Origin of the sequence: Kosakonia sp. (genome assembly GCF_032052965.1) — a bacterium.
Lineage (GTDB): Bacteria > Pseudomonadota > Gammaproteobacteria > Enterobacterales > Enterobacteriaceae > Kosakonia.
This window is the reverse complement of the sequence record NZ_DAMBVN010000026.1, coordinates 1-57487: the sequence shown is the minus strand read 5'-3', so window position 1 is coordinate 57487 and position 57487 is coordinate 1. Positions and strand designations below refer to the sequence as shown.

Below are 57487 nucleotides of genomic sequence, written 5' to 3'. Positions count from 1 at the left end.
CGGCGCCAGAACCTAAATCTGGTGCGTCTACCAATTTCGCCACTCCCGCAAAAAAGATGGTGGCTACGACGGGAATCGAACCTGTGACCCCAGCATTATGAGTGCTGTGCTCTAACCAGCTGAGCTACGTAGCCATCTTTTTTCGCGTTACCTTATCGGCGTTGCGGGGCGCATTATGCGTATTGGGCCTTACAGCGTCAATACCTTTTTCATCGAAAATTGCCGGAATGTGACTGTTTGGTTAGGTTGCGAACAGCATGACGCTTTATTCAGCAAAAAACGATTTTATGCATTAAATCAGAGACACAAAAAAATACAGGCCCCGCAGGACCTGTACGCATAACCACTGTTTATCAGTAAGCCGACTGGTGAATACCCACTGCGCGGCCTGACGGATCGTTCATGGTTTTGAAGGCTTCATCCCATTCGAACGCTTTGGCCGACGAACAAGCGACAGATGGGCCGCCAGGCACGCATTCTGCAGCGCTTGGCACCGGGAACAGCTCCTCAAACACTTCACGGTACAGATACGCCTCTTTGGAAGCTGGCGTGTTGTACGGGAAGCGGTAGCTGGCGGTAGCCAGTTGCTGGTCAGTAACCTGCTGTGCCGCTACTTCTTTCAGCGTGTCGATCCAGCTGTAACCCACCCCGTCGGAGAACTGCTCTTTCTGGCGCCACGCTACGCTTGCCGGTAAATAGGATTCGAAGCATTCACGCAAAATGTGTTTTTCCATCTTACCGTTGCTGCCACACATTTTATCCTGCGGGTTGATGCGCATAGCCACATCGAGGAATTTCTTATCCAGGAACGGGACACGCGCTTCCACACCCCAGGCCGACATCGCTTTGTTGGCGCGGGCGCAGTCAAACATGTGCAGAGCCTGCAATTTACGCACGGTTTCTTCATGCAGTTCTTTAGCATCCGGCGCTTTATGGAAATAGAGATAGCCGCCAAATACTTCATCAGACCCTTCGCCCGAGAGCACCATTTTGATGCCCATCGCTTTGATCTTACGGGACATCAGATACATCGGCGTTGAGGCGCGAATGGTAGTCACATCATAGGTTTCGATGTGATAAATCACATCGCGGATCGCGTCCAGGCCTTCCTGCACGGTGAAATGAATTTCATGGTGCACAGTACCAAGGTGGTTTGCCACTTCCTGGGCGGCTTTCAGATCCGGCGCGCCTTTCAGGCCAACGGCAAAGGAGTGTAACTGCGGCCACCAGGCTTCCGAACGTTCCTGATCTTCAACGCGACGCGCAGCGAATTTTTTGGTAATCGCGGAGATAACCGATGAATCCAGACCGCCAGAAAGCAGCACACCGTAAGGCACGTCCGACATCAGATGGCTTTTAACGGCGTCTTCCAGCGCCTGGCGCAGTTCTGCTTTATCGGTGACATTGTCTTTCACCGCATCGTAGTCAAACCAGTCACGCTGGTAATAAGAACGGATTTCCCCGTCTTTGCTCCACAGGTAGCTGCCGGCCGGGAACTCTTTAATGGTACGGCAAACCGGAACCAGCGCTTTCATTTCAGACGCGACATAGAAGTTGCCGTGCTCATCATGCCCCATATAGAGCGGGATAATGCCGATATGATCGCGGCCAATCAGGTAAGCGTCTTGTTCGCTGTCATACAGGGCGAAGGCGAACATACCTTGCAGATCGTCCAGGAAAGCCGGGCCTTTTTCCTGATACAGCGCGAGGATCACTTCGCAGTCGGAGCCAGTCTGGAAGGCATAACGGTCGCCATACTCAGCGCGCAGAGCCTGATGGTTGTAGATCTCCCCGTTGACTGCCAGCGCATGTGTTTTTTTCTCGTTGTAGAGCGGCTGAGCACCGGCGTTAACATCAACAATGGAGAGACGTTCATGGGCCAGGATTGCTTTGTCGCTTGCATAAACGCCGGACCAGTCCGGGCCGCGGTGGCGCATCAGGCGGGATAATTCCAGCGCTTTTTTACGTAACTCTACCGCGTCGGTTTTAATATCCAGTACGCCAAAAATTGAACACATAGACTTCTCCGTTAACCTTTCAGGGCATGCAGTGTTGTGGGGTTGCAGACGTTGCGTCATCGCTTTGTCTTATCGCGTGCCTTCAAAAATGCCGTAAAGGGCGGGGGGGTGCAAGCGTTTTACCGTCGGGAAATCAAAAAGCGCAATCGCGATTGTGGAATGCTGAAAAAAGAGCACCTGTTGCGCAGCATTATTGATGAATTATCAAAAAATCTCGCTTTTTATTGAATGCTCTATTTTTTATCAGGGGTAAAAAGAGAAACCACGCCAAAAGGCGTGGTCGGGATTAAATAACGTCGATTTCAGCGACAGAGGGGTAAATCCATGAGGGACGAAACGGCATGCTGTCGACATCGTCGAGTCGCGATACACCCGATAGCACAAGGATTGTCTCCAGACCGGCCTGAAAGCCAGCCAGAATATCGGTGCGCAGGTTATCGCCAACTATGACCGTCTGCTCTGAATGCGCCTGCATGGTATTGAGCGCCGCGCGGATAATCCACGGGCTGGGTTTACCAACGTAAAACGGCTGACGCCCGGAGATCTTCTCAATGCCCGCACAGAGCGCCCCGCACGCCGGATAGTAGCCGCGCCCGTGTGTGTCCGGGTTGGTGGCGATAAAACGTGCACCGTTTGCCACAAAGAAGGCGGCCTTATGCATCATTTCCCAGTTATAGGAGCGCGTTTCACCCACGATCACGAAATCGGGGTTGATATCGGTAATGGTAAAGCCGGCTTTATACAGCTCGTGAATCAGTGCGCCTTCACCCACCACGTAGGCTTTTTTCCCTTCCTGACGTTTCAAAAAGTCTGCCGTTGCCATCGCCGATGTATAAAACGCGCTGGCGGGCACATCGATCCCGGCAGAGGCGAAACGGTTCGCCAAATCCTGGCCGGTTTGCGACGGATAATTGGTTAACAGCACAAGCGGCATCCCTTTCTCGAGGATACGGGTCACAAATTCTGCTGCGCCGGGAACGGCAACATTGTCGTGCATCAGCACGCCATCAATATCACAGATTACATTCTGAATGGTCATGGACTGTCCGGATAAAAAATAAGTGTTAACTATAAACGCTGTTAGCTTTCCAGCAAACGTTGCAGCAGCAGACCGTTCAGCATAGCGCGCTTTACCAGCGCAAATGCGCCGATGGCAGAGCGATGATCCAGCGTTGAGCGCACCACCGGCAGGTTTTTGCGAAACGCTTTCAGAACCTGCGTATTAATGCAGCCTTCAATAGCTGGCAGTAGTACTTTCTCTGCTTCGATAATTTCCCCGGCAATCACCACTTTTTGCGGATTAAACAAGTTGATAGCGATGGCAATGGTTTTGCCCAAATGGCGACCGACGTGTTCAATGACTTCGCACGCCAGCGCATCGCCTTTATTGGCTGCTTTACAAATAGCTTTGATGGAGCAGTCGTCAAGCGTGAGGCGACTCTGGTAGCCCTGTTCAAGCAGATGGCGCACCCGCTGCTCAATCGCCGCGTTGGCGGCAATGGTTTCAAGGCAACCGAAGTTACCGCAGTGGCAGCGTTCACCCAGCGGCTCCACCTGAATATGACCGATCTCGCCTACGTTACCGTTGCGGCCAATAAAAATGCGGCCATTAGAGATAATCCCGGCACCGGTACCACGGTGGACGCGCACCAGAATGGAGTCTTCGCAATCCTGACTTGCCCCAAAGTAGTGCTCTGCCAGCGCAAGACTGCGAATGTCATGACCGACAAAACAGGTGAGTTTGAACTGTTTTTCCAGCGCATCCACCAGCCCCCAGTTTTCGACCTGGATATGCGGCATGTAACGGATGACGCCACTTTCAGGATCCACCAGCCCCGGCAGGATCACGGAAATGGCTATCAGTTCACGGATTTTACGCTGGCAGGACTCAATAAACAGGCTGATGGTGTTAAGCAGCGCATGTTCCAGTGTTTCCTGCGTGCGTTCCGGCAGCGGATAATGCTCCTCCGCCAGCACCTTTGCGCTCAAATCGTACAGCGTCAGGGTTGTGTCGTAGCGGCCAAGCCGTACGCCAATCGCCTGGAAGTTGCGGGTTTCGGTGACAATGGAGATGGCGCGGCGGCCTCCGGTGGAGGCCTGCTGATCGACTTCTTTGATCAGTCCGCGTTCAATCAGTTGACGCGTGATTTTTGTCACGCTGGCGGGAGCAAGCTGGCTTTGTTCGGCAATCTGAATGCGCGAAATAGGCCCATGCTGGTCGATCAGGCGGTAAACCGCCGCGCTGTTAAGCTGTTTAACGAGGTCAACGTTACCGATTTGAGCTTGTCCGCCTGATGTCATACCGTTTATTTACTCAGTGACGACCTCGTTACCATTAACGATGGTCTTGATGATTTTATACTCGTGTGTGAATGCGGTCAGATTCGCGACTTTACCGGCAGCAAGGCTGCCAAGCGAACTGGCAACGCCAATTGCGCGAGCGGGGTAGAGGGTTGCCATGCGCAGCGCTTCGTCCAGCGCAATGCCAACATGTTCCACCAGGTTACGCACCCCTTCAATCATCGTCAGGGAGGAACCGCTCAGCGTTCCGTTTTCATCCACACACAGTCCATTACGGTAGTATATTGTTTTACCAGCAAAAATGAACTGGTCAATATCTGCACCCGCAGGCGCTGTCGCATCTGTCACCAGGCAAAGTTTGTCGCCTTTCAGACGCTTAGCGTTACGAATATTAACGTAATCGACATGCAGACCATCTGCAATAATGCCGCAATAAACATCCGCATCATCGAGCACGGCGCCGGCAAGTCCCGGCTCACGACCCGTAATGTATGGCATGGCGTTATAAAGGTGGGTGGCAAAAGTAATCCCGGCGCGGAAACCGGCTTTGGCCTCTTTCAGCGTGGCATTGGAATGCCCGGCGGACACCACAATGCCCGCAGTTGCCAGTTGGCGAATCACTGCTTCGCCTGCCATTTCCGGTGCCAGCGTCACTTTGGTGATCACATCGGCGTTTTGACACAGGAAGTCGACCAGCGCCGGATCCGGTTTACGCACGAATTCCGGATTGTGGGTGCCTTTTTTCACAATGTTCAGCCACGGCCCTTCCAGGTGAAGGCCCAGTGCCTGGTTCGGGTATTTGGCCAGGTAGTCGCGCATGACCTGCACGCCCTGTTTCATCAACACATCGCTGGTGGTGATCAGCGTTGGCAGATAGCTGGTACAGCCCGATTTCTCATTGGCTTTCTGCATGATTTCCAGCGTCTTCACGGTCACGGCTTCAGCCGTATCGTTGAATTGCACGCCGCCGCAGCCGTTTAGCTGAACATCAATAAAACCGGGGGCAAGAATGGCGCCATTAAGCGAGCGTTGTTCAATACCGGCAGGCAGCTCGGCCAGCGGGCAGAGGCGATCAATCAGGCCATCGGCGATCACTAACGCGTGATCATCCAGGATTTCATGGCCGGTATAGATCCGGCAATGGGTTAAAGCATACATAAGACCCCCGGTAACAAATGAGGCCGCTTCACGATTTTCCCCTCGTGAAGCGGTAACTGAATTACAAACCTTTAATGTTTTCTGCTTCTAACTCGTTAAAGTATTTGAGCGTTTTTACTTTCAGTTCCATGGTGGACGGTTCATCACAGACAATCACCGCTTTCGGGTGCAACTGCAGACAACTGATAGTCCACATATGATTTACATTGCCTTCGACGGCCGCTTGCAGCGCTTGCGCTTTAACGCCGCCCAGCACCAGGATCATGACTTCTTCGGCATCCAGCAGAGTACCAACGCCCACGGTCAGGGCATATTTTGGTACCTGGTTGACATCGCCATCAAAGAAACGTGAGTTCGCCACGCGGGTGTCATGGGTCAGCGTTTTAATACGCGTGCGAGACGCCAGGGAAGAGGCCGGTTCGTTAAATGCGATATGACCATCGTTGCCCACGCCGCCCATAAACAGATGAATTTTACCGTAAGCGCGGATTTTTTCTTCGTAACGGCGGCACTCTGCGTCAATATCCGGCGCGTTACCATCCAACAGGTTAATATTTTCAGCCGGAATATCAACGTGATCGAAGAAATTGCGATGCATAAAGCTGTAGTAGCTTTCCGGATGCGTTTTCGGCAGGCCGACATATTCGTCCATGTTAAACGTGACGACATGCTGGAAGCTAACCTGGCCCGCTTTGTGCATTTCAACTAACGCTTTGTATGCAGTAAGAGGCGTACCGCCAGTCGGCAGGCCAAGTACAAACGGGCGATCCGCGGTCGGTTTGAACGCGTTGATGCGGTTAACGATATGGCGGGCTGCCCATTTGCCGACTTGTTCTGCTGTCGCCAGTGGAATCAGTCTCATTATTCACCTCTGAAAGTTAAATGAAAAACAGTGACGGAATGCATGCGAGCTCAGCGTTAAGCCTAACCTGGTTTCGTGACAGAGAAGGAAGCAATCCATCTTGATATTTTGAATCTTAAAATAAGTTTTGCTCGTTTGCCAGTGTAAAGGAGGGTTATTGACGATACTTAGTGATTTTTATCACAAAAAGTACGTATTTAATTTGCGAGGCGAATTAATTTTTCACACACTCTGCAGTGTAGTGCGAAAATAGCCGTGATTTCAGGTTAGTTACACAATAAAAAACGACTGTTTCAGTGAGCTCTCGTCGGGTTCATAGGGGGAATAAAAGTGAGTATTTTAGGTTATCTGCAAAAGATTGGCCGCGCACTGATGGTGCCCGTGGCCACGCTGCCTGCAGCAGCAATTTTGATGGGGGTCGGGTACTGGATCGACCCGGTTGGCTGGGGTGGCGAAAATGCACTGGCGGCGTTCTTTATCCAGTCCGGCTCTGCCATTATCGACAATATGGGCGTGCTGTTTGCGGTGGGTGTCGCTTACGGTATGTCAAAAGATAAAGACGGTGCTGCGGCGCTGGCGGGTTTTGTGGGTTTCCTGGTACTGACCACGCTCTGTTCGCCTGCTGCGGTTGCCATGATCCAAAAAATTCCTGCTGATCAGGTTCCGGCGGCGTTTGGCAAAATCAAAAACCAGTTTGTTGGTATTCTGGTGGGGATTATTGCGGCGGAACTTTATAACCGCTTTAGCAGCGTTGAGCTGCCGAAAGCGCTCTCCTTCTTCAGCGGTCGCCGCCTGGTGCCGATCCTCACCTCGTTTGTGATGATCGTAGTGGCGTTCATCATGATGTTCATCTGGCCGGTAGTCTTTAGCGGACTGGTGGGCTTTGGTGAACATATTCAGAAACTGGGTTCAATTGGCGCTGGCGTTTACGCCTTCTTCAACCGTCTGCTGATCCCGGTCGGTCTGCACCATGCGCTGAACTCCGTATTCTGGTTTGACGTGGCGGGTATCAACGATATTCCTAATTTCCTTGGCGGCGCGCAGTCTATCGAAGCCGGGAAAGCGGTTGTGGGGATCACGGGGCGTTATCAGGCGGGCTTCTTCCCAATCATGATGTTCGGTCTGCCTGGCGCTGCGCTGGCGATTTACCACTGCGCACGTCCGGAAAATAAAGCCAAAGTGCTGGGTATCATGATGGCCGGGGCGTTCGCCGCTTTCTTCACCGGTATTACCGAGCCGCTGGAATTCTCCTTTATGTTCGTCGCACCGGTGCTGTATGTGATCCATGCGGTACTGACCGGTATCTCCGTCTTTATCGCCGCGAGCATGCAGTGGATTGCTGGTTTTGGTTTCAGCGCCGGTCTGGTGGATATGGTGCTGTCCTCGCGTAACCCGTTGGCGACGCACTGGTGGATGCTGATCCCGCAGGGCCTGGTGTTCTTCGTTATTTACTATGTGATCTTCCGTTTCACCATTACCAAATTCAACCTGCTGACGCCCGGGCGTGAACTGGCGGTGGCGGGTGATGAGGCCGATGGTCAGGACGTGAATGTCAGCGTGAACAGCGAGCAGGATATGAAAGGCCTGGCGCGTCAGTACATTGCTGCCATTGGCGGCTCCGATAACCTGACCGGTATTGATGCCTGTATTACCCGCCTGCGTTTAACAGTAAAAGACTCCTCGCTGGTAAATGAATCCATGGCGAAACGTCTTGGCGCTTCCGGCGTGATCCGTCTTAACAAAACCGGCGTACAGATTATTGTGGGCTTCGTGGCGGAAAAAATCGCCGATGCGATGAAAACCGCAGGTGATGTGCCTGCAGCAGACAAGGCAGGTGCACCTGCAGCGCCGGTGGCGTCGGTAAAGCCTCAGGCGGTACCGAACGCGACCACCATCGCTGAATTGGTATCGCCGGTAACGGGTGAACTGGTGGCACTGGATCAGGTTCCGGATGAAGCCTTTGCCAGCAAAGCAGTGGGTGATGGCGTGGCGGTAAAACCAACGGAAAATGTCGTGGTTTCTCCAGCTGCGGGCACCATTGTAAAAATCTTCAACACAAATCATGCATTTTGCCTGGAAACAGAGAAGGGCGCAGAGATTGTGGTCCACATGGGTATCGACACTGTCGCACTGGGTGGTCAGGGCTTCTCTCGCCTGGTTGAAGAAGGGGCCGAAGTGGCTGCGGGTCAACCGATCCTCGAGATGGATCTGGTGTACCTTAACGCCAACGCACGTTCAATGATTAGCCCGGTCGTGGTCAGCAATATTGACGACTTCTCCGGCCTGGTGATGAAAGCGCAGGGTCACGTTGTGGCCGGTCAGACATCTCTGTATGAAATTAAAGGCAAGTAGTTGCTCCTGAGTCAGCATTAATGCCTTAAGCGGCGGGGAAAACCTCGCCGCTTTTTTTTACCCCAATCTCAATCAGTGCCATACTCGTGCCTCTCTTATGGAGGTTGATGATGAAACGGATCTTTTTTTCTCTGTGCGCCATTTTAATACTGAGTGGTTGTATTCCGCGCTATGCCACCATTCGCCCTGGCTACGATGTCGATGTGCGCAATCGAGAGGGGGAGCCGATCCCCAATGCCACCCTGTGGGTGCGTACTGGACGTTCTCCGCCGGGGTATTTCCCCCCGCCGGAACAATTCCAGTCGGATGCGCAAGGGCATATCCACGTCGAAAAAAAATCCCGGTGGGAGAAGATCATTTTCTTTATCCACGGCACCAACTTTTATCGCTGGAGCTGGTGCATTGAAGCGCCGGGCTATACCCCCCGTAGCGGCGTTGGTGAGGCGATCCGCAGTCCGTTGATCCTTGCATCTACCGGGCAAACGGAGCGCTGTCCTGATGCTAAAGCAGACGCTGATGACCTTTCCAGCAGGGATCGCTGATTTGTATAAGTAAAGGTTGTTTCCTGCGCCCGCTTATTAGATCATGCACCGTTATATGTTGTTTACGCTTTGAGGAACCCGTGATGAGTGAGGCTGAAGCCCGCCCGACTAACTTTATTCGCCAGATCATTGATGAAGATCTGGCCAGTGGTAAGCACACCACCGTCCATACCCGTTTTCCGCCTGAGCCGAATGGTTATCTGCACATTGGTCATGCGAAATCCATCTGCCTGAACTTCGGGATTGCCCAGGATTACCAGGGGCAGTGCAACCTGCGTTTCGATGACACAAACCCGGTAAAAGAAGACATCGAATACGTTGAGTCAATCAAAAATGACGTGCAATGGTTGGGCTTCAACTGGTCTGGTGACATCTGTTACTCCTCTGATTACTTCGATCAACTGCATCAGTATGCGATCGAGTTGATCAACAAAGGTCTGGCCTATGTCGATGAGCTTTCTGCCGATGAGATCCGTGAATACCGCGGTACGCTGACGCAGCCGGGTAAAAACAGCCCGTTCCGCGATCGCAGCGTTGAAGAAAACCTGGCGCTGTTCGAAAAAATGCGTGCCGGTGGCTTCGAAGAAGGGAAAGCCTGTCTGCGTGCAAAAATTGATATGGCATCACCGTTTATCGTCATGCGTGACCCGGTGTTGTACCGTATTAAATTTGCTGAACACCACCAGACCGGTACCAAGTGGTGCATCTACCCGATGTATGACTTTACCCACTGCATCAGCGATGCGCTGGAAGGCATTACTCATTCTCTGTGTACGCTGGAGTTCCAGGATAACCGTCGTCTCTACGACTGGGTGCTGGACAATATCACCATTCCGGTTCATCCGCGTCAGTACGAGTTTTCTCGTCTGAATCTGGAATACACCGTAATGTCGAAGCGTAAGCTGAATCTGTTGGTGACCGACAAGCACGTTGAAGGCTGGGATGATCCGCGTATGCCGACCATTTCTGGCTTACGTCGTCGCGGTTACACTGCTGCATCCATTCGTGAGTTCTGTAAGCGCATTGGCGTGACAAAACAGGACAACACCATTGAGATGGCGTCGCTGGAATCGTGCATTCGTGAAGATTTGAACGAAAACGCTCCGCGTGCGATGGCGGTTATCGACCCGGTTAAACTGGTTATCGAGAATTATCCGCAGGGTGGCAGCGAAATCGTCTCCATGCCTAACCATCCGAATAAACCGGAAATGGGCGTGCGTGATGTGCCATTTAGCGGCGAAATCTGGATCGATCGTGCCGATTTCCGCGAAGAAGCGAATAAGCAGTACAAACGCCTGGTGCTGGGTAAAGAAGTGCGCTTGCGCAATGCCTATGTGATTAAAGCTGAACGTGTCGAAAAAGATGACGCAGGGAATATCACCATCATTTTCTGTTCATACGATGCAGAAACCCTGAGCAAAGATCCGGCAGACGGTCGCAAAGTAAAAGGCGTGATCCACTGGGTAAGCGCACAACATGCTATGCCGGTTGAAATCCGTCTTTACGATCGCCTGTTCAGTATTCCGAACCCGGGTGGCGCAGAGGATTTCCTGGCCACTATCAATCCGGAATCGCTGGTGATCAAACAGGGTTACGCAGAGCCGTCGCTGAAAGCCGCAGAAGCGGGTAAAGCGTACCAGTTTGAGCGTGAGGGCTATTTCTGCCTCGACAGCCGCCACGCAACCGCGTCCAAACCCGTGTTTAACCGCACCGTTGGCCTGCGTGATACCTGGGCTAAAATCGGCGACTGATCTGGTCAATCACGAACAATCCTGCTTAAACGCCGCCTCCTGCGGCGTTTTTTTTTGCTTAGCGATTAGCATGTTACTCTCCATTAACATTCGCGTCGCGAATTAATGTATCTCGAGATTGACCATTTATTCCCTCATATGCAGGGATGATAACGCCTTTTTTCGTAATTTTATAATATGTAATCGCTACCATTTATCCTTAAAGTATTAATAAATAAATAAAAAATATCAAATGTTATTGATGCTGTCACATATTACAAAATGCGTCTATTTATGTGCTCTTCGTCATAATCTTGCATTTCTGCCATTAAAAGGCATTGATAATTCGCGTCGCGAAAAATAGTCTAAAGACGGTAGTTAATTCGGGGGTATTTGCTAACTACCTACACTCATTGGTGTTTTTTTCTTCGCCATATTCGGCGATGTTTTATATCCGTCAAGAAGGAATACTCATGCGTACTTTTAGTGGCAAACGTAGTGCGCTGGCGCTGGCTATCGCCGGTGTCACAGCAATGTCGGGCTGGACACTCTCTTCGGAAGTGCATGCCGCAGGCTTTATCGATGATTCCACGCTCACCGGGGGAATTTATTACTGGCAGCGTGAGCGTGACCGTAAAGATGTACTGACCGATAAATATAAAACCAACCTTTCGCATTCCACCTGGAATGGCAGTCTGGATTTTCAGTCTGGTTACGCGGCAGATATGTTCGGCCTGGATATCGCCGCTTTTACCGCCATTGAAATGGCAGAAAATGGCGACAGTGCGCATCCGAACGAAATCGCATTCTCTTCCAGCAATAAAGCCTACAAAGAAGACTGGTCGGGTGATAAAAGCGGTATCAGCCTGTACAAAGCCGCCGCCAAATTCAAAACCGGCCCGGTATGGGCGCGCGCCGGCTACATTCAGCCAACCGGGCAAACTTTGCTCGCACCGCACTGGAGTTTTATGCCGGGCACCTATCAGGGGGCCGAAGCAGGGGCGAATCTCGACTACGGCGATGCGGGTGCGCTGAGCTTCTCATACATGTGGACCAATGAGTACAAAGCGCCGTGGCATATCGAAATGGATAAGTTTTATCAGAACGATAAAAAAACCAAAGTCGACTATCTGCACTCCATTGGCGCGAAATATGACTTCAAAAATAACTTTATGCTTGAGGCCGCATTTGGCCAGGCACAAGGGTATGTCGATCAGTACTTCGCAAAAGCCAGCTACAGATTTGATCTGGCAGGCAACCCATTCTCTACCAGTTATCAGTTTTATGGCACCCGCGATAAAGTCAGCGATGGCGGGGTAAATGATATCTATGACGGCACCGCATGGTTGCAGGCGCTGACCTTTGGTTACAAGGTTGGGCAGGTTGATCTCCGTCTGGAAGGGACCTGGGTTAAAGCCGATGGTCAGCAGGGCTACTTTCTGCAACGTATGACACCGACTTACGCCTCCTCTAACGGTCGCCTGGATGTCTGGTGGGATAACCGCTCTGACTTTAACGCCAACGGTGAAAAAGCGCTGTTCATCGGTGCAATGTATGATTTGCAAAACTGGAATCTGCCTGGTTTCACGGTGGGGGCTTCTTACGCCTATGCCTGGGATGCAAAACCCGCCAGGATGGCCTCACCGGATGCCTGGTACGATCCGAACTACCGTCTGAAAGAGTCGGCCTACAGCCTGGACGCTATCTACACCCTGCAGGATGGCCGCGCTAAAGGTACGATGTTCAAACTCCACTTCACACAGTATGACAACCACTCCGATATCCCCAGTTACTCCGGCGGTTACGGCAACATCTTCCAGGATGAGCGTGACGTGAAATTTATGGTTATCGCGCCGTTTACTCTTTTTTGATGCGTTATTTGCCGGGGCACACCCGGCAAAATACAAGGAATAAGTCATGAATACTGTACGTTTAAGTCTGCTGGCCAGCACAGTGCTGGGCATTTTGAGCAGCCCAATGGCGCTGGCTGGTCAAAGCACTGTCGATGCAATCAGCCAGTTTCATCTCAATTATGCGATCAAAGATAACCATGCCGGGCAGAAGGGTGTCGATTGCGCCAGGCTTGGCGCTGACTGGGCGTCGTGCAACAAAGCCGTTATCACACTGACCAATAATGGCGATGCGGTAACAGATAAAGCGTGGGCAATTTATTTCCACAGCATCCGCCCGATCCTTGAGGTGGCGAACGACCAGTTTAAAGTCACTCATATTATGGGCGATCTGCATAAACTGGAGCCGACCGACAAATTCAGTGGTTTTCCGGCGAAACAGTCTGTTGAGATCCCCATCATCAATGAATACTGGCAGCTGTTTATAACCGATGTACTGCCGCGTTGGTATGTCACTTCCGAAGGGGCGACGGCGAAAGTGATCGCCAATACCGACACCGAAGATTTGACGCAGTTCGTCACCCTGCCTGGCGAGCAGTGGAAGCGCACGGCGGATGACAAAAACATCCTGATGACGGCTGAAGCGCGTTTTGCAAAAAACAGTGATGTGAAAACGCTCAATTTGCACACCCTGCGTGGCCAGATTATTCCTACGCCGCAGGCGGTAAACATTCACGGACAGGATGTCGACCTGAGCAATGGCGTGAAGCTGGATCTTTCTGCGTTAAGCAGCGATGCGCAGGACGCGGTGAAAAGTCGTTTTGCGTTGCTGGGCGTGCAAGCGGGAAGTTATCCGGTGCGCAGCGAAATAGCTACGCGTGATTTCCAGGGCGATGAGGCGGTTTCCGGTGCGTATAAACTGCATATTGGTGCAAAAGAGACGGTGATCACCGGTTACGATCAGGCCGGGGTTTTTTATGGGCTGCAATCGTTGTTGTCGCTTATCCCGGCTGACGGGGCACTGAAAGTGGCCACGCTGGATGCGAAGGATGCGCCTCGCTTCGACTACCGCGGCATTCACCTTGATGTCGGGCGTAACTTCCACAGTAAAGACGCCGTGCTGCGTCTGCTGGATCAAATGTCGGCCTACAAACTGAACAAATTCCATTTCCATCTCAGCGATGACGAAGGCTGGCGTATCGAAATTCCAGGCCTGCCGGAATTAACGGACATTGGCAGTAAGCGTTGCCATGACCTGAGTGAGAAATCCTGCTTGTTGCCGCAGCTTGGATCCGGGCCCGACAGCAATAACACCGGCAGCGGTTTCTTTACCCGTGCGGATTACATCGACATTCTGAAGTATGCCAAAGCGCGGCAGATTGAGGTCATTCCGGAAATCGACATGCCAGCGCATGCACGTGCTGCAGTGATTGCCATGGAAGCGAGATACGATCGGTTGATGAAAGAGGGCAATGAGCAAGCCGCGAATCAGTTCCGCCTGCTGGATCCTACAGACACCTCCAACACCACGGGGGTGCAGTTCTACAACCGTACTGGCTATCTGAACCCTTGCCTCGACTCATCGCGTAACTTTGTGGATAAAGTTCTGGGTGAAATTCAGCAGATGCATAAAGAAGCCGGGCTGCCGCTGCAAACCTGGCACTTTGGGGGTGACGAAGCGAAAAATATTTACCTTGGCACCGGTTATACCGACAAGAAAGCTCCCGAAGCAGGCAAAGGCATCATCGACCAAAGCAACCAGGATAAGCCGTGGGCAAAATCGCAGGCATGCCAGGTAATGATCAAAGACGGCAAAGTGGCTGACGTGGAGCATCTCTCCAGCTACTTCGGGGTTGAAGTGAGCAAGCTGGTAAAAGCGCGCGGTATCGACACGATGCAGGCATGGCAGGATGGACTGAAAGATGCCAAAAATGCGTCGGCATTTGCCACCGATCATGTGAACGTTAACTTCTGGGATACGCTCTACTGGGGCGGGTTCGACTCGGTTAATGACTGGGCCAACAAGGGCTTCCGTGTCATCGTCTCCAACCCGGATTACGTCTATCTTGACTTCCCGTATGAAGTGAACCCGCAAGAGAGTGGCTATTACTGGGGCACGCGTTTCAGTGATGAGCGTAAGATCTTCAGCTTCGCGCCGGACAACATGCCACAAAACGCAGAAACCTCTGTTGATCGTGATGGTAATCCGTTTAGTGCGAAATCCGATAAGCCGTGGCCAGGCGCTTATGGCCTTTCTGCGCAGTTGTGGAGTGAGGTAGTACGTACCGACGCTCAGATGGAGTACATGATCTATCCACGACTGGTTTCTGTCGCCGAGCGCGCATGGCACCGTGCTGCATGGGAGCAGGACTACAAAGCAGGGCGCGAGTACAAAGGCGGTGAGACACACCTTGTCGATGTGAAAGCACTGGATAAAGACTGGATGCGTTTTGCTAATCTGTTAGGGCATCGTGAACTGGCAAAAATGGAGAAAGCGGGTGTGCATTACCGCCTGCCGGTACCTGGCGCGCGCGTCGTAGGTGGCGTGCTTGAAGCCAACACCAGTTTCCCTGGAATGGTGGTGGAATACTCTACCGACGGGGGTAAACAGTGGCTGCGTTATAACGATAAGGCACGTCCGCAGGTGAGCGGGGAAATACGCGTGCGTACCACCAGCCCGGACGGTAAGCGCACGAGCCGCGTGGATAGCATCAAAGCCTAGTTGAGGCTTATTATCCGGCCCGGCAGCGAAAGCATGTCGGGCTTTTTTATTCCCGCATAAACACGGTTCCCGGTGAAGGCCGCGTGTTACGTTTCGTTTTCCCGGTCGGGAAAGCGCAGTGTCATCCAGGGGCGTTTAACAGGCAAAAAAAAGCCAACCGTCAGGTTGGCTCAGAGTAAGAAGAACGATTATTTCGCGTCGTGCGCGTGTTCATCTTCGCGGCAGTCACCTTCGGCGCAGTGGCCATAAAGGTAGAGACTGTGATTCGTCAGACGAATGCCGTGTTTGGCGGCAATTTCGCGCTGGCGCGCTTCAATGGAATCGTCACTAAATTCAATCACTTTGCCGCAATCGAGGCAAATCAGGTGATCGTGGTGATGCTGTTGGGTCAGTTCAAAAACGGACTTACCGCCTTCGAAATTGTGACGGGTCACAATCCCGGCGTCATCGAACTGGTTTAACACACGGTAAACCGTGGCCAGGCCGATCTCTTCGCCCATGTCGATCAGTCGTTTGTATAAATCTTCCGCACTGACATGATGGTTATCCGGTTCCTGAAGCACTTCCAGGATTTTTAACCGAGGAAGCGTGACTTTCAGGCCGGCCTTCTTTAATGCGGTATTGTTGTCAGTCATGCGGAATCTGTCCTGTTGCTATACGATTCACTTCCTTAGCGGAAGTTATAGGAATGCACCTGGGATAATGCGTCTCATTATAGAACTGCCATGCCTAAATGAAAACTGCAAGCCCTCAAGTAAAGTAAGCTTTTAAAACGTGGTCTCGCCAACAAACTCCTTGCGGCGAGGCCACTTTAGCAGGGCTTATTGTACAGCGATGAAGGAAAAAGTTAAAAATTTGTAGCAATTATTTCCATCGCTTTTACCTATTAATACGGTGCAACCTACAGGTTGCACCATTATCATCAGGCGTTGATGATGTCGTCCAGGTGCAGCTCTTCAGAAACTTGTTTTACCCATTTTTCGACACGCTCTGCGGTCAGCTCTGGCTGCCTGTCTTCATCAATTGCCAGCCCGACGAAGTGATCGTCATCCACCAGGCCTTTAGAGGCTTCGAAATGGTAACCCGCCGTTGGCCAGTGACCGACGATAGTTGCGCCGCGTGGCTCGATAATGTCGCGAATGGTGCCCAGCGCATCGCAGAAATATTCGGCATAATCTTCCTGGTCGCCGCAACCGAACAGGGCGACTAACTTGCCGTTGAAATCCACTTCTTCCAGCGTCGGGAAGAAATCATCCCAGTCGCATTGCGCTTCACCATAGTACCAGGTCGGAATGCCAAGCAGCAGAATGTCATAGCCTTCGAGATCTTCTTTGCTGCTCTTGGCAATGTCATGAACATCAGCAACGTCTTTACCAAGCTGTTTCTGAATCATTTTGGCGATATTTTCAGTGTTGCCAGTGTCGCTGCCGAAGAAAATGCCTGTAATTGCCATGAGTAAAATAACCTCTTGAAACTTAATGAGTATGGTGGTGGCGTTTAGCCCACAGATAAGGGCAATCATAGCAGAACAGGGAAGTGCGCGGAAACTGCTATCGCCACGGACTGCACTGTATGCCACATGAAAGTATGAATAAAGGTGATGATTCGGAGGATTCGTTATTTGCGCAAGGCCTGCAGCTGCGTAAGCAGCATCTCTTCGATAAGCTCGCTGCGGCTCATATTACGGGCATCCGCTAGCTCATTGAGGGCGTCTACCGCCTCAACGTTCAGTTTCAATTCGACGCGTTTAAGCCCGCGAACTTTATCGCGTTTTAGCTGATTGCGTTTATTGATGCGCAACTGTTCATCACGCGCGAGCGGGTTAGTCTTCGGTCGTCCCGGGCGACGCTCATTCGCGAACAGATCTAGGGTCGTACGGTCCGTTTGTTCTTTAGCCATGGTTTAAGCATACTACGGGAAATACAAGCAATCGGGTCGTAGCCCGGGCTGAATAGCGCGCCATCATACATCAGCACAACGGGCACGCCAACGACCGGGCGCGTTCAAACGACCGGTCGCCGCCTTTTTAATCAGTTTGCCTTTTCAGCGAGATAACGACGGATTGCGCGCATAACCGCATCGGGTTTCTCTGCATGCACCCAGTGGCCCGCGCCTGCAATAACATGCGCCCGCGCCTGTGGGAATTGCGCCAGCAGCGCCTCGCGGTATGCTTCGGTCACATAAGGTGAGTTGCCGCCGCGGACAAACAGCGCGGGTTTCTCCCACGCCGGGACGTTTTCCCAACCGACAATCTGCGAATATTGATCCCACAGTACCGGTACATTGAAGCGCCACTCCCCGTCGGCAAAGGATTTCAGCAGAAACTGAATCACACCTTCTTCGTTAATGACTTCACGCATTATCGCTGTGGCTTGCTGGCGTGTGGTGATGTGCGCCTCGCTAACGGCATTAATGGCGGCAAAAATCTCATCATGACGGCGTACGTTATAATTAACGGGCGCAATATCAATTGCCACCAACTGGTCGATGCGTTCTGGCGCCAGCGCGGTGAGTGCCATTACCGCTTTGCCGCCCATAGAGTGACCAATGAAAGTGGCTTTCTCGATCTGATGAGCGTCGAGCGTATCTCGCAGATCCTGCGCCATCGCCGGGTAGTTCATCTCGTCTGAGCGGGGAGAAAGGCCGTGGTTGCGCATATCCACCTGCAATACGTCATGGTCCTGAACCAGGTCTCGGGCGAGTATGCCAAGGTTATCCTGGCTGCCAAACAGACCATGAACAAGGACAACAGGAGAATTGTTGTGCGGATGTTGTGCAGTTAGCGCGCGTGTATTCAATTTCATGGCAAAGTTCTTTTTTTCACTCAAGCGGGTTAGGTTATTATGTTGAACATTCTGCCGCCCTGCTGCAAGGTTCAGAAATCGTCTGAGTTTTGCCGCTACCCTGGTTTGACGCTATCCGCTGTTGAGATTTCACTTTATAATCCCAACACTTGTATTCAGATTAGATATCGCACTGGATTAAGATGAAAACGATCGAAGTTGATGATGAGCTCTACACGTATATTGCCAGCCACACAAAGCATATTGGTGAGAGTGCATCCGACATTTTACGGCGCATGTTGAAATTTTCCGCCGTTGCCCACTCCCCATCGCAGTTACAGCCTGCGCCGGTAAAAGAGACGCGTACGGTCAGTACCGTTGAAGGGGTTAAACCGGCAAACACCGCCAAAGATAAAGTCCGCGCCGTGCGTGAGCTGCTGCTGTCTGATGAGTACGCCGAACAGAAAAAGGCGGTGAATCGTTTCCTGCTGGTGCTGTCTACACTCTACTTACTGGATGACAAGGGGTTTACGGAATCCACCGAGTCTCTGCATGGGCGCACCCGCGTATACTTTGCTGCGAATGAGCAGACTTTGCTTCAGAGCGGCAACCAGACCAAGCCGAAACAGGTGCCGAACACCCCTTATTGGGTCATAACCAACACCAATACGGGCCGTAAATGCAGCATGATCGAACATATCATGCAGTCAATGCAATTCCCGGCGGAATTGATTGAGAAAGTTTGCGGCACAATTTAATCCTTGCATTGAAAGGACCAGGCAATGGCTAACCACCCACGCGCGGGGCAACCTGCACAACAGGGCGATTTGATTAACGTCGCTCAACTTACGGCGCAGTACTATGTGCTGAAACCTGAAATTGGTAATTCAGAACATGCGGTGAAATTCGGCACGTCCGGTCACCGTGGCAGCGCAGGTCGCCACAGCTTTAACGAACCGCATATTCTGGCCATCGCGCAGGCGATTGCTGAAGAGCGCGCGAAAAATGGCATTACCGGGCCGTGCTATGTGGGTAAAGATACTCACGCACTGTCTGAACCGGCTTTTATCTCCGTGCTCGAAGTGCTGACAGCCAACGGTGTAGATGTTGTGGTGCAGGAAAACAACGGCTTTACCCCGACGCCTGCCATTTCCAATGCTATCCTGGTACATAACAAAAACGGCGGCGCGCAGGCGGACGGCATTGTCATTACCCCGTCCCACAACCCGCCGGAAGATGGTGGCATCAAATACAACCCGCCAAATGGCGGTCCGGCTGATACCAATGTCACCAAAGTGGTGGAAGATCGTGCCAATGCCTTGCTGGCTGATGGTTTGAAAGGCGTCAAACGCATTTCACTGGATGCCGCGCTGGTGTCTGGTCATGTGACCGAAAAAGATCTGGTGCAGCCGTTTATCGAAGGGCTGGCAGATATCGTCGATATGGCCGCTATCCAGAAAGCCGGTCTGAAACTCGGCGTCGATCCGCTCGGTGGTTCCGGTATTGAGTACTGGAAACGCATTGCAGAGCATTACAAGCTGGATCTGACCCTGGTAAACGACCAGGTTGATCAGACATTCCGTTTTATGCACCTGGACAAAGACGGTGTGATCCGTATGGATTGCTCCTCTGAGTCTGCAATGGCTGGGTTGCTGGCGCTACGCGATAAGTTCGACCTGGCGTTTGCCAACGATCCGGATTATGACCGTCATGGCATCGTTACCCCGGCGGGCCTGATGAATCCTAACCACTACCTGGCAGTGGCAATCAACTACCTGTTCCAGCATCGCCCGCAGTGGGGCAAAGACGTCGCGGTGGGTAAAACGCTGGTTTCCTCGGCCATGATTGATCGTGTGGTGAATGACCTCGGCCGTAAGCTGGTGGAAGTGCCGGTTGGCTTCAAATGGTTCGTGGATGGCCTGTTTGACGGCAGCTTTGGTTTCGGCGGCGAAGAGAGCGCAGGGGCCTCGTTCCTGCGTTTTGACGGCACCCCCTGGTCGACCGATAAAGACGGCATCATCATGTGCCTGCTGGCTGCGGAAATCACCGCCGTCACCGGGAAAAACCCGCAGCAGCATTACGATGAACTGGCCGCACGTTTTGGTGCGCCAAGTTACAACCGTCTGGGCGCCAGCGCCACTTCTGCACAGAAAGCCGCGCTGTCTAAACTGTCACCAGAAATGGTCAGCGCCAGCACGCTGGCAGGCGATCCGATCACTGCACGTCTGACCGCTGCCCCAGGCAACGGCGCGTCGATTGGTGGACTGAAAGTGATGACCGACAATGGCTGGTTTGCTGCACGTCCGTCGGGCACTGAAGACGCCTATAAAATCTACTGTGAAAGCTTCCTGGGTGCTGAACACCGTAAGCAGATTGAGAAAGAAGCGGTAGAGATTGTCAGCGAAGTGCTGAAAAACGCGTAAGCGTTTGACATAAAAGGCTCCTGCGGGAGCCTTTTAACATTGCATTGCGCGGTTTAACTAACCCAGCGCCACCATCAGCGCCCCGGCAGTAATTAACGCGACACCCGCCGCGGCAACCAGCGATACTTTCTCGCCAAACAGCACCACTGCCAGAATCACCGCAAACACCACGCTTAATTTATCGATCGGTGCCACGCGCGACACATTGCCGCTTTTGATGGCCATAAAATAGAACAGCCAGGACAGTGCACCCGCCACGCCACTCAGCACCACAAACAGCAGCGCTTTTTTATCCGCCAGCACGGTGGCGACCAGCGACCATTTCCCCTGAACCACTACCACACCCACCAGAAACAGCGCCATCACCACCGCACGAATAGCCGTGGCCGTATTGGCGTCAAGATGTTGCAAACCGATTTTGCCAAAAATGGCGACCAGCGCGGCAGTAACCGCCGACAGCAGGGCATAGATTAACCAGGCGCTCATCCTCTCCTCCCAAAAATCAGCAGGATACGCCCTTACAGCATAAACCGGTAGCCGATACCTGTTTCGGTAAGTAAATGGCGGGGGCGGGCAGGGTCGACTTCCAGCTTTTGCCGTAAATGACCCATATAGATACGCAAATAGTGACTGTGCTCCACCGCATTCGGGCCCCAGACCTGGCTAAGCAGTTGCCGCTGCGTCAGCACTTTACCGTGGTTATTTAACAGGACCGCCAACAAACGAAACTCAATGGGCGTAAGGTGGATCTCCTCTTCACCTCGCTGGATGCGGCGGCTGGCGAGATCGACACGGATATCGGAAAAGACGATCACCGGTTCATCCGGGCTGCTGGCGGCGTGGCGACGCAACGCGACGCGCAGACGCGCCTGCAATTCGCCAATGCCGAACGGCTTGCTAAGGTAATCATCGGCACCGGCATCCAGCGCGGCAATTTTATCGTGCTCTTCGGTACGCGCAGACAGGACAATGACCGGCATCTGGCTCCACTGGCGCAAATCGCGAATAAAATCGATCCCATCCCCATCCGGCAGACCCAAATCAAGAATAACCAGATCGGGCTTTCGCGTAGCGGCCTCAATTAACCCACGTTGCAGCGTTTCTGCTTCATGCACGCGCAGGCCTTCGGCCTCCAGCGCGGTACGCAGAAAACGGCGGATGGCTTGTTCATCTTCGACAATCAGAACGTTAATCACAGATCCTCGGATAATTCATCCAGTTGGGGCGGCGTTTCCAGCGGCAGTGTAACACAGAACAGAGCACCCCCTTGCGGGCGGTTGTGGGCGCTAATGGTGCCGCCATGAACATCCACAATAGCCTGGCAAATAGCCAGTCCAAGTCCAACGCCGGGAATCGCCGACTCTTTGCTGCCGCGGGCGAATTTGTCGAAAATCGCCTGTTCCTGGCCCGGCGGGATCCCCGGCCCGTTGTCCCACACCTCCAGCGTCAGTTGGTCGGCGCTACGGGAAGCATTCACGCCAATATCCGCCCGCCATCCGGCATATTTCACCGCATTTTCCAGCAGGTTAATCAATACCCGCTCGAACAATGGGCCATCAACGTGCACCAGCATTAACGGATCGGGTAGGGAAAGGGCGATATGTCGGCCGCCCAGCCCAGGCTCAAGCGTTTTCAGCGCGCTGCCGACGACCTCTTCCAGCGTCAGCCACTCTTTGCGCAAGTTAAAACCACCGGACTGAATACGCGCCATATCCAGCAGATTATTGACCAGCCGCGTGGTGTTCAGCACATGCTGGCGGATCTCATTGGCTTGCGGCGCATGTTTCGAGCCTTCGCTGGCCAGATCCAGCGTAAGGATTTCAGCCTGGCCAAACAGAACCGTCAACGGCGTGCGCAAATCGTGAGAGAGCGCAGCCAGCAAGGAGTTGCGAATGCTTTCCCGTTCGCTGGCAAGGCGCGCCTGTTCTTCACTGGTGGCCAGCGCCTGGCGTTCCAGCGCACTGGCGGCCAGCAAGGTAAAGGTCTCCAGCAGGCGTTGTTGTTCCGGGATCATCAGTTGGCGTAAATTCGCCGGTTCGACAATCAGCAGACCATGGGTTTTCTGGTCGCTTTTCAGCGGCAGAATTTGATAAGGCACTCCGGGTAGCGTATCGGTGCCTGCGCCCGCCGGTAGCCCTTTATCAAAACTCCAGCGGGCGATGGCGTCATCCCACGGCGTCATGCCCTGCGCCTGCGTTAACGCACTGAGCCGCCCGCCAGCATCCGGCAGCAGCAGTTTGCTGCGGGCATTAAACGTGGAGTGAATAAAGGTTTCGCAGGTGGTGGCGATGTCCTGATTACTACGCCCGGCAGCCAGCGCTTTCGACATCTCATACAAATGGCGGGTACGCTGCTCGCGGTAACGCGCGACCCGCGCCTGATAGCGCACCCCGGCGGTGAGATTGCCGATCACCAGCCCGACCGTCAGCATCACGCCAAAAGTCAGCAGGTATTGAACGTCAGAAACGGCCAGCGTGCCGCGCGGTGCAATAAAAAACAGGTCAAAACTGACTACGTTAATGACCGTGGCAAAAGCCGATGGCCAGCGGCCAAAGAATAGCGCCACCAGCACCACGCCGAGCAGGTAAATCATCACCAGGTTGGCGGCGTCGAATGCCGTCAACCATTGCATGGCAATTAAAGTGATGGCCGCGCAAAGCGCCAGCGCAACCGCGCAGCCTTTAAGTTGCACGCCCCAGCGTTCAATAAAAGGCCGGGCGTCGCCCGCGCGGGCGGGCAGGGCGAGGGGGGCATCTTCAAGGGCTATGATAACCAGGTCGAGATCCGGTGCATGGCGCGCCAGCCTGTCGGCAAACGACTCCCGGTGCCACCACGGGCGTTTATTCCGACGACCGATCACAATCTTGCCGAGATTGTGCTCACGCGCATAGCGCAAAATTGCTTTCTCTTGCGCCGGGTCGGAAAGGGTTGCGGTTTCTGCTCCCAGTTCCTGTGCCAGATGCAGCGCGCTGAGGATAGCCCGCCGCTGCGGCTCCGGCAGTTTATGCAACGTGGGCGTTTCAACATAGACCGCATGCCAGACGCTGCCGAGTTTGGCGGCGAGACGCGCTGCGGTACGGATCAATTTTTCATTACCCGCGCCATGCCCGATACAGAGTAGGATCGCATCGCGGGTGTGCCACACTTTTTCTTCCCCCTGGCGATCGCGCCAGGCCCGCATTTGATCGTCCACCCGGTCAGCGGTGCGCCTCAATGCCAGTTCACGCAACGCAATCAGATTACCTTTGCGGAAAAAATGTTCGATAGCGCGTTCCGCCTGGCCACTAATATAAACCTTGCCTTCATGCAGTCGCTGGCGGAGATCGTCCGGCGGTAAATCCACCAGTACCACTTCGTCGGCGCTGTCGAAAAAGGGATCGGGGACGGTTTCACGCACCTGAATACCGGTCACCCCACTGACCACATCGTTGAGGCTCTCAAGATGCTGGACGTTAACGGTAGTAAACACGTCGATACCGGCTTCCAGTAACTCCTCAACGTCCTGCCAGCGTTTAGGATGGCGCGAGCCGGGCGCATTGCTGTGCGCCAGCTCATCCATCAAAATCAACGCTGGACGCCGCGCAAGGGCGGCGTCCAGATCAAATTCCTGAATTAAACGGCCACGATGATGAATACGCCTGGCGGGCTGCGTCGCCAACCCTTCCAGCAACGCGGCGGTCTCTTTTCGTCCGTGGGTTTCCACCACGCCAATCAGAATGTCCAGCCCTTGCCCCCGCAGCCGCTGTGCCTCTTGTAGCATGGCGAACGTTTTACCTACCCCGGCGCAGGCGCCGAAAAAGACTTTCAGCTTGCCCCGGTGTGCGGAGGCGGCATGCTCCAGCAAGCGGTCAGGATTGGGGCGCAAAGGCTCATCTGTCATGCTTTATTTGTCCTTCAGCGCATCCAGCGCAAGATTAAGTTCAACCACATTCACCACCGGCTGACCGATAAAATTCACCAGCGGAGTGGTGGTATGTTCGGCAACCAGTTTCATCACCGTCTGTTCCGGCAGATGACGCGCCTGCGCAACGCGAGGAATTTGCCAGGCAGCGGCGGACGGAGAGAGTTGACCATCCAGGCCGCTGGCAGAGGCGGTGATCAACTCGACCGGCACATGCGCATCGGCAAGAGGGTTCCCGGCGCGCAACTGTGCAATACGCCCGGCAACTTCTTTGTCCAGTTCCGGGTTGCTGCCCGCCAGGTTACTGCCGCCAGACGCCATGGGATTATAAGGGCTGTCTGACGTGGCGGAAGGGCGACCGTGAAAATATCCCGGCGCGGTAAAGGCCTGGCCCAACAACCGCGAGCCGCGCACCGTATCGCCTTCACGGATCAGCGATCCGTTCGCCTGTTCGTTAAACCACCATTGCCCAAGCACCGTCGTCACCAATGGGTACAGCCCGCCGGTCATCAGGGTTAACAGTATTAACAGCAGAAATGCAGGACGTATAAAAACCATTTTTCTTTCCCTTCTATACCAGGCCGAACAACGTGAGAAGCAGGTCTATCGCTTTGATACCGATAAACGGCACTACCAGACCACCCAGCCCGTAGATCCACAAATTACGGCGCAGCATGGCGGATGCGGTCAGCGGCTTGTAGCTCACGCCTTTCAGCGCCAACGGAATAAGAAACACAATCACCAGCGCGTTAAAGATCACCGCACTTAAAATGGCGGATGCGGGGGAGTGCAGATGCATAACATTCAGCGCATTCAGTTGCGGGTAGGTGGCCGCAAACGCCGCCGGAATAATGGCAAAGTACTTGGCCACATCATTGGCGATACTGAAGGTGGTCAGCGAACCGCGCGTCATCAGCATCTGCTTACCGATATGCACCACTTCAATGAGTTTGGTGGGGTTTGAGTCCAGATCCACCATGTTGCCAGCCTCTTTCGCTGCCTGGGTGCCGGAGTTCATCGCTACAGCGACATCGGCCTGCGCAAGCGCCGGGGCATCGTTGGTGCCGTCGCCAGTCATCGCTACCAATCGGCCTTCCGCCTGATACTGGCGGATCAGCGCGAGTTTGGCTTCCGGTGTGGCTTCGGCAAGGAAGTCGTCGACGCCTGCTTCGGCGGCAATCGCCGCGGCAGTGAGCCGGTTATCCCCGGTGATCATGACTGTTTTGATGCCCATTTTACGCAACTGGGCAAAACGCTCTTTGATGCCGCCTTTAACAATATCTTTCAGAGCGATCACGCCGAGCACCTTCGCCCCTTCGGCCACGACCAGCGGTGTAGCCCCCTGGCGTGCGACGCGTTCAACCAACGCGTCGACATCCGCCGGGAACTGACCACCGTTGGCCTCAACATGGCGACGGATCGCATCCACTGAACCTTTACGGATCATGCGGTCCTGCACGTTAATCCCGCTCATGCGGGTCTGGGCGGTAAACGGCACAAAGGTCGCCTGCAGGCTTTGCATATCCCGTTCGCGCAGGTTGAAGCGTTGTTTGGCGAGGATCACAATGCTGCGCCCTTCCGGTGTCTCGTCCGCCAGCGAGGAGAGCTGTGCCGCGTCGGCAAGGGTTTTCTCATCCACGCCGTGGGCAGGAAGGAAGTCGGAGGCCTGGCGGTTCCCCAGGGTGATGGTGCCGGTTTTATCCAGTAGCAACACATCAACGTCACCGGCAGCTTCGACGGCGCGACCGCTGGTGGCAATGACATTCGCCCCCAGCATACGGCTCATGCCGGCAACGCCAATGGCCGACAACAAGCCACCAATGGTCGTGGGGATCAGGCATACCAGCAGCGCAACCAGCACAGTCACGCTGACCGCCATACCGCCATATACCGAGAATGGCCACAACGTGGCGGTAGCCAGCAGGAACACCAACGTCAGTGCCACCAGCAGAATTGTCAGGGCGATTTCGTTCGGCGTTTTGCGGCGCTGCGCGCCCTCAACCATGGCGATCATTCGATCGAGGAAGGTTTCACCGGGGTTCACGCTGCACTGGATCACCAGCCAGTCAGAAAGGATGCGGGTCCCGCCTGTTACGGAGGCAAAATCGCCGCCGGATTCGCGGATCACCGGTGCCGATTCCCCGGTGATTGCGCTCTCGTCCACCGATGCGCCGCCTTCGATCACTTCGCCATCGCAGGGGATAATATCGCCCGCTTCGACCAGTACCACATCGCCTTTACGCAGATCTGCCGCCGGAATGTGATCGATCTGCGCATCATGTTGCGGGGCGCGCAGTTTGCGGGCAAACGCGGTTTTTTTCACACCTTTCAGGCTATTGGCTTGTGCTTTACTCCGGCCTTCTGCCAACGCTTCGGCGAAATTGGCGAACAGCACGGTGACCCACAGCCACAGACTGATCGCGCCGGTGAACCACGCGCTGCCTGCGAGGTGGCCTGTCGCCATGGCAACCGCCAGCAGGGTGGTTAATACGCTGCCAATCCAGACAATAAACATCACCGGGTTACGCCACTGCACCGCCGGGCTTAACTTGGTCACGGAATCCATCAGCGCCTGACGAACAAGGTTCGGTTCGAACAGGGCCAGTTGTTTGCGACTCATATCACGCGTCTCCGCCTGTCTCAAAATAAGAGGTATTCCGCCACCGGACCAAGGGCCAGGGCAGGAATAAAGGTCAATGCGCCAACCAGCAAAATGGTGCCGATCAGCAGGCCAATGAACAGCGCGCTGTGTGTTGGCAGTGTACCGGTGCTGACGGGCTGGATCTTCTTAGCGACCAGTGAACCGGCAATTGCCATCACTGGCACGATCACGCCGAAACGACCAACAAACATGCAAAATGCCAGCAGGCAGTTCCAGAACGGCGTATTTGCGCTTAAGCCCGCAAAGGCGCTGCCGTTGTTATTAGCGGCAGAAGAGACGGCGTACAGCACTTCGCTAAAACCGTGAATGCCAGAGTTGAACATGCCGCTGCGCCCGGCGTCAGTCATCATGGCCAACGCCGTACCTAACAACACCAGCGCTGGGGTCACCAGGATCGCCAGCGCGGTCATTTTCATCTCGCGCACGTCGATCTTTTTACCGAGGTATTCCGGCGTCCGGCCGATCATCAGTCCGGCGATAAAGACCGCCAGCAATACGAACAGCAGCATGCCGTACAGACCAGCGCCTACACCGCCAAACACCACTTCGCCAATCTGCATCAGCCACATGGGGATCATGCCGCCCAGGGCGGTAAAAGAGTCATGCATAGCGTTGACGGCACCGCAGGAGGCGGCAGTGGTTACCACGGCATACAAACTGCTCGCCAGAATGCCAAAGCGACTCTCTTTACCTTCCATATTGATGGCGCTGTCGCCGCCCAGCGTCAGGAAGTGCGGGTTACCTTGCAGTTCTGCCCACATTACGATGGCCGCGCACACCACAAATATCAGCGTCATCGCCCACAGCAGTGCATGGCCCTGACGACGATCGCCGACCGCATCGCCAAAGGCGAAGCACAGTGCCGCGGGGATCACGAAGATCGCCAGCATCTGCACAAAATTGGTTAGCGCGGTGGGGTTTTCAAACGGATGGGAGGAGTTGGCATTAAAGAAACCCCCGCCGTTGGTACCGAGTATTTTGATCGCTTCCTGCGAGGCGACCGGGCCCATCGGCATCAGATGTTGTACGCCTTCCAGCGAGGTGTAAGGCTGGTAGGCGGCAAGGTTTTGCAATGTGCCCTGTTGGATAAAAAACAGCGCCAGAATGAGCGACAGCGGCAACAACACCCACAAGGTGACGCGGGTGATGTCGACCCAGGCGTTGCCCAGCGTATCCATGCTGCGGCGCGAAAAAGCACGGATCAGCGCAAACGCCACCGCAATACCGGTCGCGGCAGAGAGGAAGTTCTGCACGGTGAGTCCCGCCATCTGGCTGAAGTAGCTCAGAGTGGTTTCCCCGGCATACGATTGCCAGTTTGTGTTGGTCACAAAACTGACTGCTGTGTTCAGAGCCAGATGCCAGCTAAGGCCAGGGGCGTTCTGCGGGTTTAGCGGCAGATATCCCTGCAACATCAGCAGGCTAAACAGCAGGATAAGGCCGAAAATATTCAGCCACACAATGGCGAGCAAATAGTGCCGCCAGTTCATTTCACGGGTGTCGATCCCCAGCCCGCGCCAGAGGATATTTTCTAAACGGGCAGGGCCGGGCAGCGGTTGCCCGGCGATCATTTTCGCCAGCAGCGATGCCAGCGGGCGCGCGAGAATAAACAGAACCAGCAAAAAGCTGGCAATCAGAAGAAACGCCTGGCCTGCCATCAGAAAGCCTCCGCGTTGATCAGGGCGTAAACCAGGTAGCCCAATAACAGGAAAACCAGCACGATGCCGATTACGACGCCTGCACTCACAATTCACCTCCGGGGTGATTTAAGGTTGTGCAGTGAAAGTAATTTTTTGGACGCAAAGATTTCGCAAAAATCGGCGGGGCAGGTGTAAAAAAAGTATAAAGACGGCAGAATCCACAATTTAACTAATGATTAGTATTAATTTAACTGTTTTGTAACTTAATTACTGGGTGAATGTAAATAACGCCAAAAATGACAAAAATAGTGGTCGGATGAGTAGTAAAATTACAAACAAAGCGGTACTATTTTAACCAGATTACAGCGCTGCCCCGGTTTTTTGTAACTGGCTTCCGTGGCGGCAAATATTTTTCCGGTGAATGTTACCGGCCTGACAAAGGGGAGAGATTATGAACATGTATAAAGAATTTCCGGCACATATTGTGTTGATGCGTCGTGCTTTCGCCATTGCAGCCGGCGTGCTGGCGTTGCCTGTTATGCTATTCTGGAAAGACCGCGCACGATTTTATAGCTATCTGCATCGCGTCTGGGCAAAAACCAGCGAAAAACCGGTATGGATGGATCAGGCCGAAAAAGCGACCTGCGATTTTTATTAAACTATCGGCTACACACAGCAAACCGATACGACCACCGCACTGCGGTGGTTTTTTTTTACCTGTGCTCTTTGGCTACACTAACGGGTGCTTCACGACCGCAATCGTGGCTTGCGTCGCTGTTACGACTTAAACACAATATGGCAACATTATTTCCCGACGCGTCTTCGGCCGGGCAACGCGATGTTGCTCAGGTCAGGGCATTGCGCTGACATAACGGACTCCAGGAGCATTATGACCACCCATCTGGTCTGGTTTCGCGCGGATTTGCGCGTGCACGATAATCTTGCGCTTGCGGCAGCCTGCCGTGATCCTCAAGCCCCTGTAAAAGCGCTCTTTATTGCTACCCCAGCACAGTGGCGCCAGCATGATATGGCGCCGCGTCAGGCCGCTTACATCAATGCACACCTCAATGCGCTGCAACAGGCGCTAGCGGAAAAGGGCATTCCCCTTATTTACCGGGAAGTCGCAGATTTTGCTGCCAGCGTGCAGGCGGTTGCGGAGGTCTGCGACAGCGAGAAGGTGAGCCATCTGTTTTACAATTATCAGTATGAGTTCAACGAACGCCAGCGTGATGCGGCCGTTGAAAAAGCGCTGCCGGAGGTCGCCTGCCAGGGATTTGACGATAGCGTAATGCTGCCGCCGGGGAGTGTGGTGACCGGCAATCACGAAATGTACAAAGTCTTTACCCCGTTTAAGAATGCCTTCTTGCGACGTCTGAAAGAGGATCTTCCGGAATGTGTCGCTGCGCCGCGCCCGCGTGAAGGGGAAGCAATACAGATCGACGCGATAACACTTAATTATCCACAGCAGGCATTTGATGAGACCCTGTTTCCTGCGGATGAAAAAAGCGCCCTTGCCCGGTTGCGCCATTTTTGCCAGCAACAAGCAGGTGCGTATGAGCAACAGCGCGATTTCCCGGCCATAGAAGGGACCAGCCGTTTATCCGCCTGCCTGGCGATCGGCGCTCTGTCACCGCGTCAGTGCCTGCACCGTCTGCTGGCTGAACAGCCGCAGGCGCTGGAAGGTGGGAGCGGTGCTGTCTGGCTTAATGAGTTAATTTGGCGTGAATTTTACCGCCACTTGATGACGTATCATCCGGCGCTCTGCAAGCATCGCCCCTTTATCCGCTGGACAGAGAAAGTGCAGTGGCAGGATCGACCGGAACAACTCCAAGCCTGGCAGGACGGTAAAACGGGCTACCCGATTGTGGATGCGGCCATGCGCCAACTGAATGCCACGGGTTGGATGCATAATCGATTACGCATGATTACCGCCAGTTTCCTGGTCAAGGACTTACTTATCGACTGGCGCTGCGGAGAGCGTTATTTTATTTCACAGTTGATTGATGGCGATCTGGCGGCAAATAACGGCGGCTGGCAGTGGGCTGCCTCAACGGGCACCGATGCTGCACCCTATTTTCGTATTTTTAACCCGACGACGCAGGGCGAGCGTTTTGATGCCGACGGCGCGTTTATCCGCCGCTGGCTACCGGAGCTGGCTTTGGTACCGGCAAAAGCGCTGCACCAGCCTTGGGCCTGGGCCGATAAGCATGGCCGTAGCCTGGATTATCCCCGTCCGATTGTCGACCATAAACAGGCGCGAACCGCCACCTTGGCGGCTTATGAATCCGCCCGTAAAGCGTAAGGATCACTGATGAACAATACCGAACTGGAAAAACTGATTAACGAAAAACTGAACAGTGCGGCTTTCAGCGACTATGGCCCAAACGGGTTACAGGTTGAGGGGCGGGAGAACGTCCAAAAAATTATCACTGGCGTGACTGCCAGCCAGGCGCTACTTGATGAAGCGGTGCGTCAGCAGGCGGATGCCGTGATTGTCCACCACGGCTATTTCTGGAAAAACGAATCGCCGATCATTCGCGGTATGAAACGCAACCGCCTGAAAACCCTGTTGGCGAACGACATCAACCTCTATGGCTGGCACTTGCCGCTGGATGCCCACCCCGAACTGGGCAATAACGTCCAACTGGCGGAGCTGCTAGGCATTACGGTGATGGGCGAGATCGAATCGCTGCTGCCCTGGGGGGAACTGTCGATGCCGGTACCGGGGCTGGAACTGGCGTCGTGGATCGAGGCGCGTCTTGGGCGTAAACCGCTGTGGTGTGGCGATACCGGGCCAGAGAAAATCACTCGCGTTGCGTGGTGTACCGGCGGGGGGCAGAGCTTTATTGATAAGGCCGCCAGCTTTGGTGTAGATGCGTTCATTACTGGCGAAGTGTCTGAACAGACCATTCATTCCGCGCGCGAACAAGGGCTGCACTTCTACTCTGCGGGCCACCACGCCACGGAGCGCGGCGGTATTCGCGCCCTGAGCAACTGGTTAACAGAAAACAGCGATCTGGACGTGACGTTTATCGATATTCCTAACCCGGCGTAAGGAGAGGGCAAGTGCAGCGAGCACGGTGTTATTTGTTGGGTGAAACGGCAGTCGTGCTGGAGCTGGAGCCACCCGTGACGCTGGAGACGCAAAAGCGTATCTGGCGGCTGACGCAGCGTCTGGCCGGGGTTCCTGAAGTGGTAGAAGCCATTCCGGGGATGAATAACATCACCGTAGTGCTGCGTGAACCAGAACGGCTTGCGCTGGATGCGCTTGAACGGCTGCAACGCTGGTGGGAAGAGAGCGATGCGCTGGAGCCGGAGTCGCGGTTGATAGAGATCCCGGTACTGTACGGCGGCCAGGCAGGGCCAGATCTCAGCGTGGTGGCAGAGCACAGTGGAATGACACAACAGCAGGTGGTCGGGCTACATGCCTCTATCGAGTATGTGGTGTGGTTTTTAGGTTTTCAGCCGGGGTTTCCGTATCTCGGTGGGATGCCGGAGGCGCTGGCAACGCCGCGTCGTGCTGAGCCGCGTGTGCGGGTTCCCGCCGGGTCGGTGGCCATTGGCGGCTCGCAAACCGGCATCTATCCGCTGGAAACGCCCGGCGGCTGGAACCTGATTGGTCATACGGACATCACGCTGTTTAACCCGCAAAGGAAAGAGCCTGTGCTTCTGCGTCCCGGCGATCGGCTGCGGTTTATTCCGCGCAAGGAGGGGGTATGTTAAAAATTATCCGCGCCGGAATGTATACCACCTTACAGGGAGGCCGCCGCACGGGTTTTCGTCAGTCTGGCGTGAGCTACTGCGGTGCGCTGGATGAGCCGGCCTTAAAGATAGCCAATGCACTGGTGGGTAATGCCCCGGACGCCGCCGCACTGGAGATCACGTTTGGGCAGTGCGAGGTCGAATTTCAGCGCGACAGCGGGTTTGCGCTCACGGGGGCAGGCTGCGAAGCGAAACTCGACGGCAAAGCGGTGTGGACCGGCTGGCGCTACCCGGTCAAACGTGGGCAACGACTGGTGCTGAAACGTCCACAGCATGGCGTGCGCAGTTACCTTGCGGTCGCAGGGGGCTTTGCTGTCCCGGAAGTAATGGGCTCGCGCAGTACGGATTTAAAAACGGCGATCGGTGGGCTGGATGGGCGTTTATTGCGCGATGGCGACACGCTGCCCATCGGCGGTGACGCGCACCGTTTTCATGACTCGCGCGGAGTGAAACAACTGCTGTGGGGGAACCGTATTCGCGCGCTGCCAGGACCGGAATACCAGGAGTTCGAGAAAGCCTCGCAAGAGGCATTCTGGCGGCTGCCGTGGCAGTTAAGCCCACAAAGTAACCGGATGGGTTACCGTCTGCAGGGGCAGTCGCTGGTGCGTACAACCGCGCGTGATCTGGTATCGCATGGTTTGCTGCCGGGCGTTGTGCAGGTGCCGGCGAATGGTCAGCCCATTGTGCTAATGAATGATGCGCAAACCACCGGCGGTTATCCGCGCATTGCCTGTGTTATCGACGCGGATATGTATCACCTGGCGCAAATCTCCCCCGGCCAGTCGGTGCATTTTGTGCAGTGCTCGCTGGAAGAGGCGCTGGCGGCGCGACGCGAGCAACATCAATACCTCGAACAACTGGCATGGCGGCTGCGCGATGAAGATTGATCTTAACGCCGATCTGGGCGAAGGCTGCGGCAATGATGCCGCGCTTTTACAGCTGGTCTCCTCTGCCAATATCGCTTGCGGGTTTCATGCGGGCGATGCGCAAACCATGCAGACCTGCGTGCGCGAGGCGTTACGCAATGGGGTGGCGGTTGGCGCACATCCGTCCTTCCCGGATCGTGAAAATTTTGGCCGCACGGCCATGCAGTTACCCCCGGATGTTGTTTATGCGCACACCCTTTACCAAATTGGCGCTCTGGCGGCGATCGTGCGTGCCGAAGGCGGCCAGTTAGGCCATGTGAAACCTCACGGCATGCTCTATAACCAGGCGGCGGACGATGCCGCTCTGGCCGATGCCATTGCCCGTGCGGTACATGCGTTTGACCCGGCGCTGGTGCTGGTGGGGCTGGCGGGCAGTGAGCTTATCCGCGCGGGTGAACGCTACGGCCTGAGCACGCGCCAGGAAGTGTTTGCCGATCGTGGTTACCGCCGCGACGGTCGTCTGGTTCCCCGCAGCGAGGCTGGCGCGCTCATTGAGGATGATAACGCCGCACTGGCGCAAACGTTGTCTATGGTGCTGGAAGGGCGGGTACAAAGCGTCAGCGGCGAATATGCCCCTGTGCAGGTGCAGACCGTTTGCCTGCATGGTGACGGGGAACAGGCTTTGCTGTTCGCCCGTCGATTACATGCGGCGTTTGCCCGCCACGGCGTGACCGTTTCCGCCCGCTAATCAAAGGAGTTGTTATGCCAGAAGGACCGGAGATCCGCAGAGCGGCCGATCGTCTTGTGACCGCTATTCAGGGAAAACCGCTGACCGATGTCTGGTTTGCGCTCCCACCGTTACAGCCTTATGCCGCTGATCTCGTCGGCCAGCATGTTGTGGCTATCGAAACGCGTGGCAAAGCGCTCCTGACCCATTTTTCTGGCGGGTTGACGCTCTACAGCCACAATCAACTTTATGGCGTCTGGCGAGTTGTCGCTGCCGGTGAGACGCCAGAAACGAAACGCGTGTTGCGCGTGAGGTTACAAACTGCCGATAAAGCGATCCTGCTTTATAGCGCCTCCGACATTGCTCTGCTAACGGCGGAGCAACTAGCGCAGCATCCTTTTTTACAACGCGTTGGGCCAGACGTGCTCGACATGACGCTGACTGCAGAGCAAGTAAAGGCGCGCCTTTTGTCGGCGCGTTTTCGTCGTCGTCAGTTTTCAGGCTTACTGCTGGATCAGGCTTTTCTTGCCGGGTTGGGAAATTATCTGCGTGTTGAGATCCTCTGGCACACCGCGCTGGCACCGCAGCATAATGCCGCGCAACTGAACGATACACAGGTTGAGGCGCTGTCGCATGCGCTGCTGGATATCCCGCGCCTGTCGTACCAGACGCGCGGCACCGCCGATGAAAATCGCCACCACGGGGCGCTATTTCGCTTTAAGGTCTTTCATCGGGCTGGGGAACCCTGTGAGCGCTGTGGTGGGATCATTGAAAAAACCACGCTCTCTTCACGCCCGTTTTACTGGTGCCCGGGGTGTCAGCGTTAACGGTAATAAAAAACGCGCCGGGCGGCGCGTTTTTTTATACGGTTTTCGGTCTCAATCTTTTTTAAGATCGGAACTGAATTCGCGTTTTTCGTAACCGGTGTAGAGCTGACGTGGACGGGCAATTTTAATGCCATCGTCGTGCATCTCATTCCAGTGTGCAATCCAGCCTACGGTACGCGCCATCGCGAAGATAACGGTAAACATAGACGCCGGAATGCCCATCGCTTTCAGGATAATACCGGAGTAGAAATCGACGTTCGGGTAGAGTTTACGTTCGATAAAGTACGGGTCGTTGAGCGCAATGTGCTCAAGCTCCATCGCCACTTCCAGCAGATCATCTTTGGTGCCCAGTTCGCGCAGCACTTCGTGGCAGGTTTCACGCATTACGGTAGCGCGCGGGTCATAGTTTTTATAAACGCGATGACCGAAGCCCATCAGACGGAACGAGTCGTTCTTATCTTTCGCACGACGCAGGAATTCCGGAATGTGTTTAACGGAACTGATCTCTTCCAGCATACGCAGGGCTGCTTCGTTGGCGCCGCCGTGTGCCGGTCCCCACAGGGAGGCGATACCAGCAGCGATACAGGCAAACGGATTCGCGCCGGAGGAGCCCGCAGTACGGACGGTGGAGGTCGAAGCGTTTTGCTCGTGATCCGCATGCAGGATCAGAATGCGATCCATAGCGCGTTCCAGCACCGGGTTTACTTCATACGGTTCGCACGGGGTGGCAAACATCATATGCAGGAAGTTACCGGCGTAGGAAAGGTCATTGCGCGGGTAGATAAAAGGCTGACCGATAGAATATTTGTAACACATCGCGGCGACTGTCGGCATTTTGGACAGCAGACGGAAGGCAGCAATTTCGCGGTGGCGTGGGTTATTCACGTCCAGCGAATCATGATAAAACGCCGCCAGCGCGCCGGTTACCCCGCACAGTACCGCCATAGGATGCGAGTCGCGGCGGAAACCGTGGAACAGACGGGTGATCTGCTCATGAATCATGGTGTGGCGGGTTACGGTCAGTTTGAATTCGTCGAACTGCGATTGCGTCGGTTTTTCACCGTACAACAGGATGTAGCTGACTTCCAGGTAGTTGGATTCGGTAGCCAGTTGATCAATGGGGAAACCACGGTGCAGCAGGATGCCTTCATCACCGTCGATAAAGGTGATTTTCGATTCGCATGATGCGGTAGAGGTAAAACCTGGATCAAAGGTGAATACACCTTTTGAGCCGAGACTACGGATATCAATAACATCCTGACCGAGTGTGCCTTTTAGCACATCCAGTTCAATAGCAGCGTCACCATTATAGGTGATGTTTGCTTTTTTATCAGCCATTTACGGTCTCCTTAGCGCCTTATTGCTTAAGACTACTTCGGCACCGGATTTGTTTTCACCTGCTCATCAACGTTACCAGTTTGTTATTTAGCTCGCAGCTCTGTTTAAGAGGAGGTACCAGGGTACAGAGCGATGGGCGCGTGCAAGTACACATTGAAATACAGCGAAACAACAACAAATCAGTGTCTTAGCAATCCGAATTTATCAAACCTGTATATCACTAATAACTGTCCTGATTACATCGGTCAATACCGTCACACTGTTACATAACTAAATCTCAGGTGAAAGGCAGACCCCATAACTTTTACGAATTATAAGCCCTTTATGGCGTAGTTTGTAACAAGAATGTTTAACTTTTGTCAAATCAGATGATTAAAATTTAAAATAATGTTGTTATCGTGATGGGCGTCACTGTTCTGCATAAAACCCGACAAACTATATGTAGGTTAATTGTAATGATTTTGTGAACGACCTATACTGCCGCCAGGTCTCCGGAATACCCTGCAATCCCGAGCCACCCAGCGTTGTAACCTGTCGTTTAGCATCTGGAAGCTAATTTTTTGCATGACGAGCAGTTATAGAAAAGGACGCTGTCTGACCCGCACGCAGACCGGAGGAAGGAAACTATAAGAATAGCATGTGGGCGTTATTCATGATAAAAAATGTGAAAAAACAAAGACCTGTCAATCTGGATCTGACAACAATTCGGTTTCCTGTTACGGCTATAGCTTCCATTCTCCACCGTGTATCGGGCGTCATTACTTTTGTGGCTGTCGGTATTCTGCTGTGGTTGCTGGGGTTGTCGCTATCCTCTCAAGAAGGCTTCCTGGCGGCTTCCGCTATCATGGACAGCTTCTTCGCTAAATTCATTATCTGGGGCATTCTGACTGCGCTGGCGTATCACGCGGTTGGCGGCATTCGCCACATGTTAATGGACTTCGGCTGGCTGGAAGAAACCCTCGAAGCAGGGAAACGTTCCGCTAATCTTTCTTTTGTGATCACTGTCGTGCTTTCAATTCTCGCAGGAGTCCTCGTATGGTAAGCAACGCCTCCGCATTAGGACGCAACGGCGTACATGATTTTATTCTCGTCCGTGCTACTGCCATCGTTCTGACGTTATACATCATCTATATGGTCGGCTTTTTTGCCGTCACCGGCGATCTGACCTGGGAAATCTGGACTGGCTTCTTCGCCTCCGCCTTTACCAAAGTCTTCACCCTGCTGGCGCTGTTTTCGATTTTGATCCATGCCTGGATTGGCATGTGGCAGGTGTTGACCGACTACGTTAAGCAACTGGCTGTTCGTCTGATTCTGCAACTGGTGATTGTTGTTGCGCTTGCGGCTTACGTGATTTATGGATTCGTTGTGGTGTGGGGTGTGTAATGAAACTGCCAGTCAGAGAATTTGATGCTGTTGTTATCGGCGCAGGGGGTGCAGGTATGCGCGCCGCGCTGCAAATTTCCCAGAGCGGCCAGACGTGTGCGCTGCTCTCTAAAGTCTTCCCAACCCGCTCTCACACGGTATCTGCACAGGGCGGTATTACCGTTGCGCTGGGCAATACCCATGAAGATAACTGGGAATGGCACATGTACGACACGGTAAAAGGCTCCGATTACATCGGTGACCAGGACGCCATTGAATATATGTGTAAAACCGGCCCGGAAGCGATTCTGGAGCTGGAACACATGGGTCTGCCGTTCTCCCGTCTTGATGACGGCCGTATTTATCAGCGCCCGTTTGGCGGCCAGTCGAAAAATTTCGGCGGCGAACAAGCGGCGCGTACTGCAGCGGCAGCGGACCGTACCGGCCATGCCTTGCTGCATACCCTTTATCAGCAAAACCTGAAAAACCACACGACGATTTTCTCGGAATGGTATGCGCTGGATTTGGTGAAAAACCAGGATGGCGCGGTGGTAGGGTGTACTGCGCTGTGTATTGAAACCGGCGAAGTGGTTTACTTCAAAGCCCGCGCGACGGTGCTGGCAACCGGCGGCGCAGGTCGTATTTACCAGTCCACCACGAATGCGCATATCAACACCGGTGACGGCGTGGGTATGGCGCTGCGGGCAGGCGTGCCAGTGCAGGACATGGAAATGTGGCAGTTCCACCCGACCGGGATTGCCGGGGCAGGGGTGCTGGTCACGGAAGGGTGCCGCGGTGAAGGTGGCTACCTGCTCAACAAACATGGCGAGCGTTTTATGGAACGTTATGCGCCGAACGCGAAAGATCTTGCCGGTCGTGATGTGGTTGCGCGCTCCATCATGATCGAAATCCGCGAAGGTCGCGGTTGCGACGGTCCGTGGGGGCCTCACGCGAAACTGAAACTCGATCACCTGGGTAAAGAGGTGCTCGAATCGCGCCTGCCAGGGATCCTTGAATTGTCCCGTACTTTTGCGCATGTGGATCCGGTCAAAGAGCCGATCCCGGTGATCCCAACCTGCCATTATATGATGGGCGGTATCCCGACCAAAGTGACCGGCCAGGCGCTGACCGTAAACGAGAAGGGCGAAGATGTGGTGATCCCGGGCTTGTTCGCGGTGGGCGAAATTGCCTGTGTATCGGTACACGGTGCCAACCGTCTGGGTGGCAACTCGCTGCTTGACCTGGTGGTGTTTGGCCGTGCAGCGGGTTTGCACTTGCAGGAATCCATTGCTGAGCAGGGTGCGCTGCGCGATGCCAGCGAATCCGATGTTGAGGCCTCTCTGGAACGTCTTAATCGCTGGAATAACAACCGTGATGGCGAAGATCCGGTCACTATTCGCAAAGCGCTGCAGGAGTGCATGCAGCATAACTTCTCGGTATTCCGTGAAGGTGATGCGATGGCGAAAGGTCTGGAGCAATTGAAAGTGATCCGCGAGCGTTTGAAAAATGCCCGTCTGGACGACACCTCTACCGAGTTCAATACCCAGCGCGTTGAGTGCCTGGAGCTGGATAACCTGATGGAAACTGCCTATGCCACGGCGGTATCCGCAAACTTCCGTACTGAGAGCCGTGGCGCGCATAGCCGCTTCGACTATCCGGATCGTGACGATGAAAACTGGCTGTGTCATTCCCTGTATCTGCCAGAAACGGAGTCCATGACGCGTCGCAGCGTCAATATGGAGCCGAAACTGCGTCCGGCGTTCCCGCCGAAGATTCGTACTTATTAATGCGGAGACAGGAAAATGAAACTCGAATTTTCAATTTATCGCTATAACCCGGATGTGGATGACGCTCCGCGCATGCAGGATTACACCCTCGAAGGCGAAGAAGGGCGTGACATGATGCTGCTGGATGCGTTAATGCAGCTGAAAGAAAAAGATCCTACGCTGTCGTTCCGCCGTTCCTGCCGTGAAGGGGTATGCGGCTCTGATGGTCTGAACATGAACGGCAAAAATGGCCTGGCGTGTATCACTCCCATTTCTGCGCTGGGTAACGGCAAACAGAAGATTGTTATTCGCCCTCTGCCAGGGCTGCCGGTTATCCGTGATTTGGTGGTGGACATGGGGCAATTCTATGCCCAATATGAGAAGATTAAGCCTTACTTATTGAATAATGGGCAAAATCCGCCAGCAAGAGAACATTTACAGGCACCGGAACAGCGCGAAAAGCTCGACGGTTTGTATGAGTGCATTCTTTGTGCATGCTGTTCGACTTCTTGTCCGTCTTTCTGGTGGAACCCGGACAAGTTTATTGGCCCGGCCGGTTTGCTGGCGGCGTACCGCTTCCTTATCGACAGCCGCGATACGGAAACCGATAACCGCCTGGAAGGGTTGAGCGATGCTTTCAGCGTATTCCGCTGCCATAGCATTATGAACTGCGTCAGTGTTTGTCCTAAGGGACTGAACCCGACGCGCGCCATCGGCCATATTAAGTCGATGTTGTTGCAACGTAGTGCATAAGTGATCGCTGCCGGATGGCGTTTACGCTTATCCGGCCTACGCTATTTGTAGGCCGGGTAAGCGCAGCGTCACCTGGCGACAGAGTAAGAAGCAGGAAATCTTTAAAAACCGCCACAGTAGACATAATCGAGATGTTTGGTGCGAGACAAGGCGGCAACTGAGCGCATCCCAGGGAACAGAGTTAACGATGTGACCTGGGTAAGCAAAGGCAGCCAACGCAGTCGCAACCCAAACAGCAAAGATTAGGGCAGTTTTTAAAGGTTCCTTCGCGGGCCACCTAAGAGCCCGCAAGTGAACCCTGGGACGTGCGCTAAGCAGTGTACGTCGTAGTTATCCACGGCGAAGTAAGCATAACAATGCTTAAGGGATCACGATGCAGAACGGCGCAATGAAAGCCTGGCTGGACTCTTCTTACCTCTCTGGGTCTAACCAGAGCTGGATAGAACAGCTCTATGAAGACTTCTTAACCGACCCTGACTCGGTAGATGCTAACTGGCGTTCCATGTTCCAGCAGTTACCAGGCACCGGAGTCAAACCGGATCAATTCCACTCCAAAACACGTGATTATTTCCGTCAACTGGCGAAGGATGCTTCACGTTACTCTTCCTCTATCTCCGATCCGGACACCAATGCGAAGCAGGTTAAAGTCCTGCAGCTGATTAACGCATACCGCTTCCGTGGTCATCAGCATGCGAATCTCGACCCGCTGGGACTGTGGCAGCAAGAGCGCGTCGCAGACCTCGATCCGGCTTACCACGACCTGACAGAAGCAGACTTCCAGAACAGTTTCAATGTCGGTTCGTTCGCCATCGGCAAAGACACAATGCCGCTGGGGGAGTTGATTGAAGCGCTGAAAGAGACCTATTGCGGCTCAATTGGTGCGGAATATATGCACATCACCAGCACCGAAGAGAAACGCTGGATCCAACAGCGCATTGAATCGGCTGCCGGGAAATCCAGCTTTAGCGCCGAAGAGAAAAAACGTTTCTTAAGTGAACTGACCGCAGCCGAAGGGCTGGAACGTTACCTGGGCGCCAAATTCCCAGGGGCGAAACGCTTCTCGCTGGAAGGTGGCGATGCACTGGTGCCGATGCTGAAGGAGATGATCCGTCACGCAGGTAACAGCGGTACTCGTGAAGTGGTGCTGGGCATGGCGCACCGTGGTCGTCTGAACGTACTGATCAACGTCCTGGGTAAAAAACCGCAGGATCTGTTCGACGAATTTGCCGGTAAACATAAAGAACACCTCGGCACTGGCGATGTGAAATACCATATGGGCTTCTCATCCGACGTGGAAACCGAAGGCGGCTTGGTACACCTGGCGCTGGCGTTTAACCCGTCGCATCTGGAGATTGTTAGCCCGGTGGTGATCGGTTCTGTTCGCGCCCGTCTTGATCGCCTTGCTGAGCCGAGCAGCAATAAAGTGCTGCCGATTACCATTCACGGTGATGCCGCCGTTGCCGGGCAGGGCGTGGTTCAGGAAACCCTGAACATGTCTAAAGCACGCGGTTACGAAGTGGGTGGCACCGTGCGTATTGTAATTAACAACCAGGTGGGCTTCACCACGTCTAACCCGCTGGATGCACGCTCTACGCCGTACTGTACCGATATCGGTAAGATGGTGCAGGCGCCGATTTTCCACGTGAATGCGGACGATCCGGAAGCCGTCGCCTTTGTTACCCGCGTGGCGCTTGATTTCCGTAACACCTTTAAACGCGATGTGTTTATCGATCTGGTGTGCTATCGCCGTCACGGTCATAACGAAGCCGACGAGCCGAGCGCGACCCAGCCGCTGATGTACCAGAAAATCAAAAAACACCCGACGCCGCGTAAAATCTACGCTGACCGTCTGGAGCAGGACAAAACCATCACCCTGGAAGATGCCACCGAGCTGGTGAACCTTTACCGCGATAAGCTGGACGCGGGCGAATGCGTGGTAGATGAGTGGCGTCCGATGAACATGCACTCCTTTACCTGGTCACCGTACCTCAACCATGAATGGGATGAGAGCTACCCGAACAAGGTCGAGATGAAACGTCTGCAAGAGCTGGCCAAACGCATCAGTACGGTGCCGGACGCTATCGAAATGCAGCCGCGCGTGGCGAAAATCTACGGCGATCGCCAGTTAATGGCGACAGGTGAAAAACTGTTCGACTGGGGTGGAGCAGAGACGCTGGCTTACGCCACCCTGGTGGATGAAGGCATTCCGATTCGTATTTCCGGTGAAGACTCTGGCCGCGGTACGTTCTTCCACCGCCATGCGGTGGTGCATAACCAGAGCAACGGTTCTACCTATATTCCGTTGAGCCATGTCCATAATGGCCAGGGACAGTTCCGCGTCTGGGATTCCGTGCTTTCTGAAGAAGCCGTGCTGGCATTCGAATACGGCTATGCCACAGCGGAACCGCGTACCCTGACTATTTGGGAAGCCCAGTTCGGTGACTTCGCCAACGGCGCGCAAGTGGTTATTGACCAGTTCATTAGCTCCGGCGAGCAGAAATGGGGCCGTATGTGTGGTCTGGTGATGCTGCTGCCGCACGGTTATGAAGGACAGGGCCCGGAGCACTCCTCCGCCCGTCTGGAGCGTTATTTGCAGCTGTGCGCAGAGCAGAACATGCAGGTTTGCGTGCCGTCGACCCCGGCGCAGGTTTACCACATGCTGCGCCGCCAGGCGCTGCGCGGTATGCGCCGTCCGCTGATTGTGATGTCACCGAAATCGCTGCTGCGCCATCCGCAGGCGGTTTCTACGCTGGATGAACTGGCGAATGGCACCTTTATGCCGGCGATTGGCGAAGTGGACGATCTCGATCCACAAGGCGTGAAACGCGTTATCCTTTGTTCTGGTAAGGTTTATTATGACCTGCTCGAACAGCGTCGTAAAAACGACCAGAAGGATGTCGCCATCGTCCGTATCGAACAGCTGTACCCGTTCCCGCACCAGTCTGTGCAGGAAGCGCTGAAACCTTATGCTCACGTGCATGATTTTGTCTGGTGCCAGGAAGAGCCGCTTAACCAGGGCGCCTGGTACTGCAGCCAGCATCATTTCCGTGAAGTGATTCCGTTTGGGGCTGCTCTGCGTTATGCAGGTCGCCCGGCCTCCGCCTCCCCGGCGGTGGGATATCTGTCCGTTCACCAGAAACAGCAACAAGATCTGGTTAATGACGCGCTGAACGTCGATTAAATAAAGGATAAATAATGAGTAGCGTAGATATTCTTGTTCCCGACCTGCCTGAGTCCGTTGCCGACGCGACTGTTGCAACCTGGCACAAAAAACCGGGCGATAGCGTCCAACGCGATGAAGTACTGGTGGAAATCGAGACTGACAAAGTGGTACTGGAAGTACCGGCGGCAGCGGACGGCATTCTGGATGCGGTGCTGGAAGATGAAGGCACTACCGTGACTTCTCGTCAGATCTTGGGTCGTCTGCGTGAAGGCAACAGTGCTGGCAAAGAGAGCAGCGCCAAGTCGGACGCGAAAGAGTCTACCCCGGCGCAGCGCCAGCAGGCGTCGCTGGAAGAGCAAAGCAATGATGCGCTCAGCCCGGCGATCCGTCGCCTGCTGGCCGAACACAACCTCGACGCCAGCGCCATTAAAGGCTCCGGTGTGGGTGGTCGCATCACGCGTGAAGATGTTGAAAAACATCTGGCGAAAGCCCCCGCTGTGAAAGAAGAGAGCAAACCGGCTGCCGCTCCTGCAAGCAGCCCGGCGCCGCAACTGGCTGGCCGTACCGAAAAACGCGTACCGATGACCCGTCTGCGTAAACGTGTGGCTGAGCGTCTGCTGGAAGCAAAAAATTCCACCGCAATGCTGACCACCTTTAACGAAGTCAACATGAAGCCAATTATGGATCTGCGTAAGCAGTACGGTGATGCGTTCGAAAAACGCCACGGTATCCGTCTGGGCTTTATGTCGTTCTATGTAAAAGCTGTCGTCGAAGCGCTGAAACGCTACCCCGAAGTGAATGCGTCTATTGACGGTGATGATGTTGTTTATCACAACTACTTCGATGTCAGTATGGCTGTCTCCACACCGCGTGGTCTGGTCACGCCGGTTCTGCGTGATGTTGATACGCTGGGCATGGCCGACATTGAGAAGAAAATCAAAGAGCTGGCTGTTAAAGGCCGCGATGGCAAACTGACCGTTGAAGATTTGACCGGTGGTAATTTTACCATCACGAACGGCGGCGTGTTTGGCTCCCTGATGTCTACCCCCATCATCAACCCGCCGCAGAGCGCGATCCTGGGTATGCATGCCATCAAAGATCGTCCGATGGCGGTTGACGGCAAAGTTGAAATCCTGCCGATGATGTACCTGGCGCTCTCTTACGACCATCGTCTGATCGATGGCCGCGAGTCTGTTGGTTTCCTGGTGGCCATTAAAGAGCTGCTGGAAGATCCGACACGTCTGCTGCTGGACGTGTAGTGTCCTTTGCCCGGCAGCGCTACGCTGCCGGGTTAATAACGAACACCTGCTTTGTAAGCCGTCATCCGGCGTGACAAATTAAATGAAGGATGGATAGAACACATGAACTTACACGAGTATCAGGCGAAACAACTTTTTGCCCGGTCAGGTCTGCCGACTCCGGTTGGTTACGCCTGTACTACCCCGCGTGAAGCAGAAGAAGCGGCATCGAAAATTGGCGCAGGCCCGTGGGTCGTAAAATGCCAGGTCCATGCCGGTGGTCGCGGTAAAGCGGGCGGCGTAAAAGTCGTCAACAGCAAAGAAGATATTCGCGCATTTGCGGAAAACTGGCTTGGCAAACGTCTGGTGACCTACCAAACAGACGCCAATGGTCAGCCGGTAAACCAGATCCTGGTTGAAGCGGCAACGGATATCGATAAAGAGCTGTATCTGGGCGCGGTGGTAGACCGTAGCTCGCGTCGTGTGGTGTTCATGGCGTCCACTGAAGGCGGCGTGGAAATCGAAAAAGTGGCGGAAGAGACGCCGCACCTGATTCACAAAACGGCTATCGATCCGCTGGCGGGCCCGATGCCGTACCAGGGCCGCGATCTGGCTTTCAAACTCGGTCTGGAAGGCAAGCAGGTTCAGCAGTTCACCAAAATTTTTATGGGGCTGGCGACCATTTTCCTTGAGCGCGACCTGGCACTGATTGAAATCAACCCGCTGGTTATCACTAAACAGGGCGACCTGATTTGCCTCGATGGCAAACTGGGTGCCGATGGCAATGCGCTGTTCCGCCAGCCGGAACTCCGTGAAATGCGCGACCAGTCGCAGGAAGATCCGCGTGAAGCGCAGGCTGCACACTGGGAACTGAACTATGTCGCACTGGATGGCAACATCGGCTGCATGGTGAATGGCGCAGGCCTGGCAATGGGCACCATGGATATTGTTAAGCTGCACGGCGGCGAACCGGCGAACTTCCTCGACGTGGGCGGCGGTGCAACGAAAGAGCGTGTGACCGAAGCGTTTAAAATCATCCTGTCCGATGAGAACGTGAAAGCCGTTCTGGTTAACATCTTCGGCGGCATCGTGCGCTGCGACCTCATTGCCGACGGTATTATCGGCGCGGTCGAAGAAGTGGGTGTTAACGTACCAGTGGTGGTGCGTCTGGAAGGTAACAACGCGGAGCTCGGGGCAAAACGCCTGGCGGACAGCGGCCTGAATATTATCGCAGCGAAAAGTCTGACGGATGCAGCACAGCAGGTTGTTGCCGCAGTGGAGGGGAAATAATGTCTGTTTTGATTGATAAGAACACCAAAGTTATCTGCCAGGGTTTCACCGGTAGCCAGGGCACTTTCCACTCCGAGCAGGCGATTGCCTACGGTACGCAGATGGTTGGCGGTGTGACGCCAGGCAAAGGCGGCACCACGCATCTTGGTCTGCCAGTGTTTAACACCGTGCGCGAGGCGGTAGAAGCGACCGGTGCGACGGCGACGGTTATTTATGTTCCGGCCCCGTTCTGTAAAGACTCCATCCTCGAAGCGATTGATGCCGGCATCAAGCTGATTATCACCATTACTGAAGGTATCCCGACGCTGGATATGCTGACAGTGAAAGTGAAGCTGGATGAAGCTGGCGTGCGCATGATTGGCCCGAACTGCCCGGGTGTTATCACTCCGGGTGAATGCAAAATCGGCATCATGCCGGGTCACATTCACCAGCCAGGTAAAGTCGGCATTGTTTCCCGTTCCGGTACTCTGACCTATGAAGCAGTAAAACAGACCACCGATTATGGTTTCGGTCAGTCTACCTGCGTGGGTATTGGCGGCGACCCCATTCCGGGCTCCAACTTTATTGATATCCTGAAACTGTTCCAGGAAGATCCGCAGACTGAAGCCATCGTAATGATTGGTGAAATTGGCGGTAGCGCAGAAGAAGAAGCGGCTGCGTACATTAAAGATCACGTGACCAAACCGGTTGTCGGCTACATTGCCGGTGTGACTGCGCCGAAAGGCAAACGTATGGGCCACGCGGGCGCCATTATTGCCGGTGGTAAAGGCACAGCAGATGAAAAATTTGCTGCGCTGGAAGCGGCGGGTGTCAAAACTGTGCGTAGCCTGGCCGATATCGGCGAAGCACTGAAAGCTGTCATTAAATAAAACCTCATTGCTCCTCAAAAAGGGGAGCGTATCCCTCTGCATACGGCAGAGTGCGGAAGCATTAACGCACACGCTTCGTCTGCAGAGGCACGATTTCGACATGGTTGGCCGCTCCCGTAGCGGCCTTTTTTATGGCCCGAGTTTACGCACGCTACCCTCTGTGCCGCGCGGGATCATCGCCGGGTAAAGCGATTCCCCTTTCTCAGTCAGAACATACTCCTGAAACGGCATACCATCGGTTGCAGGTTGCGTGATGAAAATCCCAATATCCACCAACGTGCGAAGCCGATCGGTGAGAATATTGCGCGCCACGCCCAGCTCACGCTGAAAATCACTAAAACGCCTTACACCTGCTTGTGCATCACGCACAATGAGTAATGCCCAGCGATCGCCAAGCACATCAACAGAGCGTGCAACGGGGCAGGGCTGTTTCTGGAAGGTAATTCGTGATGACATAGGCTGCCCTCAGTGAATGAGTGGGGTTAGAGGAAAAGCTACGTTATCAGGTCTTCAACCTGGCATGGAAGAGCAGCCGCCGTGATGTAATGTAAAAGAGCAGAAGGGGTAATTATCCAATAATCACCGGTCGGTGTTAAGTGTGTTAATTAAAAAGGTGAATTAATTGTGAAATATATCGAAGCCATGAAGTAAATTAATTTTTGTCTGTTCTGGCGTGTTTTTACTGCGGCAATTTTTACTTCGCCTGCAAACGTTAAATAACCTCGTTAATATTTATCTTTACCTGCCGATTGATAACCGCTAATGACGTTAAAATGAACATGCCATTAACATGGTTTTTACTAAGGATTCACCGTATATACAAAATTAACAATGGTGAATGATATTGATTTAAATCAATATTTAAAAGCTTGGAAAAAGCACCAAAAATCGTTAAATTGTCGCCGATCAAATTGGCTAAAAAGTGGTAAATTCGGTATAAATTGATCACTGTCGAAAAACGTAAAACAAACCCAATAAAAACCTTTTTATTGTAAGGGTTTTGCGGAGTAATATACTCGAGAGATCAATTAGAGTTTTTTCTTAACCTGGTTGTAACTTTTTGATTCACCGTCCGTAGCGAATAGGCGGTGATTAAAAAAGTGCAGCTAATTTGTATTGGGGCATGCGTGTGAACCTTTTCATGGGGTTTACTCTCGGAGTCTTCATGCGATGAGCAAGGAGTCATGATGTTAGATATAGTCGAACTGTCGCGCTTACAGTTTGCCTTGACCGCGATGTACCACTTCCTTTTTGTGCCACTGACGCTCGGTATGGCGTTCCTGCTGGCCATTATGGAAACGGTATACGTTCTCTCCGGCAAACAGATTTATAAAGATATGACCAAGTTCTGGGGCAAGTTGTTTGGTATCAACTTTGCACTGGGCGTGGCAACCGGCCTGACTATGGAGTTCCAGTTCGGGACAAACTGGTCTTACTATTCTCACTATGTTGGGGATATCTTCGGTGCGCCGCTGGCCATTGAAGGCTTAATGGCCTTCTTCCTCGAATCCACCTTCGTAGGTCTGTTCTTCTTCGGATGGGATCGTCTGGGCAAAGTACAGCACATGGCAGTGACATGGCTGGTCGCACTGGGCTCCAACCTGTCCGCGCTGTGGATCCTGGTGGCTAACGGCTGGATGCAGAACCCAATCGCCTCTGATTTCAATTTTGAAACCATGCGTATGGAAATGGTCAGCTTCGCTGAACTGGTGCTGAACCCGGTCGCTCAGGTGAAATTCGTTCACACTGTGGCATCCGGTTACACTTGTGGCGCCATCTTCATCCTTGGCATCAGCTCCTACTACTTGCTGCGCGGTCGCGACATCGCATTTGCAAAACGCTCCTTTGCTATCGCAGCCAGCTTCGGCATGGCAGCGGTACTGTCCGTTATCGTACTGGGTGATGAATCCGGTTATGAAATGGGCGACGTGCAGAAAACCAAACTGGCCGCTATCGAAGCTGAATGGGAAACCCAGCCAGCGCCGGCAGCCTTTACGCTGTTTGGTATTCCTGACCAGGACAAGCAAGAAAACAAATTCGCTATCCAGATCCCCTTCGCACTGGGCATCATTGCTACCCGTTCGGTCGATACGCCGGTTATCGGTCTGAAAGATCTGATGGTACAGCACGAAGAACGTATCCGTAACGGTATGAAAGCGTACCAGTTGCTGGAGCAGCTGCGTGCGGGTTCTACCGATCAGTCTGTTCGCGACCAGTTTAATAACGTGAAGAAAGACCTCGGTTACGGGCTGTTGTTGAAACGCTATACCCCGAACGTGACCGATGCGACCGATGCGCAGATCCAGCAGGCAACTAAGGACTCCATTCCACGTGTTGCGCCGTTGTACTTCGCCTTCCGTCTGATGGTGGCGTGCGGTGTGCTGATGCTGCTGATTATCGGTATCTCGTTCTGGACCGTCATTCGTAACCGCATTGGTGAGAAAAAATGGCTGCTGCGTGCTGCTCTGTACGGTATCCCGCTGCCGTGGATCGCCATCGAAGCAGGCTGGTTTGTCGCGGAATATGGCCGTCAGCCGTGGGCGATTGGTGAAGTCCTGCCAACCGCTGTCGCTAACTCGTCGTTAACCGTTGGCGATCTGCTGTTCTCAATGATTCTGATTTGCGGCCTCTATACGCTGTTTATGGTGGCGGAAGTGTTCCTGATGTTCAAATTCGCTCGCCTTGGGCCGAGCAGTCTGAAAACAGGTCGCTATCACTACGAGCAGTCCACCGTGGCTTCTCAGCCGGCACGCTAAGACAGGAGTCGTCAAATGATCGATTATGAAGTATTACGTTTTATCTGGTGGCTGCTGGTTGGCATTCTGCTGATTGGTTTTGCGGTCACCGACGGCTTCGACATGGGCGTGGGGATGTTGACTCGCGTTCTGGGACGTAGCGACACTGAACGCCGCGTGATGATCAACTCCATCGCGCCGCACTGGGACGGTAACCAGGTGTGGCTGATCACGGCGGGCGGCGCGCTGTTTGCTGCCTGGCCGATGGTGTATGCCGCTGCTTTCTCCGGCTTCTACGTGGCGATGATCCTCGTACTGGCGTCACTGTTCTTCCGTCCGGTCGGTTTTGATTACCGTTCGAAGATTGAAGACAACCGCTGGCGCGGCATGTGGGACTGGGGCATTTTTATCGGTAGCTTTGTGCCGCCGCTGGTCATTGGTGTGGCATTCGGTAACCTGTTGCAGGGTGTACCGTTCCACCTCGATAATGACATGCGTCTGTTCTACACCGGTAACTTCTTCCAGCTACTGAACCCGTTTGGCCTGCTGGCAGGGGTGGTGAGCGTTGGTATGATCCTGACGCAAGGCGCGACCTATCTGCAAATGCGCACCGTGGGTGAACTGCATCTGCGTGCTCGTGCCACTTCGCAAATTGCTGCGCTGGTCACCCTGGTTTGCTTCGCACTGGCGGGTGTATGGGTTGTTTACGGCATTGATGGTTATGTCGTGACCTCTGTTATGGATCACCATGCTGCTTCCAATCCGCTGCATAAAGAAGTAGCACTACAAGCTGGTGCGTGGTTGACCAACTTTAATAACACGCCAGTACTGTGGCTGGTTCCGGCACTGGGCGTTGTGCTGCCGCTGTTGACTGTGCTGACCGCGCGTCTGGATAAAGCCGCATGGGCGTTTATCTTCTCTTCACTGACGCTGGCGTGCATCATCCTCACCGCAGGTATCGCGATGTTCCCGTTCATTATGCCTTCCAGCACAATGATGAAAGCGAGCCTGACCATGTGGGATGCGACATCGACACAACTGACCCTGAACCTGATGACCTATGTGGCGCTGGTCTTTGTCCCGATCATTTTGCTCTACACCACCTGGTGTTACTGGAAAATGTTCGGACGCATTACCAAAGAACACATTGAAAGCAATACCCACTCTATGTACTAAGTAAGGAGCAGAATATGTGGTATTTCGCATGGATTTTAGGAACGCTTCTTGCCTGTGCTTTTGGAGTGATCACCGCGCTGGCGCTGGAGCACGTTGAAGCGACCAAAGCCGGAAAAGAAGAACACTGATGGATAACATTATCGCAAAACTGTATGCGGTAATGGACAGGGGCCCGTTAAGGGCCCTTTCCTTAGTAATGGCATTACTGCTGGCTGGCTGCGTTTTCTGGGATCCGTCCCGTTTTGCTGCCAAAACCAGTGAGCTGGAAATCTGGCATGGTCTGCTGCTGATTTGGGCCGTGTGTGCCGGCGTAATCCACGGCGTGGGTTTTCGCCCGCGTGCGCTTCACTGGCAGGGGATTTTCTGTCCGCTGGTGGCAGATCTGGTTCTGCTTGCTGGTCTTATTTTTTTCTTCTTTTGAATAAGAAATATCCGCTATCCTCATGGGCTTGCAAAAGCCCATAAATTTTTACTCTCCGTTTACTTGAACCCATTCCAAAGCACCTTGCCCGCGCGTATAGTAGCGAAGTTTAAAAGCTCTAACTTTTTTTGCATTACCGGGATGTAAAGTGAATACAACGCTGTTTCGATGGCCGGTTCGGGTCTACTACGAAGATACCGACGCCGGTGGCATGGTTTACCACGCCAGCTACGTTGCTTTTTATGAAAGAGCCCGCACAGAGATGCTGCGCCACCATCACTTTAGCCAACAGGCTCTGCTGGCTGAGCGTGTCGCCTTCGTGGTACGCAAAATGACGCTGGAGTATTTTGCACCCGCCAGACTCGACGACATGCTCGAAGTCCAAACGGAAGTTACATCAATGCGCGGAACCTCTATGGTTTTTACGCAGCGGATCGTCAACGCAGAGAACAAAGTGCTGAACGAAGCTGAAGTACTGATTGTCTGTGTTGATCCACTCTTAATGAAGCCTCGTGCGCTTCCCAAGTCTATTGTCGCGGAGTTTAAGCAGTGACTGACATGAATATCCTTGATTTGTTCCTGAAGGCAAGCCTTCTGGTTAAACTTATCATGTTGATTTTGATTGGTTTTTCAATCGCATCCTGGGCCATCATTATCCAGAGAACGCGCATCCTTAACGCAGCAGGACGCGAAGCAGAAGCCTTCGAAGATAAGTTCTGGTCCGGTATTGAACTGTCTCGTCTGTATCAGGAAAGCCAGGGGCGCCGTGACAATCTGAGCGGTTCGGAACAAATCTTTTATAGCGGGTTCAAAGAGTTTGCCCGTTTGCACCGCGCCAACAGCCACGCGCCAGAAGCGATTGTCGAAGGTGCATCACGTGCGATGCGCATTTCGATGAACCGCGAGCTGGAAAGCCTGGAAAACCACATTCCTTTCCTCGGTACCGTTGGTTCCATCAGTCCTTATATTGGTCTGTTCGGTACGGTCTGGGGGATCATGCACGCCTTTATTGCATTGGGTGCGGTGAAGCAGGCCACCTTGCAGATGGTTGCGCCAGGTATTGCGGAAGCACTGATCGCGACGGCTATCGGTCTGTTCGCTGCGATTCCGGCGGTGATGGCGTACAACCGCCTGAACCAGCGCGTGAACAAACTGGAACTGAATTACGACAACTTTATGGAAGAGTTCACGGCTATTCTGCATCGCCAGGCATTCGCCAGCAGCGAGAGCAACAAGGAGTAAGCCATGGCCAGATCGCGTGGACGGGGCAGTCGTGCCCTGAAGTCCGAAATCAACATTGTACCGTTGCTGGACGTGTTGCTGGTGCTGCTGCTGATCTTTATGGCGACGGCACCGATCATTACGCAAAGCGTTGAGGTCGATCTGCCGGATGCGACACAATCGCAGACCGTCAGTACCAACGACGATCCTCCGGTCATTATTGAGGTTTCCGGTGTCGGACAATACAGCGTGGTGGTGGAAAAAGATCGTATGGATCAGCTACCGCCGGAGCAGGTGATTGCCGAGGCGCAACGTCGCCTGCAATCCAATCCGAAGACCGTGTTCTTAATCGGCGGCGCAAAAGATGTGCCGTACGATGAAATCATTAAAGCGCTGAACCTGTTACATAGCGCGGGTGTGAAATCTGTTGGCTTGATGACGCAGCCTATCTGATCACCGGCCTAACAGGCGGACAGTTTTTGGGAACCGAGAGTGTCAAAGGCAACCGTACAAAACGACAAGCTCAAGCGAGCGATAATCATTTCTGCCGTGCTACATGTGATTCTGGTGGCGCTGCTGATTTGGAGTTCGTTCGATGAGCATATTGATGCATCTGCGGGTGGCGGCGGTGGCTCATCGATTGACGCGGTAATGGTCGATCCGGGCGCAGTGGTGGATAACTACAATCGCCAGCAGCAGCAACAAGCCAGCGCGCAGCGAGCAAAAGAACAGCGTGAAAAACAGGCGCAACAGCAGGCGGAAGAGCTGCGTGAAAAGCAGGCCGCTGAGCAAGAGCGTCTGAAACAGCTGGAAAAAGAACGTCTGCAGGCGCAGGAAGCCGCACGCGAGCAAGCCGAACAGCAGAAAAAAGCAGAAGAAGCGGCAAAACAGGCGCAACAGCAGCAGAAGCAGGCGGAAGAAGCGGCTGCGAAAGCGGCTGCCGATGCAAAAGCTAAAGCGGAAGCACAGGCAAAAGCCGCTGCAGATGCGGCGAAGAAAGCGGAAGCCGATGCAGCTAAAGCGGCTGCGGATGTGCAGAAGAAAGCCGAAGCTGAAGCCGCAAAAGCCGCTGCCGACGCGAAGAAAAAAGCTGAGGCTGAAGCGGCGAAAAAAGCCCAGGCTGATGCTGAGAAGAAAGCCCAGGCCGAAGCGGCAAAACAAGCCGCCGCCGAGAAAGCAGCAGCTGAAAAAGCAGCTGCCGCAGAAAAGGCTGCCGCAGCGAAAGCCGCCGCCGCTGAAAAAGCCGCAGAAGAGAAAAAAGCGGCCGCGGCAGAAAAAGCCGCAGCCGATAAGAAAGCCGCAGCGGACAAAGCTGCCGCAGCCAAGAAAGCTGCCGCAGAAAAAGCCGCAGCAGCCGAAGGCGTTGACGACTTGTTTGGTGACCTGAGCTCCGGTAAGAATGCGCCGAAAACGGGTGGTGGATCGAAAGGAAACCACGCTTCACCCGCAGGTTCTGGTAACACTAAGAATAATGGCGCTTCAGGTGCAGACATCAGTAACTACGCAGGGCAGATTAAAGCGGCAATCGAAAGTCGTTTCTATGATGCTTCTTCATATGCAGGAAAAACCTGTACGTTACGTGTCAAACTGGCGCCAGACGGCATGTTGTTAGATATTCAGTCGGAAGGTGGCGATCCGGCGCTTTGCCAGGCTGCGCTCGCTGCAGCGAAACAGGCAAAAATGCCGAAGCCGCCAAGTCAGGCTGTATATGAAGTGTTCAAAAATGCGCCGCTGGACTTCAAACCTTAAGGTACACTTACCCTCGCTACTTGCGGGGGAAAAGGTGCTAAGGGCGTCCTGACGCGGGTAGTTTTGTCTTATTGAGTTTGTTAAAATTCTGCTAAATTATCGCGGGTTTTCCGCCCGGATAAGGGAGATATGATGAAGCAGGCATTACGTGTTGCATTTGGTTTTCTGATGCTGTGGGCAGCAGTGCTGCACGCAGAAGTACGTATCGAGATCACCCAGGGGGTGGACTCGGCACGCCCGATTGGCGTTGTGCCGTTCCAGTGGGCAGGGCCTGGCGTTGCACCTGAAGACGCAGGCGGCATCGTTGCAGCAGATCTGCGCAACAGCGGCAAATTCAATCCACTCGATCGTTCCCGTCTGCCGCAGCAGCCGGGCAGCGCGCAAGAAGTACAGCCAGCGGCCTGGTCCGCGCTGGGTATTGACGCGGTAATTGTCGGTCAGATCACCCCGAATCCTGATGGCAGCTACAACGTGGCGTATCAGTTGGTGGATACTGGCGGTGCGCCGGGTACCGTGCTGGCGCAAAACTCGTTTAAGGTGAACAAACAGTGGTTGCGTTATGCTGCCCATGCTGCCAGTGATGAAGTGTTTGAAAAACTGACCGGTATTAAAGGCGCGTTCCGTACCCGTATTGCTTACGTTGTACAAACGGCAAACAGCCAGTTCCCTTACGAACTCCGCGTTTCCGATTACGACGGTTATAACCAGTTCCTGGTGCACAAATCTCCGCAGCCGCTGATGTCCCCGGCCTGGTCTCCGGACGGTTCCAAACTGGCATACGTGACCTTCGAGAGCGGTCGTTCCGCGCTGGTTATTCAGACTCTGGCGAATGCCAGCATCCGCCAGGTGGCGTCTTTCCCGCGTCACAACGGTGCGCCGGCGTTCTCTCCGGACGGGTCTAAACTGGCCTTTGCACTGTCAAAAACCGGCAGTCTGAATATCTATGTTATGGATATTGGCTCAGGTCAGATCCGTCAAGTGACGGACGGTCGCAGCAACAACACCGAACCGACCTGGTTCCCGGATAGCCAAAACCTGGCCTTCACTTCTGACCAGGCAGGGCGTCCGCAAGTGTATAAAGTTAGCGTTAACGGCGGTGCGGCACAGCGTATCTCCTGGCAGGGTTCTCAAAACCAGGACGCGGATGTGAGCAGCGACGGTAAATTTATGGTGATGGTAAGCTCTGACGGTGGTCAGCAGCACATTGCTAAACAAGATCTGGCAGCGGGTGGCGTACAAGTTCTGTCGTCAACGTTCCTGGACGAAACGCCAAGTCTGGCACCTAACGGCACAATGGTAATCTACAGCTCTTCTCAGGGGATGGGATCCGTGCTGAATCTGGTTTCTACAGATGGGCGTTTCAAAGCGCGTCTTCCGGCGACTGATGGACAGGTTAAATTCCCTGCCTGGTCTCCGTATCTGTGATAATAAATAGATGTTTATAAAAGGAATCAAAGAAATGCAACTGAATAAAGTGCTGAAAGGCCTGATGCTGGCTCTGCCTGTTATGGCAATCGCTGCATGTTCTTCTCACAAGAACAACACAAGCGACCAGAGCGGCGAAGGCATGATGGGTGCTGGCACTGGCATGAACGGTAATGGCAACATGTCTTCCGAAGAACAAGCGCGTCTGCAGATGCAACAGCTGCAGCAGAACAACATTGTTTACTTCGACCTGGACAAGTATGACATCCGTTCTGACTTCGCAGCGATGCTGGATGCTCACGCAAATTTCCTGCGTAGCAACCCGTCCTACAAAGTCACCGTAGAAGGTCACGCTGACGAACGTGGTACCCCGGAATACAACATCTCCCTGGGCGAACGTCGTGCTAACGCCGTTAAAATGTACCTGCAGGGTAAAGGCGTTTCCGCTGACCAGATCTCCATCGTTTCTTACGGTAAAGAAAAACCTGCAGTACTGGGTCACGACGAAGCGGCTTACGCTAAAAACCGTCGCGCCGTACTGGTTTACTAAGAGAATTGCATGAGCAGTAACTTCAGACATCATCTGTTGAGTCTGTCGTTACTGGTTGGCATAGCGGCCCCCTGGGCCGCTAATGCTCAGGCGCCAATCAGTAGTGTCGGCTCAGGCTCGGTCGAAGACCGTGTCACTCAACTTGAGCGTATTTCCAATGCTCACAGCCAGCTTTTAACCCAACTTCAGCAACAACTTTCTGATAATCAGGCCGATATTGATACGCTTCGTGGGCAAATCCAGGAAAATCAGTATCAGTTGAATCAGGTGGTTGAACGCCAGAAGCAAATTCTGTTGCAAATGGACAGTCTGGGAAGCGGGGCAGCTGCAGGTCAGGCACAGCAAACCTCGGGCGATCAGGGAGCGGCTCAGGCTCCAGCGGCGGATAACGGCGCGGCAAATACAGGTGCGGCCACTTCTGGCGCGCCGGTACAGAGCGGCGACGCGAATACCGATTACAACGCTGCGATTGCGCTGGTGCAGGATAAATCTCGTCAGGACGATGCCATCGCGGCTTTCCAGAACTTCGTCAAAAAGTACCCGGATTCAACCTATATTCCGAATGCCAATTACTGGCTCGGTCAGTTGAATTATAACAAGGGCAAAAAAGACGACGCTGCCTATTACTTTGCCTCCGTGGTGAAGAATTACCCGAAGTCGCCTAAAGCACCGGACGCGATGTACAAAGTCGGTGTGATTATGCAGGACAAAGGGGACAGTGCAAAAGCGAAAGCGGTCTACCAGCAGGTGGTCAGTAAATACCCTGGCACCGATGGCGCGAAACAAGCACAAAAACGCCTTGGTTCGATGTAATGCATAGCGCATGACCAGAAATCGCGTTTTTTCTGGTCTTGTCGCATGAATCATAAGCAGTTAAGTGATTTACGTCGAAATTGTTGTTGCGCTGAATTCTTAAATCAGTAATATATGCCGCCGTTGCCACGGGTTATCGCATAAACCGGAAGCAACGCAAAAGTGGGTCGTTAGCTCAGTTGGTAGAGCAGTTGACTTTTAATCAATTGGTCGCAGGTTCGAATCCTGCACGACCCACCACTTTAACATCCGTGTGGAGATGTTAAACGTGAAGGATAACGTTGCACAGCAACGGCCCGAAGGGCGAGGCAAAGCCGAGTCATCCTGCACGACCCACCACAAAGTTATATCCAGCGTAGTATCGGGTGATTAGCTCAGCTGGGAGAGCACCTCCCTTACAAGGAGGGGGTCGGCGGTTCGATCCCGTCATCACCCACCACTCGGGTCGTTAGCTCAGTTGGTAGAGCAGTTGACTTTTAATCAATTGGTCGCAGG

The 57487-nt window shown here is 53.8% G+C and carries 50 protein-coding genes, 3 tRNA genes and 1 pseudogene; 35 read left to right on the top strand and 19 right to left on the bottom strand.

The window, feature by feature from the left end; all coding sequences use genetic code 11:
• Positions 1-57 precede the first annotated feature (57 nt).
• From RTX30_RS21355 to nagB, 6 genes are all read right to left on the bottom strand, one after another.
• Positions 58-134, bottom strand: a tRNA-Met gene (locus tag RTX30_RS21355).
• A 219-nt stretch (positions 135-353) separates the two neighbouring features.
• Positions 354-2018 (bottom strand): asparagine synthase B, encoded by a 1665-nt coding sequence (gene asnB, locus RTX30_RS21350; protein ID WP_312692621.1) that lies wholly within the window; start codon positions 2016-2018, stop codon positions 354-356.
• Positions 2019-2304: 286 nt separating this feature from the next.
• Positions 2305-3057 (bottom strand): HAD-IIA family hydrolase, encoded by a 753-nt coding sequence (locus RTX30_RS21345; protein WP_061494460.1) that lies wholly within the window; start codon positions 3055-3057, stop codon positions 2305-2307.
• 41 nt (positions 3058-3098) lie between these two features.
• Entirely contained in the window at positions 3099-4319 is a 1221-nt protein-coding gene (locus RTX30_RS21340) for an N-acetylglucosamine repressor (RefSeq protein ID WP_312692614.1), read from the bottom strand.
• A 9-nt stretch (positions 4320-4328) separates the two neighbouring features.
• Positions 4329-5477, bottom strand: a complete 1149-nt coding sequence (gene nagA / locus RTX30_RS21335; RefSeq protein WP_312692612.1) for an N-acetylglucosamine-6-phosphate deacetylase — start codon at positions 5475-5477, stop codon at positions 4329-4331.
• Positions 5478-5538: 61 nt separating this feature from the next.
• Positions 5539-6339, bottom strand: a complete 801-nt coding sequence (gene nagB, locus RTX30_RS21330) for a glucosamine-6-phosphate deaminase (protein ID WP_312692610.1) — start codon at positions 6337-6339, stop codon at positions 5539-5541.
• A 330-nt stretch (positions 6340-6669) separates the two neighbouring features.
• Between nagB and nagE the strand changes: the two genes are divergently transcribed.
• From nagE to RTX30_RS21305, 5 genes are all read left to right on the top strand, one after another.
• Positions 6670-8691, top strand: a complete 2022-nt coding sequence (gene nagE / locus RTX30_RS21325; protein WP_312692608.1) for an N-acetylglucosamine-specific PTS transporter subunit IIBC — start codon at positions 6670-6672, stop codon at positions 8689-8691.
• A gap of 110 nt (positions 8692-8801) precedes the next feature.
• Entirely contained in the window at positions 8802-9233 is a 432-nt protein-coding gene (locus RTX30_RS21320; RefSeq protein WP_409429839.1) for a membrane lipoprotein lipid attachment site-containing protein, read from the top strand.
• 83 nt (positions 9234-9316) lie between these two features.
• On the top strand, positions 9317-10984 hold the full coding sequence (gene glnS, locus RTX30_RS21315) for a glutamine--tRNA ligase (protein ID WP_312692604.1): 1668 nt from the start codon (positions 9317-9319) through the stop codon (positions 10982-10984).
• 452 nt (positions 10985-11436) lie between these two features.
• Positions 11437-12834, top strand: coding sequence for a chitoporin ChiP (gene chiP, locus RTX30_RS21310; protein WP_312692602.1), 1398 nt, complete (start codon positions 11437-11439; stop codon positions 12832-12834).
• A gap of 46 nt (positions 12835-12880) precedes the next feature.
• The gene (locus RTX30_RS21305; protein WP_312692600.1) at positions 12881-15535 is read left to right on the top strand and encodes a beta-N-acetylhexosaminidase; all 2655 of its coding nucleotides are present in this window, start codon (positions 12881-12883) and stop codon (positions 15533-15535) included.
• A gap of 188 nt (positions 15536-15723) precedes the next feature.
• Here the strand turns inward: RTX30_RS21305 and fur are convergent, their stop codons facing one another.
• The 4 genes from fur to ybfF form a co-directional block, all read right to left on the bottom strand.
• Positions 15724-16170, bottom strand: a complete 447-nt coding sequence (gene fur, locus RTX30_RS21300) for a ferric iron uptake transcriptional regulator (RefSeq protein ID WP_007373881.1) — start codon at positions 16168-16170, stop codon at positions 15724-15726.
• Between the two features lie 287 nt (positions 16171-16457).
• Positions 16458-16988 carry a flavodoxin FldA gene (fldA, locus tag RTX30_RS21295; RefSeq protein WP_312692596.1) on the bottom strand — a complete coding sequence of 177 codons (531 nt, stop codon included), beginning with the start codon at positions 16986-16988 and terminating at the stop codon, positions 16458-16460.
• A gap of 164 nt (positions 16989-17152) precedes the next feature.
• Entirely contained in the window at positions 17153-17434 is a 282-nt protein-coding gene (ybfE, locus tag RTX30_RS21290; protein WP_312692594.1) for a LexA regulated protein, read from the bottom strand.
• Between the two features lie 131 nt (positions 17435-17565).
• Positions 17566-18339 carry an esterase gene (gene ybfF / locus RTX30_RS21285; protein WP_312692592.1) on the bottom strand — a complete coding sequence of 258 codons (774 nt, stop codon included), beginning with the start codon at positions 18337-18339 and terminating at the stop codon, positions 17566-17568.
• 182 nt (positions 18340-18521) lie between these two features.
• On the opposite strand from ybfF, the gene seqA reads away from it, so the two are divergent.
• Entirely contained in the window at positions 18522-19076 is a 555-nt protein-coding gene (seqA, locus tag RTX30_RS21280; RefSeq protein ID WP_312692590.1) for a replication initiation negative regulator SeqA, read from the top strand.
• 24 nt (positions 19077-19100) lie between these two features.
• A complete protein-coding gene (gene pgm / locus RTX30_RS21275; RefSeq protein ID WP_312692588.1) occupies positions 19101-20741 on the top strand; it encodes a phosphoglucomutase (alpha-D-glucose-1,6-bisphosphate-dependent) in 1641 nt (546 codons plus the stop codon).
• A gap of 57 nt (positions 20742-20798) precedes the next feature.
• Here the strand turns inward: pgm and RTX30_RS21270 are convergent, their stop codons facing one another.
• The 7 genes from RTX30_RS21270 to kdpF are packed head-to-tail and all read right to left on the bottom strand — an operon-like array spanning position 20799 to position 29048.
• Positions 20799-21227, bottom strand: a complete 429-nt coding sequence (locus RTX30_RS21270; protein ID WP_312692586.1) for an EamA family transporter — start codon at positions 21225-21227, stop codon at positions 20799-20801.
• Between the two features lie 32 nt (positions 21228-21259).
• The gene (gene kdpE / locus RTX30_RS21265) at positions 21260-21937 is read right to left on the bottom strand and encodes a two-component system response regulator KdpE (RefSeq protein ID WP_312692584.1); all 678 of its coding nucleotides are present in this window, start codon (positions 21935-21937) and stop codon (positions 21260-21262) included.
• A complete protein-coding gene (gene kdpD / locus RTX30_RS21260; RefSeq protein WP_312692582.1) occupies positions 21934-24621 on the bottom strand; it encodes a two-component system sensor histidine kinase KdpD in 2688 nt (895 codons plus the stop codon). Before kdpD ends, kdpE begins: the two co-directional genes overlap by 4 nt.
• Positions 24622-24624: 3 nt before the next feature.
• Positions 24625-25200, bottom strand: coding sequence for a potassium-transporting ATPase subunit KdpC (gene kdpC, locus RTX30_RS21255; protein WP_312692579.1), 576 nt, complete (start codon positions 25198-25200; stop codon positions 24625-24627).
• A gap of 13 nt (positions 25201-25213) precedes the next feature.
• On the bottom strand, positions 25214-27262 hold the full coding sequence (gene kdpB, locus RTX30_RS21250) for a potassium-transporting ATPase subunit KdpB (protein ID WP_312692577.1): 2049 nt from the start codon (positions 27260-27262) through the stop codon (positions 25214-25216).
• A gap of 20 nt (positions 27263-27282) precedes the next feature.
• The gene (gene kdpA / locus RTX30_RS21245) at positions 27283-28959 is read right to left on the bottom strand and encodes a potassium-transporting ATPase subunit KdpA (RefSeq protein ID WP_312692574.1); all 1677 of its coding nucleotides are present in this window, start codon (positions 28957-28959) and stop codon (positions 27283-27285) included.
• Positions 28959-29048, bottom strand: coding sequence for a K(+)-transporting ATPase subunit F (kdpF, locus tag RTX30_RS21240; RefSeq protein WP_020457044.1), 90 nt, complete (start codon positions 29046-29048; stop codon positions 28959-28961). The genes kdpA and kdpF overlap by 1 nt, the downstream gene beginning before the upstream one ends.
• Positions 29049-29392: 344 nt before the next feature.
• Between kdpF and RTX30_RS21235 the strand changes: the two genes are divergently transcribed.
• From RTX30_RS21235 to nei, 7 genes are all read left to right on the top strand, one after another.
• Positions 29393-29599 carry a YbfA family protein gene (locus RTX30_RS21235; RefSeq protein WP_312692569.1) on the top strand — a complete coding sequence of 69 codons (207 nt, stop codon included), beginning with the start codon at positions 29393-29395 and terminating at the stop codon, positions 29597-29599.
• Between the two features lie 231 nt (positions 29600-29830).
• Complete coding sequence (phrB, locus tag RTX30_RS21230; protein WP_312692567.1) at positions 29831-31243, top strand: deoxyribodipyrimidine photo-lyase; 1413 nt, start codon at positions 29831-29833, stop codon at positions 31241-31243.
• A gap of 9 nt (positions 31244-31252) precedes the next feature.
• A complete protein-coding gene (locus tag RTX30_RS21225) occupies positions 31253-31996 on the top strand; it encodes a type 2 GTP cyclohydrolase I (protein ID WP_312692566.1) in 744 nt (247 codons plus the stop codon).
• A gap of 11 nt (positions 31997-32007) precedes the next feature.
• Positions 32008-32664, top strand: a complete 657-nt coding sequence (gene pxpB / locus RTX30_RS21220; protein WP_312692564.1) for a 5-oxoprolinase subunit PxpB — start codon at positions 32008-32010, stop codon at positions 32662-32664.
• Positions 32658-33590 (top strand): 5-oxoprolinase subunit PxpC, encoded by a 933-nt coding sequence (gene pxpC / locus RTX30_RS21215; RefSeq protein ID WP_312692562.1) that lies wholly within the window; start codon positions 32658-32660, stop codon positions 33588-33590. Before pxpB ends, pxpC begins: the two co-directional genes overlap by 7 nt.
• Positions 33580-34317: a 5-oxoprolinase subunit PxpA gene (pxpA, locus tag RTX30_RS21210; RefSeq protein WP_312692561.1), complete on the top strand. Its 738-nt coding sequence runs from the start codon at positions 33580-33582 to the stop codon at positions 34315-34317. Before pxpC ends, pxpA begins: the two co-directional genes overlap by 11 nt.
• Positions 34318-34331: 14 nt before the next feature.
• Positions 34332-35123, top strand: a complete 792-nt coding sequence (gene nei / locus RTX30_RS21205) for an endonuclease VIII (RefSeq protein ID WP_312692558.1) — start codon at positions 34332-34334, stop codon at positions 35121-35123.
• A 51-nt stretch (positions 35124-35174) separates the two neighbouring features.
• Here the strand turns inward: nei and RTX30_RS21200 are convergent, their stop codons facing one another.
• On the bottom strand, positions 35175-36461 hold the full coding sequence (locus RTX30_RS21200; protein ID WP_312692556.1) for a citrate synthase: 1287 nt from the start codon (positions 36459-36461) through the stop codon (positions 35175-35177).
• Positions 36462-37098: 637 nt separating this feature from the next.
• Between RTX30_RS21200 and sdhC the strand changes: the two genes are divergently transcribed.
• From sdhC to sucD, 8 genes are all read left to right on the top strand, one after another.
• Positions 37099-37503 carry a succinate dehydrogenase cytochrome b556 subunit gene (gene sdhC / locus RTX30_RS21195; protein WP_312692554.1) on the top strand — a complete coding sequence of 135 codons (405 nt, stop codon included), beginning with the start codon at positions 37099-37101 and terminating at the stop codon, positions 37501-37503.
• Entirely contained in the window at positions 37497-37844 is a 348-nt protein-coding gene (gene sdhD, locus RTX30_RS21190) for a succinate dehydrogenase membrane anchor subunit (RefSeq protein ID WP_312692552.1), read from the top strand. The genes sdhC and sdhD overlap by 7 nt, the downstream gene beginning before the upstream one ends.
• Complete coding sequence (sdhA, locus tag RTX30_RS21185; RefSeq protein WP_312692550.1) at positions 37844-39610, top strand: succinate dehydrogenase flavoprotein subunit; 1767 nt, start codon at positions 37844-37846, stop codon at positions 39608-39610. The genes sdhD and sdhA overlap by 1 nt, the downstream gene beginning before the upstream one ends.
• Positions 39611-39625: 15 nt before the next feature.
• Positions 39626-40342, top strand: a complete 717-nt coding sequence (gene sdhB / locus RTX30_RS21180) for a succinate dehydrogenase iron-sulfur subunit SdhB (protein ID WP_039054861.1) — start codon at positions 39626-39628, stop codon at positions 40340-40342.
• A gap of 373 nt (positions 40343-40715) precedes the next feature.
• Positions 40716-43523 (top strand): 2-oxoglutarate dehydrogenase E1 component, encoded by a 2808-nt coding sequence (gene sucA / locus RTX30_RS21175; protein ID WP_312692546.1) that lies wholly within the window; start codon positions 40716-40718, stop codon positions 43521-43523.
• 14 nt (positions 43524-43537) lie between these two features.
• Positions 43538-44764: a 2-oxoglutarate dehydrogenase complex dihydrolipoyllysine-residue succinyltransferase gene (odhB, locus tag RTX30_RS21170; protein WP_312692544.1), complete on the top strand. Its 1227-nt coding sequence runs from the start codon at positions 43538-43540 to the stop codon at positions 44762-44764.
• Positions 44765-44866: 102 nt separating this feature from the next.
• Positions 44867-46033, top strand: coding sequence for an ADP-forming succinate--CoA ligase subunit beta (gene sucC, locus RTX30_RS21165; protein WP_312692542.1), 1167 nt, complete (start codon positions 44867-44869; stop codon positions 46031-46033).
• Positions 46033-46902, top strand: a complete 870-nt coding sequence (sucD, locus tag RTX30_RS21160; protein WP_312692540.1) for a succinate--CoA ligase subunit alpha — start codon at positions 46033-46035, stop codon at positions 46900-46902. Before sucC ends, sucD begins: the two co-directional genes overlap by 1 nt.
• Before the next feature lie 171 nt (positions 46903-47073).
• Here sucD and RTX30_RS21155 read toward each other — a convergent pair.
• Positions 47074-47358 (bottom strand): annotated as a pseudogene (locus tag RTX30_RS21155) (winged helix-turn-helix transcriptional regulator); the annotation flags it as partial.
• A gap of 731 nt (positions 47359-48089) precedes the next feature.
• Between RTX30_RS21155 and cydA the strand changes: the two are divergent.
• The 13 genes from cydA (at position 48090) to RTX30_RS21090 (ending at position 57431) form a co-directional block, all read left to right on the top strand.
• Complete coding sequence (cydA, locus tag RTX30_RS21150; protein ID WP_312692625.1) at positions 48090-49658, top strand: cytochrome ubiquinol oxidase subunit I; 1569 nt, start codon at positions 48090-48092, stop codon at positions 49656-49658.
• 15 nt (positions 49659-49673) lie between these two features.
• Complete coding sequence (gene cydB, locus RTX30_RS21145) at positions 49674-50813, top strand: cytochrome d ubiquinol oxidase subunit II (protein ID WP_312692538.1); 1140 nt, start codon at positions 49674-49676, stop codon at positions 50811-50813.
• A gap of 14 nt (positions 50814-50827) precedes the next feature.
• Positions 50828-50941, top strand: coding sequence for a cytochrome bd-I oxidase subunit CydX (cydX, locus tag RTX30_RS21140; RefSeq protein WP_004100325.1), 114 nt, complete (start codon positions 50828-50830; stop codon positions 50939-50941).
• On the top strand, positions 50941-51234 hold the full coding sequence (ybgE, locus tag RTX30_RS21135) for a cyd operon protein YbgE (RefSeq protein ID WP_312692535.1): 294 nt from the start codon (positions 50941-50943) through the stop codon (positions 51232-51234). The genes cydX and ybgE overlap by 1 nt, the downstream gene beginning before the upstream one ends.
• 148 nt (positions 51235-51382) lie before the next feature.
• Entirely contained in the window at positions 51383-51787 is a 405-nt protein-coding gene (gene ybgC, locus RTX30_RS21130; protein WP_312692533.1) for a tol-pal system-associated acyl-CoA thioesterase, read from the top strand.
• Positions 51784-52476 carry a Tol-Pal system protein TolQ gene (gene tolQ, locus RTX30_RS21125; RefSeq protein ID WP_312692531.1) on the top strand — a complete coding sequence of 231 codons (693 nt, stop codon included), beginning with the start codon at positions 51784-51786 and terminating at the stop codon, positions 52474-52476. Before ybgC ends, tolQ begins: the two co-directional genes overlap by 4 nt.
• Positions 52477-52479: 3 nt before the next feature.
• Positions 52480-52908: a colicin uptake protein TolR gene (tolR, locus tag RTX30_RS21120; protein ID WP_312692529.1), complete on the top strand. Its 429-nt coding sequence runs from the start codon at positions 52480-52482 to the stop codon at positions 52906-52908.
• Positions 52909-52947: 39 nt separating this feature from the next.
• Positions 52948-54204 (top strand): cell envelope integrity protein TolA, encoded by a 1257-nt coding sequence (tolA, locus tag RTX30_RS21115; protein WP_312692527.1) that lies wholly within the window; start codon positions 52948-52950, stop codon positions 54202-54204.
• Positions 54205-54336: 132 nt separating this feature from the next.
• Positions 54337-55629 (top strand): Tol-Pal system beta propeller repeat protein TolB, encoded by a 1293-nt coding sequence (gene tolB, locus RTX30_RS21110; protein ID WP_312692623.1) that lies wholly within the window; start codon positions 54337-54339, stop codon positions 55627-55629.
• 34 nt (positions 55630-55663) lie between these two features.
• Positions 55664-56179 (top strand): peptidoglycan-associated lipoprotein Pal, encoded by a 516-nt coding sequence (pal, locus tag RTX30_RS21105; protein ID WP_090133362.1) that lies wholly within the window; start codon positions 55664-55666, stop codon positions 56177-56179.
• 9 nt (positions 56180-56188) lie between these two features.
• Positions 56189-56992 carry a cell division protein CpoB gene (gene cpoB / locus RTX30_RS21100; RefSeq protein ID WP_312692519.1) on the top strand — a complete coding sequence of 268 codons (804 nt, stop codon included), beginning with the start codon at positions 56189-56191 and terminating at the stop codon, positions 56990-56992.
• 164 nt (positions 56993-57156) lie between these two features.
• A tRNA-Lys gene (locus RTX30_RS21095) sits at positions 57157-57232 on the top strand.
• Positions 57233-57355: 123 nt separating this feature from the next.
• A tRNA-Val gene (locus tag RTX30_RS21090) sits at positions 57356-57431 on the top strand.
• The last annotated feature ends 56 nt before the right edge of the window (positions 57432-57487 follow it).

Excerpts from the sequence above, each read along its gene's own strand:
- asnB (WP_312692621.1), bottom strand. The coding sequence starts at position 2,018 with ATGTGTTCAATTTTTGGCGTACTGGATATTAAAACCGACGCGGTAGAG.
- RTX30_RS21345 (WP_061494460.1), bottom strand. The coding sequence starts at position 3,057 with ATGACCATTCAGAATGTAATCTGTGATATTGATGGCGTGCTGATGCAC.
- RTX30_RS21340 (WP_312692614.1), bottom strand. The coding sequence starts at position 4,319 with ATGACATCAGGCGGACAAGCTCAAATCGGTAACGTTGACCTCGTTAAA.
- nagA (WP_312692612.1), bottom strand. The coding sequence starts at position 5,477 with ATGTATGCTTTAACCCATTGCCGGATCTATACCGGCCATGAAATCCTG.
- nagB (WP_312692610.1), bottom strand. The coding sequence starts at position 6,339 with ATGAGACTGATTCCACTGGCGACAGCAGAACAAGTCGGCAAATGGGCA.
- RTX30_RS21320 (WP_409429839.1), top strand. The coding sequence starts at position 8,802 with ATGAAACGGATCTTTTTTTCTCTGTGCGCCATTTTAATACTGAGTGGT.
- glnS (WP_312692604.1), top strand. The coding sequence starts at position 9,317 with ATGAGTGAGGCTGAAGCCCGCCCGACTAACTTTATTCGCCAGATCATT.
- chiP (WP_312692602.1), top strand. The coding sequence starts at position 11,437 with ATGCGTACTTTTAGTGGCAAACGTAGTGCGCTGGCGCTGGCTATCGCC.
- RTX30_RS21305 (WP_312692600.1), top strand. The coding sequence starts at position 12,881 with ATGAATACTGTACGTTTAAGTCTGCTGGCCAGCACAGTGCTGGGCATT.
- fur (WP_007373881.1), bottom strand. The coding sequence starts at position 16,170 with ATGACTGACAACAATACCGCATTAAAGAAGGCCGGCCTGAAAGTCACG.
- fldA (WP_312692596.1), bottom strand. The coding sequence starts at position 16,988 with ATGGCAATTACAGGCATTTTCTTCGGCAGCGACACTGGCAACACTGAA.
- ybfE (WP_312692594.1), bottom strand. The coding sequence starts at position 17,434 with ATGGCTAAAGAACAAACGGACCGTACGACCCTAGATCTGTTCGCGAAT.
- ybfF (WP_312692592.1), bottom strand. The coding sequence starts at position 18,339 with ATGAAATTGAATACACGCGCGCTAACTGCACAACATCCGCACAACAAT.
- seqA (WP_312692590.1), top strand. The coding sequence starts at position 18,522 with ATGAAAACGATCGAAGTTGATGATGAGCTCTACACGTATATTGCCAGC.
- pgm (WP_312692588.1), top strand. The coding sequence starts at position 19,101 with ATGGCTAACCACCCACGCGCGGGGCAACCTGCACAACAGGGCGATTTG.
- RTX30_RS21270 (WP_312692586.1), bottom strand. The coding sequence starts at position 21,227 with ATGAGCGCCTGGTTAATCTATGCCCTGCTGTCGGCGGTTACTGCCGCG.
- kdpD (WP_312692582.1), bottom strand. The coding sequence starts at position 24,621 with ATGACAGATGAGCCTTTGCGCCCCAATCCTGACCGCTTGCTGGAGCAT.
- kdpC (WP_312692579.1), bottom strand. The coding sequence starts at position 25,200 with ATGGTTTTTATACGTCCTGCATTTCTGCTGTTAATACTGTTAACCCTG.
- kdpB (WP_312692577.1), bottom strand. The coding sequence starts at position 27,262 with ATGAGTCGCAAACAACTGGCCCTGTTCGAACCGAACCTTGTTCGTCAG.
- kdpA (WP_312692574.1), bottom strand. The coding sequence starts at position 28,959 with ATGGCAGGCCAGGCGTTTCTTCTGATTGCCAGCTTTTTGCTGGTTCTG.
- RTX30_RS21235 (WP_312692569.1), top strand. The coding sequence starts at position 29,393 with ATGAACATGTATAAAGAATTTCCGGCACATATTGTGTTGATGCGTCGT.
- phrB (WP_312692567.1), top strand. The coding sequence starts at position 29,831 with ATGACCACCCATCTGGTCTGGTTTCGCGCGGATTTGCGCGTGCACGAT.
- RTX30_RS21225 (WP_312692566.1), top strand. The coding sequence starts at position 31,253 with ATGAACAATACCGAACTGGAAAAACTGATTAACGAAAAACTGAACAGT.
- pxpC (WP_312692562.1), top strand. The coding sequence starts at position 32,658 with ATGTTAAAAATTATCCGCGCCGGAATGTATACCACCTTACAGGGAGGC.
- pxpA (WP_312692561.1), top strand. The coding sequence starts at position 33,580 with ATGAAGATTGATCTTAACGCCGATCTGGGCGAAGGCTGCGGCAATGAT.
- nei (WP_312692558.1), top strand. The coding sequence starts at position 34,332 with ATGCCAGAAGGACCGGAGATCCGCAGAGCGGCCGATCGTCTTGTGACC.
- RTX30_RS21200 (WP_312692556.1), bottom strand. The coding sequence starts at position 36,461 with ATGGCTGATAAAAAAGCAAACATCACCTATAATGGTGACGCTGCTATT.
- sdhC (WP_312692554.1), top strand. The coding sequence starts at position 37,099 with ATGTGGGCGTTATTCATGATAAAAAATGTGAAAAAACAAAGACCTGTC.
- sdhD (WP_312692552.1), top strand. The coding sequence starts at position 37,497 with ATGGTAAGCAACGCCTCCGCATTAGGACGCAACGGCGTACATGATTTT.
- sdhA (WP_312692550.1), top strand. The coding sequence starts at position 37,844 with ATGAAACTGCCAGTCAGAGAATTTGATGCTGTTGTTATCGGCGCAGGG.
- sdhB (WP_039054861.1), top strand. The coding sequence starts at position 39,626 with ATGAAACTCGAATTTTCAATTTATCGCTATAACCCGGATGTGGATGAC.
- sucA (WP_312692546.1), top strand. The coding sequence starts at position 40,716 with ATGCAGAACGGCGCAATGAAAGCCTGGCTGGACTCTTCTTACCTCTCT.
- odhB (WP_312692544.1), top strand. The coding sequence starts at position 43,538 with ATGAGTAGCGTAGATATTCTTGTTCCCGACCTGCCTGAGTCCGTTGCC.
- sucC (WP_312692542.1), top strand. The coding sequence starts at position 44,867 with ATGAACTTACACGAGTATCAGGCGAAACAACTTTTTGCCCGGTCAGGT.
- sucD (WP_312692540.1), top strand. The coding sequence starts at position 46,033 with ATGTCTGTTTTGATTGATAAGAACACCAAAGTTATCTGCCAGGGTTTC.
- cydA (WP_312692625.1), top strand. The coding sequence starts at position 48,090 with ATGTTAGATATAGTCGAACTGTCGCGCTTACAGTTTGCCTTGACCGCG.
- cydB (WP_312692538.1), top strand. The coding sequence starts at position 49,674 with ATGATCGATTATGAAGTATTACGTTTTATCTGGTGGCTGCTGGTTGGC.
- cydX (WP_004100325.1), top strand. The coding sequence starts at position 50,828 with ATGTGGTATTTCGCATGGATTTTAGGAACGCTTCTTGCCTGTGCTTTT.
- ybgE (WP_312692535.1), top strand. The coding sequence starts at position 50,941 with ATGGATAACATTATCGCAAAACTGTATGCGGTAATGGACAGGGGCCCG.
- tolR (WP_312692529.1), top strand. The coding sequence starts at position 52,480 with ATGGCCAGATCGCGTGGACGGGGCAGTCGTGCCCTGAAGTCCGAAATC.
- tolB (WP_312692623.1), top strand. The coding sequence starts at position 54,337 with ATGAAGCAGGCATTACGTGTTGCATTTGGTTTTCTGATGCTGTGGGCA.
- pal (WP_090133362.1), top strand. The coding sequence starts at position 55,664 with ATGCAACTGAATAAAGTGCTGAAAGGCCTGATGCTGGCTCTGCCTGTT.
- cpoB (WP_312692519.1), top strand. The coding sequence starts at position 56,189 with ATGAGCAGTAACTTCAGACATCATCTGTTGAGTCTGTCGTTACTGGTT.